This is a genomic window from Burkholderia sp. PAMC 26561 (assembly GCF_001557535.2).
GTDB lineage: Bacteria > Pseudomonadota > Gammaproteobacteria > Burkholderiales > Burkholderiaceae > Caballeronia.
Map to the genome: position 1 here is coordinate 456,032 of NZ_CP014306.1, position 57,671 is coordinate 513,702.

Consider the following 57,671-nt stretch of genomic DNA (forward strand, 5'->3'; position numbering starts at 1 on the left):
CATTTCGTAGGCGAGCAGCACATCGCCCGATAGCGCTTTGCTCGCCGGAATTGACACGCCATAGCGGAAGCGTTTGCCTTCTACTTCGCAGTCGTCGCACGCTGAAAATACCACGTGCATTTCTCCACCACACACGATGCCGGCCGATTCGAGCACGTCCTTGAGCCTCACGCCGGTCCAAACCGCATTGCCAATCGCCCCCGGCGCCCATGGGTCACCCGAGACGGGTTTCACCGTCAGCAGGTCAGCACGCCGATTTCCAGCGCATTGCATTACGGCACTGACGGACACGCGCTCAAAGCGGCTTCTAAGATCGTTCAGTGAAAGACTCATCGGACGGCTTATTCGGCCGGAGACCGAAATCCGGTGGAGCGCCTCGTCGATCACCGGCACATTGCCGTGATTGCGCACGTAGAAATCGTCTTGAGTCGTAAGCATGCCGGCGATAAGGCGCTTGAGTTCCGGCTCTGCGTTAAGCGGCGATGTGGAATGGATCCGCTTGTCGAGCCCTTTTGGTGTCATTCGCATCTCCGGCGCTAAATCGGCGTTTGGGAAGAGGTGTTACGGCACTCTACGCGATGCACGAAGCGCGCCCGGTGCCGAATTCGCGTTCAACAGCCGACGTCAAATACTTCGGCAATCGCGCTCACGGATGGCATTGCTGCCGCAGATCATCGCAAACCGGTGTCTAAAGTGACTTAACTGAGTCACCTTGTCGAACCAGCTAACGATGTCTACGCGTTCCTGGGTCCAGGAATCGGTAAGCTCGTGCGCTTGGCGCGCTTTCCTCGCGGCTTTCGCTGCCCAGGTTTGAGGTCTTCTTACTTGGCAATTCATGAAACGTTTAGTCTTCCCCGAGCAGTTCGCCATGCTGCCGCATGTGGCGCGCTGGCTTTTGCTGTCGGGTCTTGTCGGTGCCTTGGCGATAAGCGCCTTGGCCTTTTTCTCCGGGCGCTCAATATCGCGACGAACACCCGCGTGGCGAACCCCTGGCTCATCTGGCTGCTGCGGTCGCCGGCTTTTGCGTTGGCTCTGGGTTTATCTGCGGATCGGAACCAGTGTCGAAGGTGGAGTGCGGGCGGAGGGTATGCTGCGGGTGTAGAAAGCCTATTTTGGTGCCCAGAAAACGCCTAAAAATCGAACGGACGAAATGGAAAGCGCGTCATGGTTAGTCGAAAGGAGGAAAGCGAATTGACTGAGAAAACCGAAATAGTCAGCGGGGACCTGGGGCGATCTCCAGAATCGTTAGAGATACTTGCGAAATATCTCGAGCAATCGCTGGACAACGCTGAGACCATTTTGATGGTGCGCTACGAGGACAGTGTATGCACCGTCTACCTTGGCGACCCGTCGGGTCCGCGCGACGAACTGCGCAAAATCGCCACCATAGCGGTGTCTCTGGCCAACGAGATGCTTGAGCTAACGCGGTCTGGAGAAAACCAGTTATCGATTGGCGGGCAGAATTATCGTTTTGTCCGCAGTTTCGCGACAGTCGGTGTTTCAGCAGCCATTGTGTTCTTTGCAGGCTAAGCCACGCTCTTTTCATGCCGAAGCGGCGCTCAGCCGACGGGATCGTGGAACCCGAATAGCGGTCGCTCGAGGCAAAATCGCCGCAGCTGCCTCAAGCATATCGCCTTCGTCGCTTAAGCCAAACGCGGCGGAACTCTGCGACGCGCCGTGCGGCTGCACCGATGCTGCTAGGCACGACATTGAGGAACACCTGCTTGCCTCATTAACTTTTTGAATGCTCGTCTTGATGTGCTACCAGCCGACATCTCAATGACTAATAGGAAGGTTTCCAGTCAAACGAGTCCTTGGATCCGTGCACTGCATTGCACAGGCGCGAAATCAATTTCACTTGTGTCATTTCCTCGGCCATGGGTACGGCCGGAATTGCATATTCTTAAATTTCAACACGACGCGGCGCACTTATCGTGAGCCGTGCAAGACGGTTTAACCACATTTGCGGGATTTGGGGCGTGCCTCCTGGTTCCGTGAAATGAGGTTGGGGACACTTCAGCGTGGACCCGGCCGCCTGCCCCAGTCATCCATCGAATGCCACCCGCATCGGTGACGCTTTCGTTGGCCACCGGTATCTGAATGTGCAGGGCCGCCGCCGAGCAGTGGTAAGAGAAAGAGGAAAGTGCGACACGTGTCGCCGTAAGCCGGACGTAAATCGGCACAGGTGGTAGACGGCAAAGCTCTTTCTTGCCTTGTCACATTCAGCAATCGGAACATTGGAGGTTGAAGCCGTGACCTGCTGTACGACCAGCAGTTGCCTACCCGGGCATGCGCGATGGGTGACCGTCGGGTATGAAGCCTCGGGGACAACGTACTTCTCGATAGACGGCTCATCTTGGCGACAAGAGAGGAGTCGACACTGCCAGCAGCCGTGCGGTGTGAAGGCCAGGCAAATTCCGCATGCACAACGCAAGTGAACTGCCGATGGAAGCCTCGTTATTCTCGATGAGCCCAAGCTGCTGTTGGCTCTAACCAAAAGGTGGATGGCCGGTTGCCCTTCTTTTCCGTGTGGGCACGTCGTCGTAGCGCCATCGGGGTATAGGCAGATGCTAAACGGACAGGCATACCGTTGTTTAGGTGTGTCGGCAGGACTGGGAACGTGGTAAGCCTGATTCTCCGCCTTGTTTCAGCGTATCGAACCAAGGCAGGTGCCCCGCAAGGGAAACTGTTGGAGGAGCAGGTATGAGAATGCGCAGCAAGCGAATGACGAGCTGTAATGGTTCGTATAGGGGTTCGAGATTTGCCCCGACCTGAAAGGGTGCCCACTTGCGCATGGTGCAGCTGTCGCAGGCCAACATCTGAGATTCAAACGAAGGGAAGCTTGTGAGTGACCGGTTGGGCTACGGTTCAGCGCCCTTCGCCTCAGTAATGAGGCGAATCAACGATGTGACGTTTGCGAAGGGCTTGCGCTGCAATGGCAAGACCGGCGTCGATACGACGCTTAGCGCTGTGCTCGAGCTGTATGCAGGGAAACTTGCACGTACAGTTCTTCGGGGGCCCCGCTGCCGAGAGGCAGTGGGGCTACCCACTAGAGGAACGGGTTTAGATGCAGGTGTGCCGTTCTGGCAACTGGCGGCAAGTCGTGAGATCGGGGAATGACCCACGCGACCCAAAAGCGATAACTGGCTGCCGATACACCGCTAGTCCGACGATGCTTCGGTGCGCGGCGCACGCACAGGTAGGCGAATCAATACTGTTGTTCCACATCCCTCGCCATCGCTCTTGATTTCGACCGTCCCGTCATGCAGAGAGACCAAATGCTTTACGACAGCAAGACCGATCCCGAGTCCACCCTCTCGACTCGCGTCACAGATTCTTGACTGTACGAACATGTCGAAGACGCGAGGCAATGCGTTCTTCGAAATCCCCATTCCATTATCTGTAATCTCAATTGACGCTTCTGTGCGCCCAGCGCTTTCCAGCGGGGACGGTTCACGTGTCGTCACGCTCACGTGGATGAATCCACCATCGGGTGTGTACTTCGCTGCGTTGCTTATGACGTTTGTGAGAATCTGGATGAGCCGTCCTGAATCCGCCACAACCACGACCGAAGCCTCTGGCAAATTCAGTTCAAGCGAATGCTTCCGGTGGTTTATGTCTGGCAACAATAAGGCGGTTGCTTCTCTGACAATTTCTTGGAGCACCATCTCGTTTCGCTCCAATGCGACTTTGTCGTAACGAATGCGTGAGGCGTCAAGCAGGTCGTCAACGAGCCGTCCCAAATGCCGCGTTTGTCGCTGCGCTATATCGAGCGCCGACACAAAACCCTGCTTCGAATCAGATAGCCGGTAGATTGCCTCCAGGGCATTGGTCATAGGCGCCAATGGCCCTCTCAACTCATGAGCAATCATAGCAATGGCATTGCTCATGGCGTTTTCCGACGCCTGTAAAGCGACTCGGGCCGCTTCTGCCTCTTCCGCTCGTGTTTCGGCAGCCGTCTTCGCCCGCTCGACCACCAACGCAGCGCCGACGAAACTCGCAAGGCTCATCAATACTCGGGCGTCCTCCGCGTCAAACCGAGCATTCTCATCGTGTGACATCACCCAGATTGTTCCCCATGGCTCGCATTGGCCAAGGATCGGAACGACCAAACCCTCGACTACTTCAGGCATGGGCCCTTTTAAGCAATCAAAGTGGCGTTGCGGATACGCAAAGAGCTGAACGCCGCCAAGCGCCAGCGTCACTCCACAAGGGCTTTCGTCGATTGGCGTCGTATTGCCGGTGTAAGTTGAGAGGAAGCCTGCGGTCGCGACCCAACGGAAATAACTTAAGCCCGTGTCATCGCGCTCAATAAGGCTGATCCCTGCGCTTCCCGCATCGCATAGCAGCAGCGCGGTGTCGGCAAGCGTTTGCAGCATCTTTTCGCTTGAAGTCGCGAGCGAATGCGCAAGCGCATAAACGCACTGAAGCTCGGCTTCATGATTGGGACCACGACGCGCGCGCTCGCCTAATAGACCGGTAGTTAGGAACCGCTCGCGTTGTGTGCGCGCAACCTCTGGTAATAAGTTTTCAGACACGATGTCCCTCAACGGCGGTGGTCTATCGTTAATGATATTCGTATTAGGTAGAAAGTTCGGGTTTGCGATCTTTAACAGCAATTATTACCCATTTGCAGCCTTTTGAAGTGAAGATACAGGATTTAGGAAAAGATATCTCTAGTTTACTTGTTACCTAATCCAGGCGTCCTGGCCGAAATTTCGGCACGAACGCGGCCTCCAAATCTGGATCCCCTCTTTTTGATTGTCCAAAAGCCATACCTTTCGTACGTTGGAGGAGGACGAGTGCGCGACTTTGCTTCTCAAGCAGACCATGCTGCTGTGCCGCGGAGTTTTTCGTCAACGAAATACATTCTGCTGTTCGTGCTGGCTATATCGGTCCTGGTTCCATCTGCCTTTCTTTCCGCTTACGGGTTTTACGATTATCAGCGCAGAATCACCGAGGCTGACGACATCGTCGACCGTATTGCGCAAGTCGCTGAAGAACAGGCTCTGAAGGTGCTTGATTTGAATGGCGAAATTAGCGGGCGCATTGTCGACATGCTTGGGGACGGCGACGACCTCACGATACGCGACAGTGAAGACACGATTCATAAGAACCTGATTGTGATTGGCGGCGCGTTTCCGCAGGTGGCCGGGATATCGGTCTTTGGAGTGAAGGGGGACCTGCTCGCAACCAGTCGTTATTTCCCAGCCCCGCCGGTGTCGATACGTGACAGGGACGATTTCAAGCAGGCAGAGGCCATTCGTCCCGAGGCCTACTTCTCGCTCCCACTGCGCGCCAAGGTGGCGCAAACCGACGTATTCACCACGAGTATCGGTCGCTCAGGCTACGACGGCAAATTTCTAGGTATCGTTTCCATTGCTTTGCGAAGGGAATATTTCAATAGTTTTTATCGCGCCCTGACCAATGACGCAGCCGCCGTGAACGTTGCGCTCTATCGCAAGGACGGCGGCATCTTAGTTCGGTACCCCGACACTCAACCCGCCGCGGCGGCAGCCGCCTCCAACACCGCCTTTACCCGAGCAGTGAAGAACAACGAGCTTTACGGTCACTTACAGATGACGTCGTCGGTCGATAAGCTTGAGCGAATTGTGGCTTTTCGCCGTGTTGGCGACTATCCCATCTATGTTGTTAGCGGGATCTCTTCGGCGGCGATCGCAAGCCAATGGCGCAATCATCTCGTCTTCATCACGCTTATCACCGCTATTCCTTGTGCCGGAATATGGCTATTGGTTATGTTCTCGCTCAGGCAGTTAAAGGCAGAAAAGATCGCTTGGGACAAATGGCAAACGGAAACTTCCAGGCGTGAATCTGCAGAGGCTTCAACGAGACAACTTCAGCGCGTAAGCGCATTGAGTAACCTCGTGGCGAGCATAGCCCATGAATTCAATAATCTTCTGATGGTGGTCTCAACGAATTCCGCTTTGGCTCGAAAGAAGGAATTCATGAATGTTGAGAAAGAAGTTGTCGCAGTGGAGCGCGCCGGCGTTGGTGCAGAATCGCTCGCAAGGCGGCTCATGAGCGTTGCGCGAAAGCAGCCGCTCAAGCTTGAAAGTGTCGACCTTTTTTCATGGCTGTCATCCGCCAAATCGCTTGTTGCTACTGCACTCGGTGAACGGGTTCATGTGAGCATTGAGGTCTCGCCCAGCGTCTGGCCCATCTTCGTCGACAAAACCGAACTCGAATCAGCCATCATCAACATCGCAATGAACGCAAAGGACGCGCTGCCCGATGGCGGGCGATTTGTGATTCGGTGCCAGAATTCGCAACTCCCGGCAAGAAACGACCTTTTGCCCGCGGGCGACTACATCTCCATTGCTTGCACCGACAATGGTTCTGGCATGAGCGACGACGTACTAAGCCGTGCATTCGAGCCTCTTTTCACGACCAAAGCACAAGGCGCACGCCTCGGGCTGGGGCTCGCCCAAGTGCTGTCCGCAACAGAGCAAGCGGGCGGTACGGCTCGCGTCAATAGCATCCGTGGGAAAGGGACCACCGTCAGGCTTTATTTCCCTCGTTACTTGAAGCAACCCGTAGCGGTCGAGGAAACGGCGGCGGTCGTGCCGCTGCCGACCCTCCGCATGAGCACGTCCGTATTGCTGGTTGAGGATAACGAAGAAGTTGCAGCCGGGGTGTCGGCGGTCCTCGAAATGATGGGGTGCAAGGTCCAGCATGAAGTTACCGCAGACGGCGCGATGGATCTTCTGAATACAGGAGCGACCTTCGACCTGATTCTTTCCGACATTCAAATGCCTGGCGCGATGAACGGCATAGACCTCGCCGAGCATATTCTCAAGACGTGGCCCAATGAAAGCATAACGCTGATGACAGGTTACGCAGACGAGATTGAACGGGCCACCCACGCCGGTGTGAAGATTTTAGCGAAGCCGTTCGACTTGGCCGAACTTGAAAAACTGGTCGCCGAGAGCCGGTCCGACCAGGTTACTTGACTGCATCGTTGAGTTCAGACGGCCAACCCCGAGCGTGCCCATCAGGACCGGATGTCTTGCTGCGAGCCAACGTCCTCTTCTGGCTCGACAGTGAATAACATGAAGATCTCAAAACGCACTTCGATACGATGTCCGCGTTTTAATTCCCATGGCACGTGCCATGCTACACGCTAAAACGGACGAACTCGGTGTTCTCGTCGCGCAAACCGGAGAGGTCGTTGCACGATGAACCTAGCGGGCTCACCGTCCCGAATTTGAAAGCGCTGGTACTAGGTTTTAATCGACCGTTGAACTATCTACATGTCGAATCTTTCATGCTGAAGCCCATCCTCCTCGTCGAAGACAACTCCTATGATTTAGAGTTGACTCTGCTCGCACTCGAGAAGAGTGATCTTGCCAATGATGTCATTTCTGTACGCGATGGAGAGGAGGCTTTAGCCTACCTTCGCCGGGAAAGTCAATGGAGCACACGTAAAGTCGGAAACCCGGCGGTAGTGCTGCTTGATTTGAAATTACCGAAAATTGATGGCGTACAGGTCCTTGAAGCCATGCGCGCGGACGAGAAACTCAGAGAAGTCCGCGTCGTAGTGCTGACCTCATCTAAAGAAGAGCGCGACCTTGTGCGCAGTTACGACGCGGGAGCCAGCGCATTTGTCGTGAAGCCCATCGACTTCAGCGAATTCATAAAAGCGGTGGCTGATTTAGGTGTTTTCTGGGCGGTGTTGAACGAGCCGCCACCGGGCTCGGCAAAGGTAGCGCGTGAGCGAATCAATGCCGGTGGGCGCGTTTAGGCTCACGTGTGCTCACGCCCTCGCACATTGACGTCTTGATGTTCTTAACTGGATGCCGTCCGAATTGAAAAGAGCGCCACAATTGTGCATCCAACCAATCTATCTATACGAAACACGGTCGTTGGATGTCGACACGAATACGAGGTTATTCTCCGAAAGGTACAAATCCTACGCATTGCGAAACTCAACGATGATGCGGCTATGCGGAACTGAGCGATCGACCTGCACGCTATTATTGCCCATCCCCGCATAGGCCGTCACAAGCCGCATGCCAAGACCCGTTCCCTGCGCTTTCGGAAATGATTCCGGGAATCCCAAACCCTCGTCTTCGACTGTTAGGCGAGACATCGCGCCTGGGGTTTCAAGGACCACTCTGACTTGACCTCGGCCGTATTTTAGCGCGTTGGTCACGAGCTCGGCCGTGACAAAGCCAAGCGCAGAAAGTCGCGCAGCTGACAAGACTGTTGGCGCTGCTTCTAAGATGATGGACCGCTCAGTGGATAGATGGGCAAGGTCCTTTATCAGATCCGAGAGATAGACACTCGCGTCCGCTGTTTGCGCACCATCGTCCTGGTAGAGCCTTTCGTGCACCGAGGCAATGGTCATTACCCGGGCTGCCGCTGTCTCCAAGTGTGCGGCTACAGTCTTGTCCCCAGATAGACCTCCTTGTAACGCAAGCAAAGTTTGTACAAGCTGCAGACTATTGCGGACACGATGATGTATTTCCTTTACCTTGAGCGCGGATTCGTCGATTCGAAGTTCTTGTTTTTCAATTAGCTCAATAAGCCGCTCTTCTTCCAAATGCCGGCCCGTGATGTCTCGGGCCGCGAAAAGGATGCGCCTCACCTCGCCAGTATTGTCCGCAATGGGGGCGACCGAGACGTCCCACCACCGAGCGTTGCCGCGATAGGTCGCGTTGAACGCTTCGAAACGTGTCGATTCTCCGCGGGCGGCAGCATGCAACGCGCCAGAGATCGCTCGCGCTTCAGTGTCTGGCCACAATCTGCTGTGAGCGCTCCCGCCGACCTGAGAGAAATCATCGAGCTCAAATTGCGCCAAGCCACTGTCATTCATATATTCGATTAGGCCATCGACGGTCAGCACTAGAACGCAGTCAGTGCTCGCGTCCAGTACCGCGGTCGAAAAAAGCTCCTGGGGTCCTTCCTGCTCCTCCGCAGCAAGTCGCTCACGGGTTATCGAGACCACATTCGCAACCGCCTCGAGGAAGACGATATCCGTCTCAATAAAATCTTCGCCGTCGGCACTGTCCGCTTCCAACACCCCGTAAGAAACGGGGATGCCGCGAATCGGCACGTTTATGGCACGCTTGACGCCGTATTTTGCCAAGAGAGCTGGTGTACGGAATCGATGCTCCTCGCCCAAGTGGTTGGAGAGGACAGGGAGCCCGCTTCGGTATGCGTGGCCCGCAGGGCTCGCGTCGTCCGCTGCGAGCTCTACCGTTCCAATGTCTGATGTGTCCCAGCCCACTCCTGCTTCAAGCAGGAGTGAATCGCTTTCAGGCAAATATTTCAACAATTTAACGAATCGTGCGGATTTCGGCGATGGTGATCAGCCGTTTCGGCGAACGTGATCAGTATGGAAGTTGGTGTTGCGCGGTCAGAGAATTATAACGAAGGTGATCACGATGGGGATGAGTCGGATTGCTTTGCGTTGGTCTTTCGCATCGAGTCACCTTTTATTGGAAGCCTATGCGCTTGATGCACGAGCCGGTCGAGGATGGCGTCGGCGAGCGTGGGGTCTTGCAACCACGCATGCCAATGTTCAAGGGGCAACTGCGAGGTGATGATCGTCGAGCGTGAGCCCACGCGATCGTCGATCACTTCGAGCAGGTCGTTTCGCGCGCCCTGATCGAGTTCCTGCAGTCCCCAGTCGTCCAGCAATAGCACGTCAATCTTGGCTAGCTGAGCGAGGCGGCGTGTGAAGCTGCCGTCGCCATGGGCGATGCGTAATTCTTCGAACAGTCGCGCGGCGCGCACGTATAACGCGGAGAACCCTTGGCGGCACGCCTGCTGCGCAAAGGCGCACGCGATCCAGGTTTTACCGGCGCCGGTCGGTCCACTCAGGATGATGTTCTGGGCGTTGCGGATCCAGTCGCAACTAGCGAGCGTGGCAACGACTCGCTGGTCTAAGCCGCGGCTTTGCCGGATGTCGATGTCCTCGATACAGGCTTGTGGGTTCTTCAGCCTGGCGGCCTTCATCAGGCGTTCAAGACGGCGCGTGTCGCGCCAAGCCAGTTCGCGTTCGACGACCATGCCGAACCGGTCCTCGAACGACAAACTGGTGCTAGCGGTTAGTGCGGCTTGTTCCTCGAAGGCGCGGGCCATGCCGTCGAGTTTCAGGTTCCGAAGTTGCGAGATGGTTTGCTGCATCAACATGGTGACCTCCTTCGGTCAGTGGTAATAGTCAGGCCCGCGCACGTTCTCGTGTTCGGGAGATTGCCATTCAGTGAGTTCGATCGGCGTAGATGCCTGTCGGTCCAATCCGGACTTGAGGATCGATAGGACAGAACGACGCGTGGGCGAGCCGACCACGAGGGCGCGCTGACAGGCCGCTTCAAGGCGCTCGCGCCCGTATTTGCGGGCCAGCGCTAGCAGTCCCAGACAAGCCCGGTAGCCCATTTCGGGATGCGGGCGGTTGGTCAGCAGGTGCCGGACGATTGCCTCGGCGCCGGGGCCAATGGATGCGCCCCAGTTCAGCAGGCGCACGGGAGTCCACTCCAGGTGAGCGCGGTGAGCGACGGGCATGTGCTCGGGCAACGTCGTGTGTTTGTTGCGCAGATGGCTGCGGGCGTGAGCCGCTACCCGTCTGCCACCGTGAAGGATCTCGACGCCGAAACGGGTGAGGCGTGCGTAAACTGGCTGGCGCACGAGGCTGTGCGGGGCGCTGTAGTAGTGGTGATCGACCTCAACATGGTAGTCAATGTTGACGACGCATCGCACGAAGGTCGCGATCTCGTAGCGCTGGGCGGGTAACGGCCGCAACGCCGGCTGGTCGAGCCGCTCGAACCATTCGCGGCGATTACCCTGAAGCTTCTTGAACGGGCGTTGGTTGAGATCAGCGATGAGACCAGCGATCGCGCGGTTCAACTCGGTCAAGGTGAAGAAGCGGTGGTTGCGCAGACGAGCAAGGACCCATCTCTGGACCACTTGAACTGCTACCTCGGCCTTCGCTTTATCACGCGGCTTTCTTGGCCGTGCTGGGAGCATCGCTGTCGCGTAGTGGTTCACGAATTCCTGCGCCGTGCGGCCAAGGCCCGGTTCGTATCGGTCAGGTCGCGCAATCAGTGCGCGCGGATTATCTGGGACCAGCAGACTCGGAGCGCCGCCGTAGAATTCCATGGCGCCGATAAGCCCGCCGATCCAATCGTGCGTGCCCTCCGAACGCGTCGCACAGGCATACGTATAGTTCGATGCGTTATGCAGTGTTCTTCATAAGGCGTCTTGTACTAAACCGCTGACGCGGTAGTGGGAGGTAGGCGCAGGTCAGTGGCTGACGTTTCATGAAGAGGGTTGTCTGGCGCTGAACCCCGGCGAGGTGGTGAATGGTATCGCCGGGAGCAGTATGTGAACGCCCGGTTGGGCATTCCACCCACTGCTTCCAGGAGGCTCGCCATGACGCCACTGCGCCAACGCATGCTGCATGACATGCAGATCCGCAACCTTGCAGAGAATACCCAGAAGTCCTATCTGATTCAGGTAGCCAGTTTCGCCCGCCACTTTCGCCGTTCGCCCGAACTGCTGGGTCCCGAGGAGATTCGGGCCTGGCTCATCTACCTCCGCGAAGAACGCAAGCTGGCACCCGCCAGTCTCGGCGCAACGATCGGCGCACTCCGGTTTCTCTACCGTGTGACGCTCAAGCGACCCTGGAGCGACGAGGACTTTCCGTTACCGAAGAAGCCGTTCCGACTGCCAGTCGTCCTCAGCCTGGAGGAGATCACCACCTTCTTCGAGTCGGTCGCCAGTCTCAAGCACCGCACCATCCTGATGACCGCGTACGCCGCCGGACTGCGTGTCTCCGAAGTCGTGCATCTGAAGGTCACTGATATCGACAGCAAGCGCATGGTAATCCGTGTGAACCAGGGGAAGAACCGTAAGGATCGCTATGTAATGCTCTCGCCCAGGCTGCTCGAGATCCTGAGACTGTACTGGCAGGACGCCCATCCGAAGGAATGGCTCTTTCCAGGCAGCATTCCGGGGCGGCCCATCACCCGCCATGCCGTGGGCGACGCATGCGAGCTTGCACGCAAGCGCAGCGGCATCACCAAACCCGTGACACCCCATTCTTTGCGACACGCGTTCGCCACGCATCTGCTGGAAGCCGGTACTGACGTGCGCCGGATCCAGCTGCTGATGGGCCACAGGTCCCTATCGACAACGTCCCGGTACTTGAAGGTCGCCACCAGCACCGTGTGCGCCACCACCAGTCCCTTCGACCTGCTGCCGAACCCTGCACCCATTCCATCCCCGCCACCTGCGCCCCAGTACTTCTGAGCGCAGTCATGCGACCGGCGCTCGAAGTGGCGGACATTTTCCGCCAGTGTGGGCCCAGTTTCCGGCTATCCCATGCCGGGGGGCTCAGTCGTGTGCAGCGACGCGTTATGAGTGCCATCGAGCTGTGTCGTACCGCAGCGCTTGGTGCCCATCTCGAGCAGTGCGATGCATGCGGCTATCAGCGCATCAGTTACGACTCGTGTCGTAACCGGCACTGTCCGAAGTGCCAGTCACTCGCCCGCGCGCAATGGCTCGAACGCCGGCATGCGGAGCTCCTCCCCTCGACCGAGTATTTCCATGTCGTCTTCACGCTTCCCGAATCCATCGCCGCTCTCGCGTTCCAGAACAAGAGGACGCTCTACGATCTGCTGTTTCGCGCCAGCGCCGAAACGTTGCGCACGATCGCCGCCGATCCGAAGCACCTGGGCGCCGAGATCGGCTTCCTCACGATCCTGCATACGTGGGGACAGAATCTGCAGCATCACCCTCATGTGCATTGCGTTGTGCCGGGCGGCGGCATCTCCCCGGACGGCAAGCGCTGGATCGCCTGCCGTCCCGGCTTCTTCCTGTCCGTGCGGGTCCTGTCACGGCTCTTTCGACGCCTGTTTCTCGAACAGCTGCGCCGCGCTTACGACGCCGGCGGGCTGCGCCTGCACGGTCAGTTCGAGTCCCTGAGTGATCCCGTCGAATTCGCAGCCTGGCTTGCACCCGCGGCACGGGCGGAGTGGGTCGTCTACGCCAAGCCACCCTTTGGCGGTGCCGAACACGTGCTCGATTACCTGGGCCGCTACACCCACCGCGTCGCCATCTCCAACAACCGGCTGCTCGCCTTTGACGGGCACACCGTGCAGTTCCGCTGGAAGGACTATCGGCACGAGTCCAGACAAAGAACCATGACGCTCACCGCCGACGAGTTCATCCGTCGCTTCCTGCTGCATGTGCTACCTGACGGCTTCAAGCGCATTCGCAGCTACGGGTGGCTCGCCAACTGCCACCGTGCCCACAAGCTCGCCACCTGCAGGCGGCTGCTCGGTGTCGAGGCTCCCGCCGCTGCCGCAGTCGAGCCCGGGCAAGACTACCGTGACCGCTACCAGCGACTCACCGGCAAGTCACTGCGCGACTGCCCCGTATGTGGCAAGGGACACATGCTCCGCATCGAAGACATGCCCGGCAGCCTTCCACGAGCCCCACCAGGTCCCACCCATGCGCGCTAGTCGCCATCGCACCTGTTTCCGTACACGTTGGCCTTTCCTGACGAGGCCAACGCGGCTGCACTCGTGCCCTCGATCTGCTGGCGCACCAGCGTACTCCGAAATGGCGGGTGATTTGCCGGTTCACGCGCACATTCGCGCTTCCTTTACACGTGATGTTTCCCACTCTCGCCGGAAGTCCGTGTGTGATCACCCCTCCAAGACTTCACAAATTACCGCGGCGGTCATTCAATGCCCATAGCGGCCACCGCCTGTGGAGCGGTTTAGCACAAACATTTTTTTGATTACCGGTCGCGGATCAGGTCCGACGACATGGCGATGCGCTGCTTGCCGCGACCGCCAACCAAAAAAATCTCTGCCTAATGCGAATAGCGGTTTTATGTAGATTCAACCTCGACAAGTGCTTTGCCGCGCTCGCATGGGACCGCGGCCTGTCCTCCATATGGTTCACATAATCACAGCGTCTTCAAGAATCGCAGAAGCGTCTCGGGCGGCTGGTATCGCGCTCGCTTCACTGCTGGCGGATTCAACCGAGCGAGGGCGCGCTCCTTCATCTTGAGGTCCGCCTCGACGTACATGTGCGTCGTCGTCGGGCTCTCGTGACCAAGCCATAACGCAATCTCCGTAGGCCATACACCGGACTGAAGCATCGCCATTGCAGTCGAATGCCTGATGCGGTGCGGTGATACCTTGACATCGGCGAGTTCGGGATGTTGATCCGACGCGGCTTTGGTCGCCAGCTTCAATCGCTGAGAGACGGTGGCCCGGTTCATTTCGTTTCCCTGACGGGTTGGCAGCAGCGGCGATCGCTCGGTTAGTTGTGGGTTACGGCCAAGCCAATCGCGAATATCTCGGGCTGTGCTCCTCCAAAGTGGCAGTGACCGCTGCTTGCGTCCCTTACCATGCAAATGAATGAAGGAGGTCGGGCCGAGGATGACATCGCTGACCCGGACACCGACGATCTCCGATACGCGAGCGCCGGTGTTTGAGATAGGCTGAAGAAAGTGGAGATCAATGTTTCGTAGAATGAGCGAAATGGAGATCAAATGAATCGAGGACCGAAAGGCCGCTACACGAAGGAGTTTCGCGAGCAGGCGGTGAAGCTCGTTCTTGTCGATGGACTGTCGCAGCGAGAAGTTGCGGGCCGATTATCTTTGTCGGTTAAAACGCTTGGCGCGTGGGTCGTTGCCGAGCGAAAAGGGACGCTAACGAAGGTAGGCGAGACGCAAAAGCCGCAGAGCGAGTTGGAGGCGGAATTGGCGCGGGTCAAGCGCGAGCTGGCGACGGTCACGATGGAGCGCGATATTTTAAAAAAAGCGACGGTCTATTTCGCGAAGGAGTCGCGGTGAGATGTGACCGGATCGAAACGATGCGACAGGACTACCCGATTTCCGTGCTGTGCCGTGTGTTTGAGCTAGGGGCCAGCAGTTTCTACGCTTGGCGCCGACGGCTCGACTCGCCACGTGCACAAGAGAACGCGCGCCTTGAAATCGAGATTGTAGCGGCGCACGAACGAACTCGGCAAACGTATGGGCGCGAGCGATTGCAGGCGGATCTGCTTGATCATGGCGTGTGCGTTGGCCTTCACCGCATTAGGCGCATTCGCACCAAGCTGGGACTGCGTTGCAAGCAGAAGCGCAAGTTCAGAAACACGACGGATTCGAAGCACGATTTGCCAGTCGCACCGAATTTGCTGGAACGCAACTTCGACATGAGCATGCCGAACCAGGCCTGGGTGAGCGATATCACGTACGTGTGGACAGATGAGGGCTGGTTGTATCTAGCCGGCATCAAGGATCTGTTCAACGGCGAGCTGGTCGGCTACGCCATGAGCGAACGTATGACCCGCACCTTGGTAATGCAGGCGCTATTTGCCGCGGTCGCACTTAAACGGCCCGCAGCCGGTTTGATCCTACATTCGGATCGTGGCAGTCAATATTGTTCGCATGACTATCGGGATCTAGCAAAGCAGTTCGGCATGACGATGTCCATGAGTCGCAAAGGCGATTGCTACGATAATGCGCCGATGGAAAGCTTCTGGGGGTCGCTCAAAAACGAACTCGTGCATCACCGCCGGTTCACGACGCGCGCCGAGGCCCGGCAGGCCATCACCGAATACATCGAGATCTTCTACAACCGGCAACGCAAGCAAGCCCGTCTTGACTATCTGTCGCCTGCTGCCTTCGTGCAGCGATTTTATAAAACGCGACTCGCGGCTTAACCCATTGCTCTCCACTATTGACGACCGACCTCAGTTATAGAGCAAGGTCAACAGTAGCCGGTCTCGATGGCCAAGCCAGCTCGCAGTCGAGATGTCCATGATTGCCAGCATCTGCTCCCTTGACAGAAAGCCGATCATTGGCCTGTCGAAGCGTTTCGTTGGAACTGCCAGCGCCTGCTCGATGACACGCAGGTTAGCGAGATCGCGCCGAGCGGCGAACCGCAGGAACGACCGAATAGCTGCAAGCCGAATATTTCGGCTGCGTACCGTGTTGTGCCGATCTCGTTCTAGGTGCTCAAGGAAACTTGCCAGGAACTTTGCGTCAATGTCAGCCAACTGCAATGCCGACGGCGACTTGCCCAAGGATTGCTCGGCAAAGCGCAACATGAGCAAGAAGCCGTCGCGATAAGACGCGATGGTACGGGGGCTGAGTGCTCGCTGCTGCACCATGTAGTCGGTGAAGAATTCCTGCACCAAACCAGCGAAAGTGGGGAAGGTTGAGCTACGCATGACGCACCTCCTTCAGAGCGAAACTCTCGAACTTTGCGCCCACCATTGACATTAGTTCCGGCGTTCCGCTGAGGTACCAATAAGTGTCCGAGATGCTGGCATGGCCAAGGTAGGTGCATAACCAGAGCACGGCATGATCGACGGTCTGGCCGGTTTCATACCATCGCTGCAATCGAGCCACGGCGAAGCTGTGCCGAAGGTCCTGAATGCGCGGATGCGGGTAGTTCCCGCGTGCCTGCCAATTCAATTGCCGACGCAGTTGCACGAAGACGTCTTGAACCGTCCTCTTCGGCAGGCGGCATCCCGACTGCGACACGAAGAATGGCATGTCTTCGCGGGGTTCGATACATCGATCACGAACTTGTCGATAATCATTTAGCACTTGTACGACGGTGCTATGCAACGGTAGGCATCGCGACTTGCCGAACTTGGTGTGACGCACCGTCAAACAAGCACGTTGCAAATCTACGTCTACATCAAGAAGGTTCAAGGCTTCCGAGAGGCGAAGGCCAACCGCGGCGATAAGGCCGAACATTGTTCGGTAGGTCGCCGGACGCACTCCATCCAACGGAGGAAGGCGACCCGCCTGCTCGAGCAAATCGCGCACTTCCTGTGCGGTGTAAATGTGCGGTGCCAGCCGCCGGTGGCCTGGCCCAAACGTGTGTAAATCGGGGATCTCAGTGGCCGGCTGGAACTGGCGGTAATATGCCGCGAAAGGTCGAACGACTTCCAGCCTGCGAGCCCAGGTCACAGGCCCGGTGTGCCTAACATGCTCGCGCGCCCAGTCGAGTTGCAGCTCCAGCGTCAGAGGCCCTCGATGTCCGTGGGCATCCGCGTACCGTGCAAAGCGCATCAGTTGCTGGCCTGTGAAGCTCAGTTCGAAACCAAGCTGCCTGCGCTGTTTCAGATAGCGTTCAACAGCGAGCTGGACCGTGTCGGTGGATGTGCTCATATCACACCTCCAGGCCACGGCATTGCAACGGCCGCTAGGTGCACCATATCAACCTTGGTGTAAATCATTGACGTGTCGAGTTCGCGATGACGGAGCACATCGGCGATATCCTTTAGGGTGCTTCCGGTGGCGAGCAGCCGACTAGCCAATGCGTGACGCAATATGTGCACGCGCGTGTGGGGTAATCCGCTGCGCCGATAGGCTTCACGCACGATCTTACGTAGCACCTCCGGGCCGATCGGAACATCGACCGGAGCGACGTGACGCACAAAGACTCGCCTGCTGGCCGTCGGAGGTCGCTCCACGCGGAGATAGATTGCGATGGCTTGACCCGTGGTCTGCGGCAACGGTAGCACGTCCACGCGGCGCGACTTGTTCTTTGCAATGCGAAGCGTGCCCGTTTCCCAGTCGATGTCGTCCAGATCAATGCTGACAACTTCGCTGGCTCGCAGGCCCAGATCGACGAGACAGCGAACCATGGCGTAAGCACGATGCCCGGATGCCAACCCTTCTGGGAATGCGTGAAGCAATTGCACAACTTGCTGCTCCGACAGTGTCTGTGGCAATACCCCTAAACGATGGTTCGCAGGTGATGCGATGACTGGGATTAAGTGCGTTACGCTGTCCCCCAGCGTTGCCCGGTAGCGGAGGTACGCGCGCAGCGTGCTCGCTATTATCTGTGCACTGCCCGGGCGCAGTCCCTGAAGCCGAATATCGATAAACTGCCGCAACTCGTCTTGGGTTGGACAGATCACCAAGCGCGAGCTAACACCTTGGCGCTGTTGCAGGAAAGATTCCATGATCCTGAGACGTTGCGTTCGAGTGCTTCGTGCTAATCCACGTGCACGATTCATGTGTTCATCGAAGCGGCGGAGTTCGTCGTCGATCTTAGAAGCAACCTCGCCATTGTGTAGCACCTTGGCCTCGTTCAGCAAAACGAGCAGATGCCTCAGCGCCGCTCGAACCGTCCGGGCGTGTCTTTGCACTGGCGGTGGACAGGTACAGTGCGCGAGGTGTTCGGTGATAAACCGCCGAACAACATCGTCTGTAAGGTCGCATGCGGCAACTCGGGAGCGTCGCATCCAGCGGGCAAAGTGCGCGACGCTATACAGGTACATCGTTACGGTGTGGTCGGCGTAGCCTCGCCTAACGAGGTGCTGCCAATAGCCGGTGACGTACGGAGCGAGAACGCTGTCGCGCAACCACGAGGCCGGGACAGCGTGTAGCAAAGGAAACGTATCCATGATAGCTCCTGAAGGGATATTGCCACTACAGGAAACGCCCTTTTTTATGCGAAGTCCAGTTCGCCCGAACCAGCTGACGACCGCAATTCGACAGCACCGCTGCTAGACTAAATTCTGCTAAATCTACATAAAAACGCTGTTCGCATTAGATGCGCCGAGTACAGCGACAAACACGTGCGCACGAAACGCAACGCCACCGCGCCCGTCCAGGATCGGCATGGTGTGCCCGGCAAAGTCGGCAAACAGCTTCTCGCCGGCGCGGTGTTGCTGGCGCATCGAACGTTTGAGCGTCTGCGCCCAGTCGCGGTAGCGCTGGCAGAACTGGGTGTAGCGGTAGGTGCGCTCGCCGAGGTGCGCCTCAACGTACTCCTCCCACAATAGTTGCAGCGTCACGTTTGCCCGCCGCAACTCGCGATGAACCAGCGCGTAGTCCAGGTCGACACGTCGGGCCTGCGAATTCTGATCGGCCGGCAGGCTCAGCTTGGCCTCGAGTTCATCGTCAGCCAGCGGTTCGACGCTCGCCCAGTCCAGATCGGCAGCGCTTGCACGCGCTGCATACGCCGATATCGCTCCCACGCTGATACCCGCGGCCCGGCTGATCTGGCGGTGCGACAAGCCGCACACCCACTTCAGCCGCAGGACTTCTTTCAATTTGCGCATGCTCATCCGATGTGCCGGCATTTACCTGTCCCCTATAAAAGAGACAAGGCTAACGCCCGTCGTTGATGTCATGCGCAACACCACCGCCAGACCGAAATAGCGTTCCCGTTTCGGTCCGGTGATCACTCATTCCGGAAGCGTGATCACCTGTTTCGGCAAGATGATCAGTCGTTTCGGAAACGGGTGATCAGCGATCACCATCAACCGAAATGCCTGATCACGTTCCTCCGGATTCACTGATCACGTTCAACCGGAATCCGTGATCACGTTCGCCGAAATACGCAGAATCGCGATGAAAGGCCGTCGGATGCGACCTCGCATGCCTGCTGAAGCACTGCATCGATTCGATGCGCTTTCAGCGCCGCTAGGCCAAAGTTGGCTGCGAGCGCGTGTTGATGACGCAGACGCTTCGCGGAAAGCTGCAACGCGCTTCGAATGGTTTCTTGCGGCGACAAGGGTTCGGTCATGATGAGCTGCTAGATGAAGCAGAGCCGGAATTCGGCCGCTCTAACGAAACACCGAAGAACGAACAAAACTATGAAAGATAAAATAACTGATTATCGGTTAATTGCGGTACGAAAGCTGCTTTAAAACTACGAAACCAGGCATGCTTTCTTTCGCTATGACCGACCCTATCCTAAACAATCTTTGTCAAAACTGGTCCATGCGAAGACTTCATTCTTCGAACGCACCTAAGCGCGTGATGGTAGTTGATGACTTCCCGGCAGCTGCAGAGGCACTCGCTACATTTCTAAGCTTAGAAGGCTTGGACGCTCGCGTCGCATTCGGCGGAGAGGAGGCTCTGAGCCAAGCCGCATCATGGCTGCCAGACATTATCATTTTAGACATTCATATGCCCAGGTGCGATGGCTTCACCACGGCTGCGCTGCTTCGCAAGGAAGCTAAATCCTCAGCCATTGGCATTGTCGCGTTGACCGCCATCGATGCCGATGAAGTGAGACAACGCGCTGCAGTCGGAGAATTCGACGGCTACTGTCAAAAAAGGTGCGTCTCCGACGATCCTGCTCAGCCTTTTGAACCAGATGTGGTAGTCCAGCACTCGCTGCGTCTACACCTGCCTGGTCCAACGGCACGAGGCACCATGGGCGAAATCCGGCAGACACGGGCAGTGATTCGGGAAAGCATTACTCGACGGCGTTGGGGTGCGGGCGGCGAGCTGGCTGCTGCTTATCATAGCCCTACTGACCGGTAACAAACGCCCGACTATAAAACCAACATGCAGAGCCGACAGGCCAGTTACGAGAGAAACGCTACCAAGGCGGTAAGGTGGTTCCCGCGTTGGTTTAAGGCCCGGCATGTCTGGGCTTTTTCCCGTGCGCCATCGCTGAGTAGGAGCAGTTGAAGCCCCGAGGGTGACGATGGTCTATAGCGTTCCCAGCGGAAATGTTTAAAAAAGTGCCCCAAACGGGGCGTAAGGTGTCGACTCTGGGTTTAAGCAACCGCGCAGGAGATTTCCAAAAACTTGACCGGCCCAACATAGCCAGATACCTCGGAATCATCGTCCTGCGGGTTCTTCAAGTCGGAACGTGTGCGGATCCAGGGGCAAGATATTTTTTACCGTTCCGGCAAACGAATAGAGTTTTGCAGCAGCTCGCGTCGATCGGCTTGCTTAGCCATTTTTTTATTCGGAGTTTCTGCTTGCACCCATCATTTGCCATCAAGCTCAACTGGCCGCAAATTCAATCTTGGGCTGTGCTGAGGCCTTTCGCAAGTTTATTGCGCTGAAGATGATGGGCTTCGAACTGCGAATTTCGGGCAACAATCGCCCAAGCGATTCGGGCGAATTTGTTTGCGAGGGCGCACGCGACCACGCTCGACGGGCGGCGCGCGCTGAGCGCGCGGACCCATTCAGCAAGTGGCCCCGACTCCTTAGGCAGGCGAAACATATAAAGGCGTGCGCATAGGACGAGCAGCGTGCGAAGGTCTTTGTCACCGCGTTTGCTTATCCCGATAAGCGTCACTATCCCACCAGTACTACGCTGGCGCGGAGTGAGACCAAGCGAAGCGGCGAAATCACGCCCACATGAAAACTGTGATCCATTTCCGAGCTCACCTATCAACGCGCTTGCAGTGATAGGGCCAATCCCCGGAATCGAAAGGAGCCTCTGCCCAGCAGGGTCGCCATTCAGAAGCCGGATCATCTGCTTTTCTAAGTCTCTGATGGCAGCGCTTGCTTGCGCGACCGCTGTTCCAGCTGGCTTAGAAGACTCGCGATGCCCAAGGGCAACTGTCCTTCTCCCGTCACCACAGCTAGGCGTTGCGCCGTAAACATCCCCCGTGACGCGGCGATCCCAAATTCGAGCAAAAACGCCTGAATTTGGTTATTCAAGACGACTCGCTCGCGCACGAGCGATTGGCGGACCCGGTGCAGGGCAGATATGGTTTGTTGTTCTTCGGTTTTTGGCGACACAAAGCGCATTGTTGGCCTGGATGCCGCCTCGCAGATCGCCTCCGCATCGATGAAGTCGTTCTTATTGTTTTTGACAAACGCTCGTACGAAGCGGGGAGATATCAGCCGGGGAGCGTGGCCCATCCGAGCGACCTGCCTAGACAGAAAGTGAGAGCCTGGACAAGCTTCCATCGCAACCGTACAGGGCGGCAAATTGCCGAAAAATTCGAAAATTTGGGATCGCGCAATTTTCTTTCTCATGACGGCGTGGCCGCTACCGTCTTGACAATAAACATGAAACACATGTTTGCCCAAGTCAACGCCAACTAGTGTGATCTCGTTCACCGCTGCCCCCTCGGTACTTGACCGCCCCCCCCGCGCGAATCTTCCCCGTCGAAAAATTGTCCTGCCATATGCACGGCGAATCACCTGACAAATTGCGGTGCCCCCTAAAGTTTCGGACAGAGGGGCCGAAAACCCAAATAAGCGGCCGAAATGACGGGCGCTCGCGATGAAGCAAAAGCGTCACGCACCCATTCCTAACAACGTGCCATACGAGGAAACATCATGATCGGTATTAATAGCAACATCAACTCGCTGGTTGCTCAGCAAAACCTGAACGGCACGCAAAGCGCGCTGTCGTCGGCAATCACGCGTCTGTCGTCGGGCAAGCGCATCAACAGCGCAGCAGACGATGCGGCCGGTCAGGCCATCGCTTCGCGCATGACGACCCAGATCAATGGATTGAACCAGGGTGTGTCGAACGCGAATGACGGTGTGTCGATGACGCAAACGGCATCGAGCGGCTTGAACCAGATCACGGACAACCTGCAACGTATTCGCCAATTGGCAGTTCAGGCATCGAGCGGTTCGCTGTCGACATCGGACCAGGCAGCTTTGCAAAAAGAAGTGACGCAGCGGATTGCTGAAGTGAACCGTATCGCTTCGCAGACTCAATACAACGGCACAAACGTGCTGGATGGCTCGGCTGGCAACGTCAGCTTCCAGGTTGGCGCGAACGTCGGTCAGACGATCAGCATCGACTTGAGCAATGGCGTGTCCGCAGCAAAGCTCGGCGGCGGTGTTCCGCAGTCGGGTTCGACGATCGGCTCGATCACGGGCGTGAGCCTGAAAGCTGATGGTACGGCAGCAACGTCCAACGCCGCCATCACGACGGTTAATGTGCTGGCCGACGGCAAGGGCGGCTTCACATTCACCGACCAAAACAATCAGGCTTTGTCGTCGGCGGCGTCGACAGCGCTGTTTGGCACGAGCACGAAGGGTAGTGGCTTGCCGCTGACCTTGACCGCAGCAGCCAGCTCCGCATTCACGCCGCCGGTTCAGGCAACGGCTCAAAGCGCTGCTGCGACCTCCCTTGCAACGATCAGCACGACGAACGGCGCAACGGCTGGAACGGGCAGCAATCCATACGCGGCCAACAACGTCAATCTGGGACAAGTCACGGGCGTGGCGCTTAATGCAGACGGCACCGCAGCAACGGGTGCAACGGCGGCGATCACCTCAATCAACGTGCTGGCTGATGGCAACGGCGGATTCAAGTTCACTGACCAGGGCGGCAACGCACTGAGCGGTGCGGCAGCGGCGCTCTTCACTTCGACTGCAGGCACGGGTACGCCTCCGGCCGGTAGCACGCTCGCCTTTACGGCCGGCGGCGCGCTCGGCGCAACCGCACCCACAGGCTTCGGCAACGCCAATGAACTGGCAGCCAAGGCAGGCATGTCGACGGTCAACGCCGACAACAACCCGCCGCAAGTGTCGGGCATCGACCTGACGCAACCGAACGGTGCAAACTTGGCTATCGAATCGATCGACGCAGCTTTGAACACGGTCAACGGCATCCAGGCTAACCTCGGCGCAGCACAGAACCGCTTCACGTCGATCTCGGCCACGCAAACGGCTCAATCGACGAACTTGTCAACCGCTCAGTCGCAAATTACCGACGCCAACTTCGCGCAGGAAACGGCTAATCTGAGCAAGGCGCAAGTGTTGCAACAAGCGGGTATCTCGGTGCTGGCACAGGCCAACTCGCTGCCGCAACAGGTTCTGAAGCTCCTCGGCTAAGCATTCACCGAAAGCTAACCGGCGCGCATACCGTTACAATGCGCGCCGGTTGATACACTGGCATCACAGCGGTGGTTGCAGCAACAAAAGAAGCACAAAAACCGCTGGGAGGCTTGCCTCCCAATTGACGTTTTCGCGTTTTAACCACTGTTTTCGGTAATGCACGAACGGAGCAATGAATGAGCACGATAACCACATCGTCAACCGGTTCCACCGTTGACCCGAACAGCGCCCTACAGCAGGCTGCACAGTCAATCATCAGCGGCTCCACCGGCTCGACCGCAGATGTGAACGCGCTTGTCTCAGCGATCGTTGGCGCAAAAGTCGCACCGCAAACAGACGCGATCACTAATAAGACCAACACGGACAACACCCAGCTCACGGCGCTTGGCCAGTTGAAATCGGTCATGTCCTTGCTTCAAAGTTCGCTTACATCGCTTTCTGACGGCACGACCATGTCCGCCTTCACGGCAACCGGCGATGGCAAGGGAATCACCGCTAAGGGTACCGCAGGCGCGGTAGCGGGCTCTTATACGGTTCAGGTATCCAATATTGCGACGTCGCAGTCGATTACCTCGGGCGCATTTAAAACAACCGACACGCTCGGAACCGGCACGATGACGCTGTCAGTCGGCGGCAAAAGCATGTCGGTCAACGTCACATCGAGCAACAACACGCTCGCCGGCATTGCCGCTGCAATCAACTCAGGTATCGGTAATCCTGGTGTTACGGCTGCAATTGTGAACGGCACGGACGGGGCGCACTTGGTATTGCGTTCAGCGACGACGGGAGTTGCGAACGGCATCAACGTCTCCATAGCAGGCGCAGGGTCGACCGACACACTGAATAATCTCGCAGTGACTTCAGGCACCGTTCCGGCGCCCGCGAGTAGCAAGGAAACTGCCGGAAATTACACCGGCGCCGCGACAAGTGTCACGGCGGGCGCATGGACGCAAAGCGTGGCCGGACAAGACGCCAACTTTTCGATTGAGGGCACACCCGGAACGAGCGCAAGCAATACGATCACTACCGCGCTCAGCGGCCTGTCCATGACACTTGACTCAACCTCCGTCGGCACGACGCAGACACTCACCGTTGCGCCGGATACTACGGGCCAAGCAAGCGCCATCAATGCGTTTGTCACCGCTTACAATAATCTCGTCACAACAGCTACGTCGCTGACGACGTTTGATGCAACACAGGCAAAAGGCTCTCAAGGCGGCGCGCTGCTGGGCGACTCAATGCTCAACACCATTCGCAACACGCTAGCGAGCGCGATCAGCGGCGGCGTGGGCACGGGTTCCTCAGCGGTGAATCTCGGGTCGATTGGCATTACGCTGCAACCGGACGGAACGCTCAAAACTGACTCCGACGCATTGACCGCCGCACTGACGAACGATCCAACCACGGTCTCTAAGCTTTTTAATTCGACCAACGGCCTTGGAACCACCATGAATGGCAGCTTGACGTCGTTCCTGGCGACAGGTGGCATCATGGATACGCGCACGACTGCGCTCAACAGCGACCTAGCGAGTCTGAAGGACCAGCAAACACAACTTACCGCGTACACCGCCCAATTGACGACGTCGTACAACGATCAGTTCACAGCATTGAACACACTGATGTCGCAATCGACAAGCAATGCCAACTACCTGACGGCGCTCTTTGGCGGCACCAACAGTGCGGGTGCACTAGCAACCAATAAGTAAAGGGAGGAAAAGCGATGAACCAGCAAGAACTGATTGCCCAGGCGTGGGCACTGACCGAAGCGATAGAGCAAGCTGCAGCCGACAACGACTGGCTTGGCGCCGCGCAACTCACGAATACGCGCTCGCCTTTACTAATGGCGCTTCAGGCTGACCAGCCCAACGATTCCATGATTAAAATCCGACGGATCCAGACGAGCATTGCCATGATCATGGACATGGCGGCATCGGCAGAAACGACGTTGATGAATAGATACCGGAACTCGATTGAACGCGCATGCGCCGCTAGCCGATACCAACGAGCCGCCCAGTTCTGACAGAGTCGCTATCAAGTAACGAAGGTGCCGCGAAAACTTCCAGCTCCGTGCTAAAAGCCTGTTCAGCTTGCCACGAAATCTTTGTCCAGTTTGAAGAAACACGCAACCTGTCGCGGCAACTTTCATGCAGCGGTTCTACTGAAGTAAAGACGCTGCTTTACCCGTAAGCGTCCACGGATTCCCGCTGACCTCGACGTCGCCCGGCGCAGTAGATCGTGTTCGACAGTGGGCCACCGACTATTGCGATCGACGCTGGTTAATCGCGCTCGCTTGCGAGTACCCGCACGATGTCCTCGGCAAACTCAAGTGCGACCGCTTCCAACTCTGGTGATTCGCCTGAAAAATCCCGCGGCAAGCTCTTACCTCGCGCAGTACGAATCGAGATGACTGTCTGGGCAAGAACCGTTGCCTGTGCCATGAGCTCAGCATCGCCGAAGAACATCGGTCCATCGTTCATCGCATCTCCGCGTCGGCACTCACACTCATCCAGACCTTCCCTGAACTGAGAATACTGCCTCGCCGCTTACCCGGCAAACGCCAGCGTCGATTCGGCCGGCACAATTTTCCCTTGCTCATCGGCACGGGACAGAGACAACAACATCGACTGATCATTGAATCGGAATGCGCAGAGAAGATGGGGTGCTGCGGCGAGCTTCAGCACCTGAGCCATTGTGAGGGTAACAAGAATGTCCGCCACCTTCAAAGAGAGCCCGAGCCGCGCTTGACCAACGGCGCGATCGGCACGCAGCATCTTCTGCGCAAGCATGATGTACGAGAGGTTGATTTCTCGAATGGAGTCGGCGGAATCATTTTTAGTATTCATGGCCTTCGCTTACGACATCAGATGAGAGTGGTGAACGCCCGGAAAATGATACCGGAAATTCTTAATAGCTCGTTACATCTCGTAACAAGAGATCATTCTCTGTTCCATCAGATCAATAAGCAAGGACCTGCAGTCATTTATCTTTTTATGCGGATGCTTAAGCAGTATCTATTGCCAACCTATGGGGGCGTCAAGCTTCGATCGGCCTTCGGAACGCTATGACGCAATAGCACTGCGAAATATTGACGTCATGCTATTGTAAGTATTGGGTGACGTCTTTCATGTCTTCTCGACCGACCATACTGTGTCCGCCGTAACTACCGCGTACGCGTCAATCCTTCAGCAAACGTGCAGCGTCAATGAGGATGGCCCGCGATTTTTCTAAAGCTGCTTGCGGATGACCGAGCGATAAGCGAGCTCTCGCCGTTTTTATCTCATCGTTGATACTGGGATCGCCGTCACAAATTACGGCGATCGACGAAAACAGCGCTTCAATATCCTTGCTTAGTTGGTCGTCGTGGCGCTGTTTAGCGCGATCCTGAAGCGGTCTGATCGATATCCACAGCGTTTCGAGCTGCGCTAGCCTTTCAATGGTTGCCAAAAGTGCCTCCCGTCAGTCTCTTACGAGCAACGGCGATGTTACGGACGCGGGAGTTCACGTAAAACGCATTCGCACGAAAATGCAGGGCGAAAACAGCAAGGTGAGAGATCATTTATTCGGTCGGTTGTATGCAAAATGTAAAATGCACGTGCTATGAAATGACGCAAAACCGTCAGTATTAGGCAAAATCTTCTGAAAGTCCGGCACGATTATCATGTTGTTCGTTGGAAAGCCGCTCGGCGGATCCGACGACATAGCTGCGATTGGGGCCGAAAACGCAGGCCAGCGCTTTCGGGACCATTGTAGGACGCTTTGCTCCACGGAATTCAGCCTACCCTTTTGCTAGCGATTGAGCTTTCGTGACTTAAAGGAACAAGCCACCTCCGCGGATTCCGGTTACACCTAGATGAGGAGATGAGGCGATAAATCAGTCCGCCAGCCTCGGCGTTCACACTGCCCTCAGTCGCTAGGCCCGACAACTGTGGGCTCAGCCTTCAGGCCGCTCGCAAATCGATTCGCCTGCAACCGCATCGGGCGCTTTGTCCACAAGGCGTCGCACGCACTGCATTGCTTGAAGAATTGCCCCCAATCGGACTTCGCGAAGTTGCCGGTCATGCTCGTTCACAATGACAGCAAGCCCATCCATCACATCGCCAGGAAAACTCCAATCCCCCGTTTGCGCACCCTTGACTAGCACGCGGTTCAGGCTGACCTCGGCTTTAGCAAGCTCCGATATTGCCAGTGCGCCGTGCCCCGCCTCGGTTACGTAGGTTGTCAGCAAGAGCGCCTGCGCCATAGCGACAGCTTCCGATCGCCCACTGCTCTGCCGGCGGATGCTTTCCAGCGCGATCCTGACGCCAAGAATGATGGCGTCGGCGTCCGACGCAACCATGGGCAGGAATAGACCTTTCGCGTGACGCTGCGGGGACGAGCCTCTATGCGTCTGCTTGCGTTTCTTGGATGCGGTCATGTTTTCGTCGTCGCTGGAGTTAGGCGAAGCGAAAGGTTCTCGCTATCGCAATGTATTTGCATACAATAACTTTGGTGACTATATGCCACTTCTCTTCAACCATTTAAGCCGGTCGGCTTGGCAAGTTGCGGACTCACGGGCGGGGTCATCGTGGCGACAAAGATGTCGACTACATCAGCCAGTTGCGTGTCCTTAAATAATCCGTATAAAAGATCGCCATCGTGTAGTGATAGGACGACCCTGCTCCAGAACTCGCGCACCACGCAATGGATAAGCTTTGAATGAACTACAGCGTTGAGGATTACTTGCCAGTCGTTGTCTCGCGATGGCGGAAATCGATTTGGAACGTGACGGTACCGGATGGTGCGCTCGCGAGAGGGTATTTCATCATTCCATGCTTGAGCCAACACGCTGCGATGGACATTGCTCTGCAACTTGCGCACGCATACGACCGGCCAGTCCACGTTTGCGACTGAAAAAGCGGCGACCCCAAATTACAAGAAGCTGTAGCCGACCTGTTGTGCAAATCCATAAAGACGAAACTATCGTGCTCGCCCTGCTCCAAGCTCGGCGCCACCTAAAATGATCGGGCGTAGGCCACCCGACCCGGGCAGCTAATTCTTTCGAAAACGGACGCCCCATTGCCAATGGCTTCTAGCGGCTTACTCGCAAAGCTTCAGCTTGATTTGAACGTAAATTGACGTCAAGCTTCACGCCTCGCGATTCATTGAGCCGCGACCCTAGATACCCAAAAGTCTGTAAAGAGAGTGCGCTACCGCACATCGCCAAGCTAAGCGGCTCCACGATCTCGTTGTACGTCATGGGCACATCCCGAAGGTGGAATTGGGAATAGGAAAGCGCGTTGTGACGATCAGCACCGCTTTTCTCAGGCTAGGCACAGTCGCTGCTTAGTGAGGCCAACAAGCGACGAAACTTGATCCATGAACACACCTGCAGTGAGGTTAATAGTAATCGGCGGCTCGCTAGGCGGCCTAGACGCATTTTGTCAAATCGTCCGGGTCCTCCCTTATGACTTCGCCGGCACGATCGCATTCGTTTTGCACACGCCCTCAGACGGTCCTAGACTTCTTCCTGAGATCATCGGACGCTTTACTTCACTACCGACCTCGTATGCTGTCGACGGGCAGGAGATTAGAGCTGGACATATATATTGCGCCCCTCCCGCATTTCATCTGACAGTCAAGTCGCCTGGAAACTTCGCGCTCGACGATGGCCCCAAAGTCAATCACGTACGTCCGTCCGCAAACAGGCTTTTCGAAACGGCTGCGCATGTGTATGGCAGTGATTTAATCGGGGTTATTGTGACGGGCGGAGACGGCGACGGCGCCGATGGATTCAGGGCAATTGATGCAAGCAATGGGCTACGGATCGTGCAGGCTCCTGCCGACGCACGGGACCCGGGTATGCCCCTGTCTGCGCTAGAGCGGGATCATCCTAACTACTGTGTACCGCTCGCGGAAATCGGTCCCTTGCTCATTTCCCTGATCGATGCGCCATCTCAGGCGCCGCATATCAAATAAGGGTTGGACTAAACGGCATTCCATGCGTTGTCGCACCTTCAAAAAGGTGCTCTTCCTCCCCCGCACGCTCGACGAGAGGAACCATCACAAGCGAGGCGGATCTTTAATTATCGAAGTCCTGCTATCTCGATTGTGAGGATCGTGTATTGAGGCTACCCATCTTTTCGCTTGCCAAGCGCGGCAATGATGAGTAGCCGCCAGCGTTGGCGTAAATTAAGCCTCCGCTGACAGCCAAAGTGGACGCACTACAGAGATTGCGGTGACATTCTCTCGCTCGACCGACTATTCATCAAAAACCGATGCGCACCCCTCCTGTCAAGCTGTATGACGTACGCCGGGCGGCGACCTCGGTTTGGGCACCTGCGAACAGATATCCCTGCTTCGCAACCCGCAATGTTCCGCCCAGACCAAACTGACCGAACACTCGTCCTGAGTGCGGCGCCTGCACGCTTAACGGTTGGCCGACCAGCGACCCGTCAATGCTGGTGCGAATGAGACTACCGGTGTCCGTTCCAATTGCCACGTTGAATTTATAGGTGGCAAATTGCATCAGTGGATCTTGGGAGATCGACCCGCCAGACAATCCGGCCAGCAAGCGCGTCCCGCTTGCGGAATAGTCGCTCAGCGTAAGAGCCGACACGGATGCGTCGCCTTCATTGCTGCCATCACGTTGGATATGCTGGAAGAGCGCGCGTGCAAAGGGTTCTATGCGGTAATTGCTCAAAAGGACAGGCAAGCGCACGCCCAGACTTGCGAGGATATCGTGCCCGTGATTGCCCGTCGACAGACCGTTTGTTGTTCCGATCACATCGGAGCGGTCGCTGCTCCAGCTTTGCGTGCCGTAGCCGAACACGCCGTCCATCAAGACATTCCCGACAGACTGCTGACCGTAAATAAAGCCCAAATTGTCTTGAATTGAGCCTGACCCACCGTCAGTCGAGACGACCACATCAGCGTGCGAGAATCCAACGCCGACACGCGTCGCAGCACTGCGCATGATGTCGGCGCCAACTGTGACCTGGTTGTTACGCGCTGTAAAACCCGAAGCATGCTCGTCGGACGACGTATGGTCGTTTGTGTGCGATACGTTCGCCCAAAGCATTTCTCCGTGCGTTGCATCAGTTGCAGGCCCATTCATCAGGTGATCCGTTACCTGCTGTTGGGTTGCCCGACCGGCCTCTGGTGCTGCAGCGGCCATATCTGCATGGATTTCGCCTACGAGTCCTTTAGCCACTTGGGGCAATTGGGCCGCATCAGCTCCAGCGACCGCGTAAAGCAGCTGACTTTGACGGTCAGTCGCCGTGGCGGCGTCTTGCGATGTCATTGTTGCGTCAAGTAGTCCGGCGACCGACCTGACATTTCCGTTGCTGCCGGAGAGATATCCCGCATACGTCAGTGGCGTAACTCGCAAGTCGATGCTGTTGCTGCCCAGCACGTTGTAGAACGCCTGGAAGCGCGTCCCGGCAGCCAATCCTTCTGCCGGTTGGTCAAGCCCGCTGAAACGACCGGCGATACCGCCTTCGGCCGTGACGATGCGGTAAGTGTCGCCTAAGTTCGGCACGAAGGTATTCGATGCATTTCCAGTAATGTTCCGAAGCAGCGGCTGCAAGGTGCCGTTCGCGATAAATTGATGCCCTGCACCCGTGACCAGCAAGCGCGAGTAATTACCTGCGCCAGTACCCGTGCCGGTCCCATCGACGTCAGCTTCGAAGACACTACCGCTATTCATCGTGACGGTTCCATTCACGATAAGGGTGCCCGGCGAATTACCAGGAGCCAGCCTGCCATCGACATTCATTGAACCATTGACGAGGCCTACTCCGCGCAGTGTTCCTGCCGCGTAGACGCTTACATCGCTAATTAGGTCGCCATTAGCGCGCAACATTCCGTCTGCCACGCAAGTACCATGCGAAAGCGTTGCCGAACCGGTCATGCTGAGCGTTCCCTTACCCATCTTAGTAAAGCAAGAGGCGTCGCCCGAAGATGCAATTTGCCCGGAGAGAACCGTCGTCGTGCCCTCATCGACATTAACCCCTGACGCACCGGAGACGATGATCTGCTGCCCCGTCCCGAGCGTGGCTGTGGTGTTTAGCATTCCTCCATTGAGAACAATCGCACCGGTTCCAAGTGAAGATCCTGAATTGATCTGGATTACACCTCCGTTGATGAGCGTGCCGCCTGTAAAGGTGTTGTTTCCGCCGACGATAAGAGTGCCGCCGCCGTTCTTTTGGAGACCGCCCACTCCGCTCATATCGCCATTCTCGACGAGCGTAACGCCCGTCAGTGTGGTGAGCGAAGCGCCTTCCGCACCCAGAATCATGCCCCTGGCAGTTGTCATGGATTGGGTTACCGTCAGATCACCACCGTGAAAAGTGATTGCGTTCGACGGATCGCCCAGGTTTGCGTCGGACGAAACATGCAAGGATCCGCCATTCAGCGTGGTACCGCCTGTATAGGTGTTATTGCCACCCAAAACCAGTGTGCCGCCATTGACAGTCGTGCCGCCTTGATGCGAGGCAACACCGTCGAGCTCGAGCGTGCCTGCGCCGTTCTTGATGAGCCCTCCCGCACCGCTGACCGCCCCACTGTCAGTCGTCGTCGTGCCGCTGTCCGTATTGAATGTGCCGTTGCCCGCGAGCGTGATGTTGCGTGCGCTATTCACATCGCCGGTCGTGTGCAGCGTGCCGCCGTTAAGCGTCAGGTTGCTCGACGCATCGCCCAGGTTCGCATCTGATGAGACTTGCAAGGTACCGGGACCATTGACGCTCGTGCCGCCCGTATAGGTATTGTTGCCACCCAAAACCAGTGTGCCGCCGTTGACAGTCGTACCGCCTTGGTGCGAGGCAACACCGTCGAGCTCGAGCGTGCCTGCGCCGTTCTTGATGAGGCCTCCCGCACCGCTGACCGCCCCACTGTCGGTCGTCGTCGTGCCGCTGTCCGTATTGAATGTGCCGTTACCCGCGAGCGTGATGTTGCGTGCGCTATTCACATCGCCGGTCGTGTGCAGCGTGCCGCCGTTAAGCGTCAGGTTGCTCGACGCATCGCCCAGGTTCGCATCTGATGAGACTTGCAAGGTACCGGGACCATTGACGCTCGTGCCGCCCGTATAGGTATTGTTGCCACCCAAAACCAGTGTGCCGCCGTTGACAGTCGTACCGCCTTGGTGCGAGGCAACACCGTCGAGCTCGAGCGTGCCTGCGCCGTTCTTGATGAGGCCTCCCGCACCGCTGACCGCCCCACTGTCGGTCGTCGTCGTGCCGCTGTCCGTATTGAATGTGCCGTTACCCGCGAGCGTGATGTTGCGTGCGCTATTCACATCGCCGGTCGTGTGCAGCGTGCCGCCGTTAAGCGTCAGGTTGCTCGACGCATCGCCCAGGTTCGCATCTGATGAGACTTGCAAGGTACCGGGACCATTGACGCTCGTGCCGCCCGTATAGGTGTTGTTGCCACCCAAAACCAGTGTGCCGCCGTTGACAGTCGTGCCGCCTTGATGCGAGGCAACACCGTCGAGCTCGAGCGTGCCTGCGCCGTCCTTGATGAGGCCTCCCGCACCGCTGACCGCCCCACTGTCGGTCGTCGTCGTGCCGCTGTCCGTGTTGAATGTGCCGTTACCCGCGAGCGTGATGTTGCGTGCGCTATTCACATCGCCGGTCGTGTGCAGCGTGCCGCCGTTAAGCGTCAGGTTGCTCGACGCATCGCCCAGGTTCGCATCTGATGAGACTTGCAAGGTACCGGGACCATTGACGCTCGTGCCGCCCGTATAGGTATTGTTGCCACCCAAAACCAGTGTGCCGCCGTTGACAGTCGTGCCGCCTTGGTGCGAGGCAACACCGTCGAGCTCGAGCGTGCCTGCGCCGTTCTTGATGAGGCCTCCCGCACCGCTGACTGCCCCACTGTCAGTCGTCGTCGTGCCGCTGTCCGTGTTGAATGTGCCGTTACCCGCGAGCGTGATGTTGCGTGCGCTATTCACATCGCCGGTCGTGTGCAGCGTGCCGCCGTTAAGCGTCAGGTTGCTCGACGCATCGCCCAGGTTCGCATCTGATGAGACTTGCAAGGTACCGGGACCATTGACGCTCGTGCCGCCCGTATAGGTATTGTTGCCGCCCAAAACCAGTGTGCCGCCGTTGACAGTCGTACCGCCTTGGTGCGAGGCAACACCGTCGAGCTCAAGCGTGCCTGCGCCGTTCTTGATGAGGCCTCCCGCACCGCTGACCGCCCCACTGTCAGTCGTCGTCGTGCCACTATCCGTATTGAATGTGCCGTTGCCCGCGAGCGTGATGTTGCGTGCGCTGTTCACATCGCCAGTCGTGTGCAGCGTGCCGTCATTGAGAGTAATTGCGCCGGACGCTGCGCCGAGATTTGCATCCGAGCTTACGTTAAGAGTGCCGCCGCCGCGAACTGTAGTTCCGCCGCTGTACGAATTTGTGCCGGATAGTGTTTCCGAACCGCCGGCCACTGTAATGCCTCCGCCCCCCGCGATTTGGCCTCCAAAAGAACCGGACGCACCCGCTAAGGTAAGTGAGTTCGATCCCAACGACACTTGACCATTGCCGTTCAAGTTTTGGATAGAAACGTCGCCTGTATGTCCCGCGATGTCAAGTGTCCCGTTGTCCGTGACGCCGGAAGATGCGGCGATGCTTCCGTTCCCGTTTAATGACAACGTTGCATTTGTGCCTATGTTCGTTGAGCCAGTGTAAGTATTTGATCCGCTTAAGGAAAGAGTGCCGTGACCTGCGGTGTCGATAATCGAGAGGCTACCTGGTACGCCGCTCGTATCGTCGGAAATGCCAGTGCCGATCGTGGTGTTAACTCCGTGAGTGTCGATGACACCGCCATTGCCAGTAATGCTGAATTGATTGGAAGAGATGTCCGTCCCGTCTGCAACCAAGGTGCCGCCATCGAAGATGTTAGTTGCGGTAGTACCCGAGCCATTCGTGGAAGCGTTAATCGTCGTGGTCGACGCGCCGCCAGCGTTGTTCGTCGCAGCAGGCGTGTACAACGTGGTAAATCCAGATGTTGTCGGGAGAGCACAAGAGCTTGCTGGTCCACTTAGCGAAACGCAAGGCCCAGTGAATGCTCCGACGCGAATGTCGTTCGAGTTGGCGCTATTGTCGCCGCTCAACGAAAAAGTCAGCGTGTAGGTCACGCCGCTGGTTAGTGACACGCCTTGATAAATACCGTCGAAGCTTCCCACAGCGCCGTCATACCACGTGCCGTTGGTGCCTGAACTTGCCGGTGCTTGCCAAGTTCCCGCTGCGTATGGGGCCGAGCCGGTCTGATAGGCAACACCCCAGTTAGCGGGAGCTTGGACACCCGAATTTGGTATTGCTCCGCCATTAGTGAAAGTACTGTTGGTCAGCAAGTTAGCCGACGTCCCAGCTACAAGCAATTCTGGATCTTGGAACGTCCAGTAGGCCGGGTCTTGTCTAAACGCGAACAACACATAGTTGATCCCGGTCGCCGTCGCCGTAAAGGAAACAGAGTAGTTGGACTGTGCCGGCGTGGTGTATGACGCACTATTGGCGGCGTTACCATTGTTGATGTCAAGGATTGCGCCATTTGGCAAGGCTTGAGCCGATGCGTACGCGGGGCCAAGTCCGAAAATGACGGCGGCCATCGTCAGTTTTAACCTCATTCCGACAGGGCTGAGCGCTGCTACTGCCGGAAACTTGCGGCCTGTTTTCGCGAACAGCGCCGGTAGCCTCGCTAACAAATTACCCAAGCCGCAAATGCATGCCGACACCAACTCTCCAGCCACTTTCACCAAACGAAAACCTACAGCCACCTGTCTCATTCCATCTTCCTCAAAATGTGTCATTTTTTCCGATGACACTCCGGGTCAGTTCTTAAGAAGAATTACAAACTGTTTCAGGAGTTTTTGATTCGAGGAATAAGCTGTCGTATAGAGGGTTATTCGACGTTTTAAAATTTTGAAGAAAAAAAATACTAGCAACAGGGTATTGTTTAGACAAATAAATAAACAACAAAATCGGTAAATATGCCCACTTAACCGCGACGTTGCTCAGTCGTGCGTCAGTGATATATGAACGAGGTCAATCGACGCGACTTGTCCGTAAGCGGCTGGTGAAGGCATCTTGAATTGACGCAGTAGCCTTAGGAGCATCGTGTCCACTTGAACAAAAGGTGGACAATTGAACACTATTGACCAAGATGCTCCCTTAGGCCGTCGCAAACGGCGCCGATACCCAGACGACTTTAAAGCGGAAGTGGTGGCTGCCTGCCAAGGACCAGGTGTGTCGGTTGCCGCGATCGCGTTGATGCATAAGCTGAATGCCAACTTGCTGCGGCGCTGGCTGGAGAAAACCGAGAGCGGCGCAACGACGAGCGACAGTGACGTCGTGGCAATGAAGCCGTCAGCAGCGGTGGCAATACCATCTGCTTCTGTCCCACGTCAAATTAACGACGCGAATGATCACAGAGAAATCCGCTTCGAGGTACGGCGCGGCCAACAATCGATCACGGTTAGTTGGCCGACATCAGACGCGGCCCAATGCGCGGCGTGGTTACGCGAGTGGTTGAAATGATCCGCATTGACGAGGCCTGGCTCGCGGTTGACCCACTCGACATGCGCGCCAGTTTCGATACAGTTCTTGCGCGCGTGATCGCCGTGTTCGATGCGGCTCATCCCCACCACGCCTAATCACTTGCTCGTACATGCGCCCCAAATAGGCAACCGAAAGCCGTGCGCTGTCACCCCAAGGCCTTTCCCGAAACGCCCTCGTCGGCTAATACTTTGAAAAATGGCGATACCATTTTTAAAGCGAATAGCATTTGGGAATCAGCGAGCCAGTGCGGGCGGTTGCAATCTGCGCGGCCCGAATGAGCAAGTCGTACTGGCACTGCGCATCAATGGATCTGGCATATATCGATTGTCATGGTGTTCGCCCGGTTTTTATATTGTCCCTGCCATACCGTGGCGCAGCAGTGCCATCATATCCTCGCGGCTAGGATACCGGGGATTGACCGCCACGTTTCCCGACTGCATGGCCTCGTCGATGATTTCGTCAAAGCGATCTTCGGTCACGCCGAAGTCCGCCAGCGTTTGAGTAATGCCAATATCCCGCCGTAGCTCGAGCACCGCGTGCGCTGCTCGAGCGGCCGTGGATTCGCCGAGCAGCGCGGCAACCTTTGCATAGCCTTCCACATTCGACGATGCGTTATACGCAATGATCGCGGGCAGCATGATCGCGTTCACCAGACCGTGCGCAATACCAAACTTGTTGCCAAGCGGCAGCGCGAACGCATGTACGAGTCCCAAACGTGTCGCATTGAACGCGATGCCCGCCATCGCGCTGGCGAGCAACATATCGCCGCGCGCATCGATATCGTCGCCATGCAGGGTCGCCCGCCGCAAGCTTCGGCCGATCAGCGAAATCGCCTGATGCGCGAGCGCCTCGGTCATCGGCTGGTTGGCCGTGTTGACGCATGATTCGATGGCATGCGTGAGCGCATCCATGCCGGTAGCAGCCGTGATGCTGGCCGGCAAACTTCGGGTCAGTTCAGGATCGAGCAAGCCAATGCGCGGACAGTTGTACACACTGCCAATCGATATCTTGATGTCGGCCTCGGTGTCGGAGAGCACCGACCAGATCGTCAGCTCGCTGCCGGTACCCGACGTGGTCGGGATGGCGATGACGGGCGCGCCGGCATGGGGCACCTTACCTATGCCGACATAGTCCCGAATTGTGCCCGCGTTGCCAAGCATCAAGCCAATCGCCTTGGCTGTGTCGAGCGCGCTCCCTCCGCCCACGCCGACGATCAGATCGCATGACTTATTGCGGGCGAGCGCAATGCCTTGCGTAACCGAGTGCACAGCGGGATCGCTTTGGACCTCGGTGAATGCGACCGCCTCAATATCCGCGACCCTCAGCGTGTCCAAAACACGGTCTACAATACCGGCGGCTTTTACGCCTGGATCTCCAACTATCAGCACACGCTTGCCGCCCAGTTGCCGGACAAAGCCCGGCAGCTTAGCAAGGTTGCCCCGTCCATATTCGATGGCAGTTGGAACGTAGAAACTGAATGATGCGGGATACGGCATGAAAGAAACTCCCCGGAGTGATGGATCAGCGTAATGTTTCAGACCGGCTGCGCAGCGACGCCATCCACAGGAACCCGTTCAATGCGGCAGAGCCGAGCAGCGCGTAGCCCGCCACATAAAAACCGCTACCCGCATTTCCTCCGCGCGCGGCCCAGCCCACGAGGATCGGACCCACAGCCCCTCCCCAGTTGCCGATAAAATTGACCAAGCCTGCGGACGAACCAATCTGGTTGCGCGGCACGAGGCTCAGCGTCCACGACCACCAGATTCCGATGCCCGAATAAAGACATATGCCGGTGACGACGAGCATTGTCATCGATACGAACAGGTTGTCGCGGATCAGCGGTTGGACCAGGATCGCAATGCCGCCTACAACGAGCGGCACGATAAAATGCCAGTTGTCCGCGTGACGCGCGCGGCTCGACCAGCGCGTGTTCACATAAAGTCCGAGCGCGGCAAACGCGAAGGGTATAGCGGTGAGCACTGCGACGTTGGCAATGCCGGTGGCCGATAACTGCTTGATGAGCGCTGGCAACCACAAGCCGAATCCATAAAGACCCGTGAGCCACAAAAAGTACGCGACGCCCAGACCCAGAATGAGCGGGCGGCGAAGCACCGCGGAAAACGGCGCAGGTGCGCTAGTTTCGACTTCGCGGCTTGCGAGGATCATGCGGCGTTCTTCGCCTGAAATGCGGTTGTCGTGCTCGGGTGCGCTGCTGCCAAGCCACGCCCAGGCAAGCGCAAGCGCGAGCACCGGAATGCCCTGAACGATGAACATCATGCGCCAGTCGGTCAGGTGGATCAGCGCTCCCGCGATCGGAGCCATCAGTGCAGACGACAGCGGCAATACATACTGCGCGAGGTTGACCGCGCGGCTGCGCTCCGCGCTCGGGAACCACCGCATGATGATGGTTGCGAAACTTGGCCAGATGACGCCCTCGGCCACGCCCATCACGAAACGAATGCCGACGATCTGGTCGTACGTGGTCGCCAGTCCCGATGCAATGCCAGTCACGCCGACCACCGCAAGGCTAGTCACGATCACCCATTTCGGCCCGAAGCGGTTAGCCAGCCAGCCGCCGGGGATCTGCATCACGACGTATCCCCAGAAAAACGCAGCAAGGAGGAAACCCGTGACAACGCCCGTCATGCCGAACTGGCGCACCATTTCCGGCGCGGCGACGCTGATATTGCTCCGGTCGACGTAACAACCGAGATAGGCGAGGAAGATCAAGGTGCCCATGCGGATCCAGCGAGCGCGCGGAATCGGCTTGCCGGATTCGGCGACTTGCATGCCCGGGGAAGCAAGATCCGCGCTTGCCGTTTTTGCGAATGTGTTAGCCACGGTGTCTCCCAAATGGCGTTTTTTATATCGATATGCAAGTCCGGCTGACAACCAAGAATCAGTCGAATAAATCGGGCTCGTGGCGCGCGATCGCGTCGTAGATTGGCTGGAAGTGCAGCCACGCCATGAACGGCGTCGCAAGATGATTGCGCGAGTGAATCGCGGCTTCGCGTCCAATCAGTTTCAAGGGCGAGCCGGTCGACTCGGCTTTGATCTGGATCTCGCATGCCCGCTCAAGCGCGATGAACCACCACGCGGCTTCATCGACGCTTTCGCGTCCCGCCGAGAACAGACCGTGGTTTTGATGAATCGCCGCCTTGTTGTCTCCGAATGCGGCGGCGACAGTGGAGCCTGCGTCTTTGTCGACGACCACCGCGCCGGCTTCTTCCGTGATCAGAGCGTGGTCTTCATAAAAGCCGCAGGCCGTCTGAGTGATCGGATCGAGCGGGCGGCCCAGCGCTGCCCACGCCATACCGTTGGTCGTATGGGCATGGCAGGACGCGACGATGTGCGGATTGGCCTGATGGATTGCCGAATGCAGCACGAAGCCGGCGCGGTTCACGGCCCACTTGCCTTCCACGACGTTACCCTCGTGGTCGACCAGCAGCAAGTCGGACACGCGCACGCGGCCAAAATCCATTGCAAATGGGTTGGTCCAGAACAGGTTTGTATGTTCCGGGTCGCGCACCGTGACGTGACCAGCAAAACCATACTCGTACCCATATTTCGCAAAGACCCGGCACACGGCAGCTAAGCGCTGCTTTCGATGCAGGCGCTCCTCAGCTACTGTCGCGAAGCTTGGATACTGTGGGAAATAGAGGCCCTTTTGATCGGGACGGTAAATAGTCTTGGGTTCGGCGCGCTGAAGCATGGACGGCTCTCAAAAGGAAAAACGTCCACGAAGTCTAGGAAAAGGCGGGCTCCCAATCCAATCATTAAATCGCTCTACTCCATAAGCTACAGTGATGAACTAGGGTTGACCCTCTAGGGTTGACCCTCTAGGACTGACCCTCTAGGACTGACCCTCTAGGACTGACCCTCTAGGACTGATCCGCTAGGATTGGTCCTATTAGGCAGCCGCCGCTTGCGCGCGCAGACAGTCGATGAATTCAAGCACAATGCGCGAACGCGGAGCGGATCGGTTCAGAATTAGAAGGCTCTTGAATTCGACCTGCGGGACCAGCGGACGACTGACCATTCCAGGCAAGCGCATCGCCCGAAGCAGGTCCGGTTCGACCAGCGCGACGCCTGCGCCATTGAACGCGAGCATGATTCCGGTAATCGATAGGCCTACTTCGACGCTGATGTTCAACGCGACGCCGGCATCGCTCATTGCCTTGTCCACATAGGGACGAAGCAGTGCTTGCGGCAAATAAGTGACGATGGCATAGGGCACCAAGTCGGCCGGCGATATCGACGATCGATTCGCAAGCGGGTGCGACTCGGGCAAGACGCACGTAATGCTTCCCCGCGAGAGGACTTCAGTTTCGACTTGCGCGCTGATGATCGGCTCATAGGCCAGTCCGATGTCGGCTTCCCGGTTCAATACACGCTCAAGGACCACGGGCGAACCGAGCGATTGAAGCGCAATCTTCGCGTGGGGACGCGCCTTGGTGAAGCTGGCAACCGTCTGCGCTAGGAGCCCATTGGCAAGCGGCGAGGTTGCCGCAATCGATAGCGAGCCACGCAAACCGCCCGCAAGGTCGCGCGACAAACGCTCTACCGCGTCAAGCCGGTTGAAGATATCCGCTACGTCCGGCAGCAACGCTTCGGCCTCGGGCGTTGGACGCAAACGGCCGTTCACTCGATCAAAAAGCGGCATTTGAAGCCGGCTTTCAAAATGCTTGAGCACAGCGCTCACTGCCGGCTGAGTAATGTTTAGGGATTCGGCCGCTGCGGTTATCGACCCGGTGCGCATGATCGCGTGGAAGATTTCGATATGACGCAGGTTTAACATTTCTAGTCACACAGTCGTGGTGAAAATTCATGCGATGTCGTGAGCGCAGATCAACGGAAGATAACGTCGCAAACGCAAACTGCGCAAGCGGCGCATTGTTGATCACGCTGGTGCTTTGATTGCTGTGAATCGCGTCTAGGCGAGGCGCATGTCATGGAGATAGAGTCGAAGCCGTGAACGAGTCGGGCTCGACACGGATTACAGTGTGTTTCGCTCACCTAGCCCCTTCCTGCTTGCCCGGTGCCCGGCCTGTTACTTCCGGGCATAGAGCGTTCCAGGCATAGAGCACAAGCGCATCATACTGCTACACCAACGACGAAGAGTCGCTCCCCTCACCCGAGCCCTATAGTTGCGGTTGGACGATGCTCGCCGTGCTCATTACAGGGACACCGGCAGGCATCGCTCAACGAACCTGTTCTGCGCTCGGTGACCGGCATGCGACGCAAGTCACGCCGCCGATCAGCTCTTGCGATCAGCTCTTGTCCAGCGATCGCGCTTGGTGTGAACCGTTTGAGTCGATGATCGTAAGTTCGCGAAATGAAATTCGCTACTGTCGAAGGATGTGACACCTTGCCCCCACAGCTTACGTAAAGCGGTCCACGCCAGCCGCGCGCGGGAACTATGCGAATTGGAGGCAGCGCGATTCAAACGCGGCAGAGGGAGATTTGGCAACTGTTCCGTCAGATTGCCAATGGTCTCGGGCGCCGCTCTGATTAGCCTGTGGGGCACGCAAAACCGGGGAAACCGGTGAAACCGGCGCAACGCGCGCTGCGATCACGCTCAGGCACATCCAACAAATGTTCGTCACAGATACAGCCACACGACCTAAGCAGTTGCGCGTCGTCTTGCGCGCGTCCCACACCGTTGACAAGTTCTTGTTTCCAAAGACGTCCCCGTTTAGTTAATCCCGCTTTCTCGGCGCACCCTCACGTCGATGATGGGGCTGCGCTAGTCGCCACCATTGCAGCGTTACGTCTGATGAATGTGGGGTGACGCACGGAACCGTCCCGTGTCACCCGCTTAAAGTAGCTCCATGCTGAATTTGCTAGCACCCGCGCTTTCTTTGTGCGTCTCGCGTCCTCTCAAACGAAAACATGGCACTCGTTAAAATTTCGGCTCACGAACTGGAACTCGACACGCCTTTGCGCTTTCGCATTTACTCCGCCGTTGGGAAGCTTCTCTTAGGCGAAGGCAATGCTTTGCGCTCTGAGGCGCAGCGAGAAAGGCTTCTGACGATCGGCGCTTATCGCGAAGCCGACGCGCCCGGGCCCACACCTACTGACGCGGGCGTGGGCGATGCTGTGTTGATTTCAACGGCCGCGCATACCACGGCCGAGCCGCTTGCTCTGGAGCCCCTGCAAGGGCACTTCCCGACACTGCCCACCGGCATTGAACAATTTCAGTTGACTTCGTGCACCGGGCATACCGCGTCGTTTTATGTTCGATATGTCGGTGCAATTCCTGAGCTCGCGCTGCTTGTCATGGTTCAAGGCGAAAGCGAACATCTTCAAGTAGGCGCGGAGCTCGAGGCCAAGGTGATATTTGGGCGGGCATTCTATGCCTTTCGCACCCGGGTCGCCGCGCGGGACAGTCGCATCCCGGCGCTTCTCCAACTCGAATACCCTGCGACTATCAAAAGACATACGATTCGCAAGCACATGCGAATCAACACCCGACTATCCGCGCGTCTCATTCGCAATGACGTGGTGGCCACCGGGTTCGATGCGCAGATCACGAACCTGTGCGCGAGCGGCATCGGCGTCTTCTTGCCTGACGCGACGCTTGAAGTTGGCGAACACTTCAAGATCGCCGTGCGGCTGAAGGTCGATGGGCGTGAGCATGCCCTCGTGTTTCATTGCGTCGCACGCAATCGGTCGTTCGAGGGAAAAGGCCTCAAGGTGGGTGCTGAATTCAGTGCACTGCCTGACGAGACTCGGCGTATGACCCAGGCGTATATTTTTCAGCAAGCAACGGGCACTTCTCAGGACTGAGTTACGGCGCTCAGACAAGTAGCACCGCAGGTCCAAAATTTGCGTCGCCTCGCGAAGACTTAACCACAAAACGAGAACGCGATATGAAAATTTGGTCCTATATCACCGTTGCTACCGTGATCGGGTCGGCAAGCCTCAGCGCTCAAGCGCAAGTTGCCGGAACTCAGCCCTTAAGCGTGACGGTGCAGCAGTCAGCAGCATTGCTTCAAGGATGGAGTGCTAAAAAAGGCATTCTCGGCAAAGCGGTCTACAACGACGCCAACGAGAAAATTGGTTCGATCATGGATTTGGTGATTTCGCCGGACACTACGGTTTCAGCAGCCATTATTGCCACGGGCGGATTCCTCGGTGTCGCGACCCATGATGTCGCGGTACCGATCGGGTCTCTCGATATTCGTAACGGCAATTTCTATTTGGCCGGCGCAACGAAACAAGCACTCAAGGACACGCCCGAGTTCCAGTACAACAAAGTGCAGACGCCAGCCAAGCCAAGAAAGCTTCAGGCTAAATAACACCTGAGCGCGTACGCGGGGCCTTTCCGCAAAGCGGCGGGAGCTGACCAAGCGTGAAAGGAAGTCGCGACCTGCAAAGGGTCGCGGCTTTTTTTGCACTGGGGCGAGCGTTCGATGTCCTGAGCGAGCCGGAGAACAAGGCGCCCTCGTCGCCGTAAGAGCGCAATTGTCACCACTTCAGGCTCGCCCCTTATTTGCTTATCGCAAGCGCAAACGTCTTGAACACCTCGAGTTGGGTAGGCGCATAAACCTGTGCGCGCTCCCGCTTACCACGTGATGAATGGGTTGTGCCGATGACACCGAACGTTTTTGCGACGGCACACGCGCCACGTGCGGCATCGGCTTGTGCCATCACCCATTCGTGGCTTGCGTTATCCAAGCTCGCACTTCGGCTTTTTGGACCTCCTGTCGATTGCATCGATGGCCTGCGACACAACCACATGGGGCTTTCGGATCTCGAAAAAACGAAGCAAGCGAAGCCGGAGGTAGTGGTAGAGCTCGTCTGGCGCAAGGATTGACTCGGGCAGCAACGGATGGATTTGGCAAGGCGTCGCCGCAGCGATTGCCAGCCCCTCAACCGGACACCCATACACGCTCAGGAGCGAACGTAACGCGCGCAAGACCGCTGCAAGCCGTCGCACCGGCGCGGTGTGAAGCACAGCCCCATCCTGAGCGTGCGCTGCGATCAATGTCTCGGCGTCGAGCCCTGGTTCGACGCTTCCCTGAAACGGCATTACGCACACAACAAACGCGCCGAACGGCGTTACGACCACCACATCCAGATCCGTAATCGCGCACTGTGTGTGAGGCGCATGGACAAAGCGCAGCCCGCAACGTATCGCATAGTCGCCTACCCCTAAGCGACGCAGCACCTGCTCGAACAAGGCCGAGACACCCTTGACCATTTCATCCATGCCAAGAACAGGCGAACGCAGATTTTTACTACTTGTCTCAGATGCGCTTTCGGCCAAACGCCGGGCACCGCAATCGCTCAATACCGATGTGGTCAAAACAATCCCCTCTTCAAAGTAGACCTTACCAGCCTAAGCAAAGAAGAAGAAAGTCAAGCAGCCTGCGAGGCGCACCGATCGCAAATGATGCGCAGCCGGCCGATCATCAAGCCGCGCGTCCGGCCGCGCCTCTTGCACAATGAATGACGAGTCGTGGGAGCGCTGAAATTTTAGACAGTCACGCTCTCGTCGCTCTCGTCGCTCTCGTCGCTCTCGTCGCTCTCGTCGCTCTCGTCGCTATGGTCGCTATGGTCGTTCCCCTCATCGCCGTCCCGCGCTGCAGCGCCGCCGCTCACGCGAGCGCTTGGATCGCTTACCTTGGAAAGCACGCGATACAGCGCCTGGCGCGAGATGCCCAGTGACTTCGCCGCGTGCGACTTATTGCCGTTTGCTGCCGCGAGTGCCACGAGCGCTTGCTCGCAGCTCACCACCGGCGCATCAATCTTGCGAATCGCTGCAAACGAAGAAATGTAGGCGCCCGCCTTGGTCGCTAATCCATGCCCGGCCGCAGCGACAATCTTTTCCATCGCAAGCTGGTGCAATTGCGGATCGGGCTTTTGATCAGAACGCTTGATCGGTGCAGGCACGCCGGTCACTTGCTTGTACATGCGCTGCAAGTAGGCGTGGCGCAAGCCATGCACTGTCACCCCCAAACCCTTTTGCGAGACGCCCTCATTAGCTAACACTTTATAAAAATGGCGATACCATTTTTTGAGCGAATAAGACTCGGGAATCATTGAGCCCGTACGGGGGTTTGCCATCTGCGCGGCCCGAATAAGCAGGTCATACTGCCAGTCGGCATCGATGGGCACCACACGCGGGCGCCCGCCTTTGGTCCCATCGGTCACGTGAAGATGGCCGGACACGCGCAGACACTGAAGTGGGCGCAGCAGCATGCTCTCTTGCGCGCGTAAGCCAAACGCGGACTGTAACTCGACCTGAATCGCAACCCACCGGTCGCTGTGCGATAAGCGCGCGATGACCTCATCAACATTCACGTCGGCGGCCTCCCACGATTTGTCCCGTTGCGCTACGTAATACCGGCGGTACCCGTCGGGGCGCGTGATGTAGTCATCGACCGTACCCACTAGCTGGTGTTTGCCCATCCATGCTGCGAGCGTGCGCCAATACGTGAGTTTGTTTTCGACCGTCCCTGGGCTCTGTTTATTTTTAATCACCCACACATTAACCAGATGCCGAATATGCTTGCTCGAGATATTCCACGGTGTCTCAATGGCAAAGCCATCGCGCCTTAGCTCTTTGAAACCGGCAATCAAAGACAAGAGGCGCCGCTCCTGTGTTTTAATTGAAATGGCATTGGCTGTCACCCGCGTCTTACTATGCGCATGAGACAGGAATTGTTGGAAGAGTTTGTCCAGCTCTCCGGTTAAACGCTTAGGAAGACCCGATCGTTCAAGTATTGCGCGATAACTGACTACGACTTTCATTTGCTTTCCTCATATTTAAACGGCACGCGGTTAAAAATTAATGCCGTCTTCAGTTAATTAGTCTAGACATACAATTCGCCATCCCAACGCCTCAACCAACTACTAAGGACTCTGCGCGAACACCAATCACACTTCGACCGCTGCGTTAGCAGCACGCGAAAACGAAGTTCAGGCGATGTCTCCATAGAAAAACGTTCTCAGTACCGCGTCGTTATGCATCGTTGGGTGCCGAGCACTACCCATCCCGGCGCACAAGGCACTCAGTTTCCAGCACCCATTACGAGCGCGATAATTCGCGTGAATCTATAGGCGTCGCGTGTTGTTCCGCCAGCGACGATTCGCGTCTTCGCCAAGTCACCGGTTTTGCGGCGCGCACAATGCTATTACTTAACCTCCGCTATGATTCTTGCGTTGATTTCGTTTTAGGTCTTTCGTTTTTTTTCGCATACGTGACGATCAACCCACATGACCTCCAATTTTTCTCGCTCCCTGAAAATTCTCGGTGATTTTTAAACAATCTCCGATTTGTTTTTAGGTTACGTAACCGGAAGTTGCAAATCTCACTCAATGTTTATTGATCCTCCTCAACGCATTCTGGAACACTACGCGTCCCCTTCTAATAAACTAACGCATCGCACGCCAGATAATTAAACAGGGCAAAGCCGCCGCACCTAATGGAACACACAGCGCGAATCTCAATAAGAAAACCAGTTAAGCACGAATGTCGTATCGCCGGTAATGGTGGACACAGGAAATTTCGAAGGTGAACTTTATTGCGATCGCGTATTGCCTCGATGCTGCAGGTGAACTAGGTTGATCAAATGGCAATTTAAGGTCGGTTGATACGACGGACTGTGCTCCTTATTTCGACACGGCTTGGCTCCCGTTCTCGAGACGCCGATAGAGCGTTTGACGTGAGATACCTAAACTCTTTGCCGCATGGGATTTGATTCCCAGAGCGTTGGCAAGGGCTGCCTGTGCTTGTTCAGCCGTCACTTCTGGCATGGCGACGCGAACGCGATCTATCACTAGATACCTGCTCGCCTTAATTTCCCGACTGAGGCCCGCCGCTTGCACAACGCGCCGCATGGCGGCACGATGACTGTCGCGCTCCGCGCGTTCAGATGTACCTTTCACCGGGGCGGCCATGCTTGTCGATCGCTCGTACACATCCTGCAGATATTGGTGGCGCAAACCCAAACTGGTTATGCCAAGCATCCTGTTCACGATCCCGTGTTTGTTCAACACAGCGTAGTAGACATTGCGCCATTGACTCGTCGTCAATCCTTGTCTCATTGTCGTGCCGGTAGATTTGTTGGATAAACGCGCCGCCTCTGTTAACACCGCATATTGCAGTTCGATTGGAACGGATCGCGCATGACCGCCAATCGTTCCCCGCATCACATTCACGAACGCTTTGTCTCGCAGCGCCTGCGCGGGCTTTAGCATGAAGCTTTCTCCCACCTTCAACCCAAATGCCATCTGCAACTTCAGCTGAACGGCAACATTAGGGTCGGTGCGTGCAACTTGTTCGATCAGGAGCATCGCATTCACCCCGCTGCCGTCCCAGGATTTATCTCGAGATGCCAAATGCGACCTGACTAATCCGTGCGATTCTCGATCAATGTAATCACTGAGCGTTCCAACTAATTCGGGCGTACCAATCCATTCGCCAAAGGCACGTAAATGCGTCAGCTTGTTTTCAATCGTGCCGCCGGAATGACCGAGACGGACCCACAAGTTAACCAAAATCTGCACGTCGCTTTTGTTGATGTTCTGGGGGTATCGCAATGGTTGACCGTTCATGTGCAATTCAAGGAACGATCGGCAGATCGCTCGTGCACGGACCTCTTTGGTCTTTGCCGACAATGATTTCGATGTGATTCTCGCGCGGCGGTGATACCGTTCGATGTTATCTGCTAAGAGACATTCAAGGGCAATCCTGAAGGGTAATGGCAACTTGTAGTCGTGAATTACGGCGGATACATCGAAGATCGGTGCCATAGTCTTTCCTTCGCAAAAAAATTGGTATAGATACGGGCTCAGAACGTGCGAGTACCTCACCCGTGCGAAAAGCGTATGTGCTCAAGGGCGAACTCGCGCGCTGCGCCAACATTAGTCAACGTTAATACATTGGGCTCTCTTCCCAGCGGGCTGCACTTCGTCCGCGTCGCTAAGCACGCGTGTCCCAGCACGGCCGCAGCATTTCTATCAAATGATGTTGGTCACTAGATTTTCCGCTGGCTGGCCGACGCTTCTTGCTTGCAGGTCTGTGCGTGCACGGTGCCATGTCGGGCGGTCGTCCGATCGTTTGTTTCGAATGTTCTCGATTTCGCCGTTCAATGTTCTTTGTTAGTAACCGTCGTGCCGATCGATACGACGGGTGGGTTTTAGGAAACTACGCGCTTGCATTCCGGGACTTTAGCGATGATTGTTTGATCCACCCGACGCAGGGAAGCGGCTGCGTTCCGATGGTCCCAAGTCAGCAATGCAGACTCAGGCTACTCAGCCGACGCACGCTAGGGCGGCAGCTAAGCAATTCTATTTGCGCATTTTGGTTCGGCTGCGCGTGCCGATCGATTAGTTCTCGGAAACTCGTACATGCTTCGTACATGAAGTTTCCCGCCCCTGGCAAGCCGGTGCATCGTTGCCGCGGTGTATCGGGCAACCCACACCATGCCCAGCGACAATGCTGAAGGGGCGAGTTGAATGGCCTCGAGCGCAGTGAGTCCGGTCACACGCTCGTTCTTAGTCACATGCTCCGCGCTTAGCGCACGCGGGTCATGGACGGTCAATATGCCTTGGACGCCCGAATGTCGGGACGGCGGCATGTGATGCAATTGGCGGACGTCCAGGACGTCTTTCATGAAGATGGCGTTCATTGGAAAGCGTTGTAACGGAGTCGGGGCCCTCAGGCTCAAGTCGATGCGTCGATGGCGCGGTGTATGAATGAATCGTACCGCTGCGTGCGGCGCGCATTGGCTTGCAAAGCTCACGAATTTGCTATGTCTTTCGCCGCAAGCGGCTGAAATTAGCGTTATCTGTGAGCCACGAAGCCGCTACGCGCGCGTTTTTGGGTTTCCTGACACGGCCCATACAGTGATGCAGGGGCCATACGCAGCGCTCAATGGCGGTGACACGCCCACTGCGTTGTCGCAGCGTCCGCCCAAAAATAATACTGAGCGAGTTGCGCACTCAGTTGTCGCGTCGCACCACCGGTTGAATCGGCGCCAAGCCCTGTCAACAAGCTCCTGCGCATGGGCTGGAGATACCCTTATGTGGATAACTACAAGGCTTCCCTTTTAAAGGCTCCAATGGGTCATCCTCTGAAATGTAGAGAAGGGAAGCGCGTCGGTTTGGGTTCTGCCACCGCGCCGACGCTGTGGTTGTGCCGCCGCCTGACGCCACCACTGGAGACGCCGAAAGCACCGGAAGCACCGGAAGCACCAATGCGGGAGAGCGGACCCATCGCAATCACCGAACCGAACGACATGCAATGGGCCCGGATGTTGAGACGTCCCGCACGGTCCGTTTTGGCGACGCCACAAGGACGCTTTTCTCGCCCGACTTAGCGCACGCGATGCCCCATAAGTTGAGGCGATGATCTGGACCGCGTTTATGCGTCATCCGTTTTGATAAGCCCGCCAGGTCATTTGCATCGGTCATAGTTAGACGGGGCAAGTGCATCTTGAGCCAAATCCAAGAGTGTGAGAATTCCCTTAAGGCGCATGCGTTGAGCCGGAACAAGCTCGTATGTATCGGCCAAGTTTCGAATTCGTTCGCGCCAGTAGTCGGGGTTGAGATTGATATAACGGCCGCCTTCGGCCTGCACGACGGCATATCGAACCACAGCGTCCAGGTGCCTGAGTTCTGCATCAGCGAACATTGACGGATGGCGTTTCGGTTGATTCAGGACCAACTGACGTTTAATAAGGCCCCTCATAGCACTACCTCTGGCCACCGGATCGTCGCGGGCAATGCATGCGTGACCCAACTGACGCGATGCGATTGTTCGTGCTCGTCAGTACGTCTAACTCGGTCTGCAGTCCTATTGAAATATCTTAAAAAATTTTTGTATGAATACGATTGCGTCCTACTCATGGTGACTGCTTGATGAAACCGACACGAGGCGACGACGATACGTTCAAATAGGGCAATGCATGAAGCGGAGGCAGAAACATGATTTGTGCGCATTGGAAGAAAGATTCATTGGTGACAATCCATCTTCTCGGCTTGGCGGCAATGTCAAGGCGACGACGGCGCGCTTAACCTGCAATGGCCTGCGGCACTCGCGTCTTTGGATTGAATCACTCATCGCCGACCGCGGCCGTCGTCGTTTTTTTCTCGTCGCTCATTGCCCACCCTTTCAAGAGGGCAATCGGATTGCATGCCGCGACCGTGCATAGTCCGCGATTTTTTTAGATGTACGCCAGTGCGCCATGTATTCTGGAAGCGGAGTATCGCGTGCAGACGTCCAATTGCGCATCCGCCTGTGCCAACGTCGAGGGCGGCTTTCTTAACACCCACCCGGATACTTCGAGAGCAAATGTCGATAGCGCGTCAAAGCTGGCCTTAGCGGTTCAGAGATTTGGATGCGGCTGCTGGGGCAATCGAGCGCCCCTTTGCACCTTGCGTGGTTTGAAAGAGGCGACACCCTGATCGCCGTACAGGGTCTTTCTCACAAAGACGCTATAAAACGTATCTCTTTGCAGCACCCGACCGGTCAAAACAGATGGCGGACGCCCCGGAATGCCCGAAAAACGTTTTCCAGATTTTTTATTTTGTTATCCGAGGTGTTTTTCGAATCTTCTTATTTATAATCAAAAACTTAGAAAAAATAACATGTCGCGAGACCCTGAGTGCCGATCAGGGTCTCCTGAAACCCAGATCACCATACGCGTCGCCCGTCCGGTCAAGCCGCTACCTCAACCTCATTTGCCAATACTGTGGTGCGCCCGCAGTATTGGCTAGCTTCGGAAGCCAGAGCTATCAGTATCGCGAAGACTGCGACACGCTGTAGCTCTGTGAGCCCTGTCAAGCGTGGATTGGAGCTTCTGCACTATTCACCAACTTGTTGCCGGCTGAAATCGTCAGGCGAGCAGTCGTCGTGATTTTTTAGTTTGTGCTCACCGCGAAAACGCGCCTGCTCCAGTTGGACAGCGCACATTCGGAAGAGAACAGCCGGAACCGACTTTCACAGAGGCACCGTCGCCTAAAGGACATTATCTCCCGGGCGGGACAGAGATTATTTGAGATCTGACAGTATTTCGTAATGTTTCTCTCGGAAAGGGATATGTTTTTCCATAGCTTTCTCAATTACCCCTTATATGCCGTATGAGGGGTCTCGGGAAACGCAGACCATCGATTGGCGAAGGAACGCGAGGCGTGAGATTCGTCCAGCTTTGGCTAGCGTGCACACAAGGTTGTGAATTGCACACCGGGCGTGATTGTGCCCGAGACAGCGGATACGAATGCCGGGCGCCGATTGTCTCGTGCGGAGAGCTTCACGCGCGATCGGCTCAGATCTATTTCTTCGGGGCTTGCTTTAGTGTTCGGTGCTCGCGAACGCGCTAGGAAGATATCGAGAGAACCGCACATTCTGTAACTGGCGGGCAAACCAACGAAGCGCAGGAGGCCGCCCGTGCCGAACAAGGTATGGGAGGTGTAAGCGCGCGGGATTGTCCAGATGAACGAATGAGCGAATCCGAGGTTGCTTTATCGTCAATCTCACGACCGCCTCGCCTCCAATTAAGTATGCGGGCTTTGGAAATGATGACCGGAACCGGTACGTGGGGTTCAAGTGGTGCGACGTTTTAAGCGTGTCGTGTCCAGACCGCACCAGGCAAGAAAACCGGTAAATTTCTATAATAATCAAATATTTATTAGTTTTTCATGCGCAATCTGACCACATCATGATGTGTTCCAAAGTTTGCAAACGGTTCACCTACGCATCTAGGCCATCATAGCGCGTGAAATTGCGTAGATAGCTGAGGATTCAACTAAAGGCGCTTTTGTGAATGTTTCAAAGGGGAACTCTTTGCGAAGCCGGTGCTAGGCGTGAGGATATATTCCGAGATTTACGGCGCCGGCATTGCGCAAACGGCGGCGCGCATTTCCCTGTCGTCAGACGTTCGAGATAGCCGATCAAGAATGAACGGCGCGTCAACAGCGGCAATTACATGCGGGTCAAGTCAAGGAGCTACCAATCCCAGTGGGCACCAAATTTCATCGCACCTTGTGTAGGCTCCTGGCCCGACCTTTTGCGAATCCCTTGTTGAGCGCAAGCTCAGCGGCACGCCATATTTTGCGCAAAACTCGTCCGCGTCGCTTCTCGGCTAGAAACGAAGCGAAGATGAGAACCTCGGTTAGTGACTGGACAACCGGCGAGCCAGCCCCAGGTTACAAGCGCTTGCAGTGCACAGTGCGCATGCCGCGATGGAGATTGGCTTCCCGAGTTGAGATTGGATATGCTTCGGGTTCGACTGGCACGCCCGCACTGCTTGACAAATATGAGTGAGAGGGCACGGTACGGGCCATCTCTGGAAGTTTTTATATGCTGGCTAACGAACGCGGCGCGTTTCATTTGAAAGGCCGGTGTCAACCATCGTCAGCGGACAGTTATCGAGCAGTGGGCACCTCTGCAGGACAAAGATCTACAGATTTCTCAAACTAGCCCCCTTTTTAACGAGCGATTTCTTAATTAAAACAATAAATTGCGGCGACGCCTATTTTCGACGGTTATACGCCGTGCGGGGGGCAGCTTCAATCTACCCAAATTACGCGCGTCTGCCGCACTGGAAACGTAATCAAGTTAAATAAGCACGTCACGTGAAGCCAACTACGCGGCCACAGCCCTATCGGCAGTATCGACAAACAGGATGCACACAAGCCAATCAGCCAATCTTGCTTCCTCTTGTTTACAAGCATCGACTCAAGCCTTCGCACGCCAAGATGGGGGTAATCATGAGGTATAAGGGGGCTGAAAATTGGGCTCGTAGGACTGCGCAGATCGTCCGCCTTCGGTATGCGGAAATGCCAAAATTGTCGGTTCGAGTGGAAAGGCATATGGTTTTTGCGAGCTTTGCAAACTAAGACACGTCGTCGGAACTCTATACTCTGTGAATCCCCGCGCTGACGCGCATCGAACTCCGGCGAAGCTTTTACGTCTCGTCGCTCGTATTTTAAGCAATCTTTTAGATGGTATCGACTGAAGCTGCCAGCGACTAGCCGACAGCGGAAGTGTGCTCGTCGCGACGATCCTGCAATCGTCGCTCCGAAGATTGATCTCTTGTAATTGGCCAGCCCCCTCAGCATTTTTTCCGCGCTGTTTAATTTGTAGCGCTAACCCCGCGGGAGAACTCCCGTTGGGGAGAATGCTCGCATTTCCGAAGAGGTTTAACGTAATGAAGCTTGTTCCAGTGACGATCCGATATTCATGCGGCACTATCATCAATGACCGCGTTTCGCTGGATCCAGCGACCCACGAGGTGCATTTCAGCTCCCGCCTGACAGTAATCTTTTTAGAAATGGCGAAAACCGAGGATGCACCCATGATCTCGATCAATTTGAACGGGCGCAATCTCCCAGTGGTCCATGGCAGCGATGGGGAACTCACCCTCGGTTCCGAGAGCGATCCAATGCGCGTCGGTGCACTTCGATCAATCTTCCAGCCTAATAGAAGACAGCGGCACGCGAACGGCCACTTGGCTCATCTCCTTAGCATCGCATCGTTCGCGGGGGCATGCTGGAGCGCGTCTTCCGTCACGACTTGGAATCTTACCGCCGCTGCAGACGTGGCAAGTTTTTTGGTCTGCGCCAGTCTCCTTGGCATCGTAGGTTTGTACTGCAAAATGGATTAACGAGCATTCCACTTGCGATGAACGCTATCGCACCCTCCTAACGGCTAATGCTGGTAAAGATCTGACAATGACCAGTAGGATCGATTAGAGCCATCGAAGTCAACCGCGTCCTGATAAGTCGCACCCGACTTTGCTTTCGCAATGTTGACGCTACAACGCACCGCGCCCATCAGGGCGCGGTTTTTTTAACGAAGGACGACCCGGATGCAAACCAGCAAAGCCGCTTCAAGCGTTGCAACCCGCCATGGCAGCATGTCGCCCAGTTTCGCCTTAGCAGACTAGACTAGAGAACGATTACTAGTGGACGGGGATCGTGTACCAAGGTGTACAAACGCGCGCTTTCGGCGCGAGTACAACGGTTCACCAGGTGAAGTTTCAGCCTCCGCCCTGAGAGCGGGAGGAGTTCAACTCATCGATCTGGGCCTTCGAGAAATTCGACATGTATTGCGCGAGCTCCGCTTTCGAAAACAATTCAGTGACATCTCTTTTGTCGCGCCTCCTCTTTATGATTTGCCTGATGGCTGCTTCAATCTCTTTCCGGTAGAGCAACGCCACGATCATATGACTGCATTCAATCTTCAAAAACCTATTTTGATACCCTGGTCGTACGTGTATTTTGACCTTCTCGCGCCATGTACTGCGAGAAAGATCTAGCTCATGTAATACGGTCTTTGCAGGTCTTATTGCACTGCAACGCTCTGTGTTTCGCGCATTCGATTTGAGTTGCAACATCCCGATTTCGTTCTGAATCGCAATGAGTCTTGCCCCGACCGCAGGGGTCAACGTATCGCCCATAAACAATCGTCTAACCTCGTCAGGCAGCTTATCTATCGACATCGCTCGGCTGACGGTAGTCCTCGGCACCTTAAGCCCTTTAGCACCATCGGTTATGGTGCGCCACTCTCCGCGTGCCTGTCCGGCTTTTAAAGCCTTTGCGATATCGAGCGAGTCGTTTCCGGATTTCGATATTGGGCTGCAAGGAAATTTGTCTATTAATGGTGTTGCTCATGTTGGTTGGAATCATTCCGGTGCCAATCCGGGTCTTTGGTTGACACGCTTGCAGCGCGGCTATCGCGACAGCAGGACGTCGATCGTTTGAGATAGTGGCTTAAGAACGTGCCCTAGCAATGATCGTGGGTAACCCTTCTCGTTTGTGTGCGACATAAGCCGTCCGGAGTTTCCTGGACATCCCCAGCCACGCGTCATGATAAGTCAACGCCTTGCACTTTGGCTGGGCGACTTACCGGAGAATGCCAATGATCCCGATCGAGTACATTCGCGCAGCATAGCAATACCGCGCTGAGTTGAAAGTCGAACTGACAGCCGCAGCTTTACTTGGTCTGATCATCAGCTACCACGCCATGACCAGTCCTTTGCTTAATTGGTTGGCTCCGTAGCGCCACAACATTTCGCGCGCCCCTATCAAGTGCTATTGCCTATTTCCTGCAGATTTCGCCCCCCCTTATACGGCGTATAACCCCCCGGAACTACCTCAATTAATGTAACCCTCTGAAAACAAAAGAATTCGAGAGAGAAAGCCGGGGGGGGTTACAAACGGTCCAAAAACAGTCCAGCACTGCCGCAGAACAGAATTTTTGGTCTCCGCGATCGTGGTCGCTGCTGCATAGAGGAAGAGGTTTCAACGAGGGCGAAGGAGATACAGTTCTCGTTTTACCAACGCGAGAAACTTACGAGTTAGTAATCAGTTAATTCACTCGGAGAAAACAGATCCAAAACGCTAACTAACACAAGCCATCGGGGCGTTCTAACCGAAGAAGGCCCCTATAGGCCGTATAACCTGTTTTTTTCGCGATCACAATTTTTATCATCATGATTTTTAATCAGAATTTACATTTTTTGGCTAATTCTGTTCCTCTGAACGGCATGCACATTCAACGGGATTCGCGATGGCCGCCGCCCAACCAGAGGCGGGTTTCTTTACTTCGAGCAACTCGGAGACAGCAGGCAGCGAACTGCGGTGCGATCTCCAAGACGTCGAGACTCAGGCGGCACATCCGATTATCGGCAAGATGGCTAAAAACTTGAGTTCCTTTTTGACCTCATGAACTGAACGCCAAAGGACATGCGACAAGGCACAGGAAACGACCTGACGTAGTCTTGCATCAACTTTGTGCACTTTTTTCGACTTTGCATTCGTGCGGCCCATATCTTGGATCAGGGTTCCAGATAAATTGGTGGGTATCACTGTCGCCTTGCTGCACACTCGCTTGTCGCTTAGCGGGATAACTGCCTCGACTGCAAAGTCACGTTGTACCATCGATTTATTGCAAAAGCTGGCCGCGTGTCCACCGACAAGTGGGCGTTATAGTGATTAACTCAATTCTTTCAAACACTTTTCGCCAGGATCTATTTGATTTTTAATCGGACTTTTTGGTTTTGGAGAATAAATATTAGTGGAACACCGCGCACACCGCGGAGGCCAAATTTTAAAAGCCTCACCTTATCCGGGGTGGCAAGCATACGGGGGCACAACTTTGTGGACAGTGACATCAGAGAAAGGTAAAGCAACAGCGTCTTGCCCATGTCCGGCGCGACCTGCTGCGGTCGACCTGAAGCAGGTGAAAGCGTCATAAGTCCCCGTCGCGACAAGTTTATCATCGTCGATACCCGTCACGCGCGTCCCCCATGCCCGGGACCGTGAGAATAAAAGCGGCCACTTGTGCAATTTCGTCCGTTAATCACCGCAAGTGGCTGCGTCATTCATATTCGTACAACCAGGGCCTCATGCCAAGATTCCGCCAACGCTGCGGCATCGAGAAAAGTAAGGCGCGTAAGGTGAACCTAGCCGTTTTCTGCTAGGTAGACGGCTCACCAATAACGTAAAAAGATCATGAGTTTTAGCAACAAGCGAAGGAAGAGGAGCGTTGGTCGCCCTAGGCCAATTGCAAGATACACGCCGCTCAACGAAATCAACATGAGCCAAACAGTAAAATCGCTCTTGGGGAAGAAACCCACGTCAACGGCGAAAATCAAATAGCACACCACCGCGAAAATCGCTCGACGAAACATCCAATTCAGCCCTTTAAATTTACTGTACATTGTCGTCCCCGCCCTTACGGCCCACGACCGCCGCACGCCAGAACAAAACGATAGATTCGGATGCTGAGAAACTCGCTGCAATAAGAATCCAGAATTGAATGCCGCGAGTCCAGTCAAGCTCGCGAAGGCTTGTTAGTAACGTCATAGTATTGCTCCAATCGATAGTTGACATCGGGTGCTCCTATAGCAGACCCGATATCTTCATCGTCGCAGACCACGGCGAAAGTCAAGGCTGGCACAAGTGCGGTATAAAGCCACCGCTTTACATCCCGATTAGTCGACGCGTGATCGCAGATCGCGAAAATTCATGCGTATTGGTAAATCAGCGTATCAAACAAATAGGATAACTAAGGTATTTAGATAATTACGAATTTACCTCGCAGCTCAGACAGCTCTGAGAGATAAGAATCATCTTAACCGTGGGCAATTTTGGTGGAACGGGAGACGGCAATTCAGCACGAAGAAGGGCACCGCCTTTTAGATTCAACGACACCGCCCTCCTTTGTTTTGCATAACGAAATTTCTGATAAAACCAGAGTTCGTGTGAATTTCGTTCAGGTTAGCGAAGATGCAATACACCACTTGACGTCTATTATCTCAGCAACATCCCGCGCGACGCAAAAAGATGAAGTGGGCACGGAGTTCTATCACTAGCGGGCCCTCGCAGCAAGCGCTGCGTTAGTAGCATTAGAAAGGAGACGTATTAATACATATAGCCGTGATGCTCTGACGGGGACATTCTAAGTGGACGACAGGCTACCTCGAAACTATTCCTCCACATCTTCGAAAATTTGAAAGCATATATGTATCTCGTCGACCACTGCAGGGCAGTGTTGATGATCGAGGGTCACCCATCTCCACCGGCTGGGGTGGCCTCTGGACTCAACGCAAGATGCAGTCCAACAC

Annotated in this window: 39 protein-coding genes and 4 pseudogenes (1 of these 43 cut by a window edge); 17 read left to right on the forward strand and 26 right to left on the reverse strand. The window is 56.1% G+C overall.

The features are described from left to right. A protein-coding gene (locus tag AXG89_RS02130; protein ID WP_062167481.1) for a molybdopterin-dependent oxidoreductase crosses the window boundary here: on the reverse strand, positions 1-522 show its 5' portion. It extends 561 nt beyond the left edge of the window; the window shows 522 of its 1,083 coding nt (coding positions 1-522); its start codon is at positions 520-522; the stop codon falls past the left edge of the window. A 669-nt stretch (positions 523-1,191) separates the two neighbouring features. Here AXG89_RS02130 and AXG89_RS02135 point away from each other — a divergent pair. Beyond that, positions 1,192-1,530, forward strand: coding sequence for a hypothetical protein (locus tag AXG89_RS02135; RefSeq protein ID WP_119024649.1), 339 nt, complete (start codon positions 1,192-1,194; stop codon positions 1,528-1,530). 1,631 nt (positions 1,531-3,161) lie between these two features. Here AXG89_RS02135 and AXG89_RS02140 read toward each other — a convergent pair. Next, the gene (locus AXG89_RS02140) at positions 3,162-4,619 is read right to left on the reverse strand and encodes a GAF domain-containing sensor histidine kinase (RefSeq protein WP_162915994.1); all 1,458 of its coding nucleotides are present in this window, start codon (positions 4,617-4,619) and stop codon (positions 3,162-3,164) included. Positions 4,620-4,802: 183 nt separating this feature from the next. On the opposite strand from AXG89_RS02140, the gene AXG89_RS02145 reads away from it, so the two are divergent. Further along, on the forward strand, positions 4,803-6,971 hold the full coding sequence (locus tag AXG89_RS02145; RefSeq protein ID WP_062167487.1) for a hybrid sensor histidine kinase/response regulator: 2,169 nt from the start codon (positions 4,803-4,805) through the stop codon (positions 6,969-6,971). A 314-nt stretch (positions 6,972-7,285) separates the two neighbouring features. After that, positions 7,286-7,762, forward strand: coding sequence for a response regulator (locus AXG89_RS02150; protein WP_062167489.1), 477 nt, complete (start codon positions 7,286-7,288; stop codon positions 7,760-7,762). A gap of 168 nt (positions 7,763-7,930) precedes the next feature. Here AXG89_RS02150 and AXG89_RS02155 read toward each other — a convergent pair whose 3' ends face one another. The 3 genes and pseudogenes from AXG89_RS02155 to AXG89_RS02165 form a co-directional block, all read right to left on the reverse strand. Then, complete coding sequence (locus tag AXG89_RS02155) at positions 7,931-9,298, reverse strand: sensor histidine kinase (protein WP_069638333.1); 1,368 nt, start codon at positions 9,296-9,298, stop codon at positions 7,931-7,933. A gap of 104 nt (positions 9,299-9,402) precedes the next feature. Next, the gene (gene istB / locus AXG89_RS02160; protein WP_062167493.1) at positions 9,403-10,158 is read right to left on the reverse strand and encodes an IS21-like element helper ATPase IstB; all 756 of its coding nucleotides are present in this window, start codon (positions 10,156-10,158) and stop codon (positions 9,403-9,405) included. Positions 10,159-10,173: 15 nt separating this feature from the next. Continuing rightward, positions 10,174-11,196, reverse strand: a pseudogene (locus AXG89_RS02165) (Mu transposase domain-containing protein); the annotation flags it as partial. Between the two features lie 198 nt (positions 11,197-11,394). On the opposite strand from AXG89_RS02165, the gene AXG89_RS02170 reads away from it, so the two are divergent. Then, entirely contained in the window at positions 11,395-12,273 is an 879-nt protein-coding gene (locus tag AXG89_RS02170; protein WP_062167494.1) for a tyrosine-type recombinase/integrase, read from the forward strand. Between the two features lie 8 nt (positions 12,274-12,281). Next, positions 12,282-13,487 (forward strand): IS91 family transposase, encoded by a 1,206-nt coding sequence (locus AXG89_RS02175; RefSeq protein ID WP_062167496.1) that lies wholly within the window; start codon positions 12,282-12,284, stop codon positions 13,485-13,487. Positions 13,488-13,939: 452 nt separating this feature from the next. Here AXG89_RS02175 and AXG89_RS02180 read toward each other — a convergent pair whose 3' ends face one another. Next, positions 13,940-14,530 carry a tyrosine-type recombinase/integrase gene (locus AXG89_RS02180; RefSeq protein ID WP_236873364.1) on the reverse strand — a complete coding sequence of 197 codons (591 nt, stop codon included), beginning with the start codon at positions 14,528-14,530 and terminating at the stop codon, positions 13,940-13,942. Here AXG89_RS02180 and AXG89_RS02185 point away from each other — a divergent pair. After that, positions 14,531-15,705 (forward strand): IS3 family transposase gene (locus AXG89_RS02185; RefSeq protein ID WP_119024612.1). Its coding sequence is split into 2 segments (ribosomal slippage): positions 14,531-14,804 and positions 14,804-15,705, totalling 1,176 coding nucleotides; the frame shifts between segments, so codons are not numbered across the junction. Between the two features lie 30 nt (positions 15,706-15,735). Here the strand turns inward: AXG89_RS02185 and AXG89_RS02190 are convergent. The 5 genes and pseudogenes from AXG89_RS02190 to AXG89_RS02210 form a co-directional block, all read right to left on the reverse strand. Then, a complete protein-coding gene (locus AXG89_RS02190; protein WP_062167502.1) occupies positions 15,736-16,215 on the reverse strand; it encodes a tyrosine-type recombinase/integrase in 480 nt (159 codons plus the stop codon). Further along, on the reverse strand, positions 16,208-17,167 hold the full coding sequence (locus AXG89_RS02195; RefSeq protein WP_062167504.1) for a tyrosine-type recombinase/integrase: 960 nt from the start codon (positions 17,165-17,167) through the stop codon (positions 16,208-16,210). Before AXG89_RS02195 ends, AXG89_RS02190 begins: the two co-directional genes overlap by 8 nt. Further along, the gene (locus tag AXG89_RS02200) at positions 17,164-18,411 is read right to left on the reverse strand and encodes a tyrosine-type recombinase/integrase (protein ID WP_062167506.1); all 1,248 of its coding nucleotides are present in this window, start codon (positions 18,409-18,411) and stop codon (positions 17,164-17,166) included. The genes AXG89_RS02195 and AXG89_RS02200 overlap by 4 nt, the downstream gene beginning before the upstream one ends. A 144-nt stretch (positions 18,412-18,555) precedes the next feature. Then, positions 18,556-19,092, reverse strand: a pseudogene (locus AXG89_RS02205) (IS21 family transposase); the annotation flags it as partial. A gap of 242 nt (positions 19,093-19,334) precedes the next feature. Further along, positions 19,335-19,538: a hypothetical protein gene (locus tag AXG89_RS02210; RefSeq protein ID WP_062167508.1), complete on the reverse strand. Its 204-nt coding sequence runs from the start codon at positions 19,536-19,538 to the stop codon at positions 19,335-19,337. 140 nt (positions 19,539-19,678) lie between these two features. Between AXG89_RS02210 and AXG89_RS42940 the strand changes: the two genes are divergently transcribed. Then, positions 19,679-20,284 (forward strand): response regulator, encoded by a 606-nt coding sequence (locus AXG89_RS42940; RefSeq protein ID WP_236873365.1) that lies wholly within the window; start codon positions 19,679-19,681, stop codon positions 20,282-20,284. Between the two features lie 487 nt (positions 20,285-20,771). On the opposite strand, the pseudogene AXG89_RS02220 reads toward AXG89_RS42940, so the two are convergent. Continuing rightward, positions 20,772-21,826: pseudogene (locus AXG89_RS02220) on the reverse strand (IS110 family transposase). Between the two features lie 222 nt (positions 21,827-22,048). On the opposite strand from AXG89_RS02220, the gene AXG89_RS02225 reads away from it, so the two are divergent. From AXG89_RS02225 to AXG89_RS02235, 3 genes are all read left to right on the forward strand, one after another. Continuing rightward, a complete protein-coding gene (locus AXG89_RS02225) occupies positions 22,049-23,563 on the forward strand; it encodes a flagellin N-terminal helical domain-containing protein (protein ID WP_062167510.1) in 1,515 nt (504 codons plus the stop codon). 179 nt (positions 23,564-23,742) lie between these two features. After that, positions 23,743-25,272 (forward strand): flagellar filament capping protein FliD, encoded by a 1,530-nt coding sequence (gene fliD / locus AXG89_RS02230; protein WP_062167512.1) that lies wholly within the window; start codon positions 23,743-23,745, stop codon positions 25,270-25,272. A gap of 14 nt (positions 25,273-25,286) precedes the next feature. Beyond that, a complete protein-coding gene (locus AXG89_RS02235; RefSeq protein ID WP_062167514.1) occupies positions 25,287-25,586 on the forward strand; it encodes a hypothetical protein in 300 nt (99 codons plus the stop codon). Positions 25,587-25,842: 256 nt separating this feature from the next. On the opposite strand, the gene AXG89_RS02240 is transcribed toward AXG89_RS02235, so the two are convergent. From AXG89_RS02240 to AXG89_RS02255, 4 genes are all read right to left on the reverse strand, one after another. After that, complete coding sequence (locus tag AXG89_RS02240) at positions 25,843-26,043, reverse strand: hypothetical protein (protein ID WP_062167516.1); 201 nt, start codon at positions 26,041-26,043, stop codon at positions 25,843-25,845. 66 nt (positions 26,044-26,109) lie between these two features. Then, a complete protein-coding gene (flhD, locus tag AXG89_RS02245) occupies positions 26,110-26,409 on the reverse strand; it encodes a flagellar transcriptional regulator FlhD (RefSeq protein WP_062167518.1) in 300 nt (99 codons plus the stop codon). Positions 26,410-26,740: 331 nt separating this feature from the next. After that, positions 26,741-27,010 (reverse strand): hypothetical protein, encoded by a 270-nt coding sequence (locus AXG89_RS02250; RefSeq protein WP_062167519.1) that lies wholly within the window; start codon positions 27,008-27,010, stop codon positions 26,741-26,743. Positions 27,011-27,497: 487 nt separating this feature from the next. Next, entirely contained in the window at positions 27,498-27,980 is a 483-nt protein-coding gene (locus AXG89_RS02255; RefSeq protein ID WP_069638334.1) for a hypothetical protein, read from the reverse strand. A 941-nt stretch (positions 27,981-28,921) separates the two neighbouring features. Between AXG89_RS02255 and AXG89_RS44575 the strand changes: the two genes are divergently transcribed. Beyond that, positions 28,922-29,521: a chemotaxis protein CheB gene (locus AXG89_RS44575; protein ID WP_062167525.1), complete on the forward strand. Its 600-nt coding sequence runs from the start codon at positions 28,922-28,924 to the stop codon at positions 29,519-29,521. Positions 29,522-29,810: 289 nt separating this feature from the next. Here the strand turns inward: AXG89_RS44575 and AXG89_RS02270 are convergent, their stop codons facing one another. After that, the gene (locus AXG89_RS02270) at positions 29,811-33,977 is read right to left on the reverse strand and encodes a beta strand repeat-containing protein (protein ID WP_062167526.1); all 4,167 of its coding nucleotides are present in this window, start codon (positions 33,975-33,977) and stop codon (positions 29,811-29,813) included. 231 nt (positions 33,978-34,208) lie between these two features. Further along, positions 34,209-34,520, reverse strand: a pseudogene (locus AXG89_RS44580) (hypothetical protein); the annotation flags it as partial. Between AXG89_RS44580 and AXG89_RS41960 the strand changes: the two are divergent. Beyond that, complete coding sequence (locus AXG89_RS41960; RefSeq protein WP_162915981.1) at positions 34,456-34,662, forward strand: hypothetical protein; 207 nt, start codon at positions 34,456-34,458, stop codon at positions 34,660-34,662. The pseudogene AXG89_RS44580 and the gene AXG89_RS41960 sit on opposite strands and share 65 nt — an antisense overlap. Positions 34,663-35,673: 1,011 nt before the next feature. After that, a complete protein-coding gene (gene tnpA / locus AXG89_RS02275) occupies positions 35,674-36,066 on the forward strand; it encodes an IS66-like element accessory protein TnpA (protein ID WP_062167530.1) in 393 nt (130 codons plus the stop codon). A 368-nt stretch (positions 36,067-36,434) separates the two neighbouring features. Here tnpA and AXG89_RS02280 read toward each other — a convergent pair whose 3' ends face one another. From AXG89_RS02280 to AXG89_RS02295, 4 genes are all read right to left on the reverse strand, one after another. Further along, complete coding sequence (locus AXG89_RS02280) at positions 36,435-37,583, reverse strand: iron-containing alcohol dehydrogenase (protein WP_062167533.1); 1,149 nt, start codon at positions 37,581-37,583, stop codon at positions 36,435-36,437. Positions 37,584-37,608: 25 nt separating this feature from the next. Then, complete coding sequence (locus AXG89_RS02285; RefSeq protein WP_062167535.1) at positions 37,609-38,928, reverse strand: MFS transporter; 1,320 nt, start codon at positions 38,926-38,928, stop codon at positions 37,609-37,611. A gap of 58 nt (positions 38,929-38,986) precedes the next feature. Next, positions 38,987-39,799, reverse strand: a complete 813-nt coding sequence (locus tag AXG89_RS02290; protein ID WP_062167537.1) for a class II aldolase/adducin family protein — start codon at positions 39,797-39,799, stop codon at positions 38,987-38,989. 198 nt (positions 39,800-39,997) lie between these two features. Then, a complete protein-coding gene (locus AXG89_RS02295; RefSeq protein WP_062167539.1) occupies positions 39,998-40,885 on the reverse strand; it encodes a LysR family transcriptional regulator in 888 nt (295 codons plus the stop codon). Positions 40,886-42,027: 1,142 nt separating this feature from the next. Here AXG89_RS02295 and AXG89_RS02300 point away from each other — a divergent pair. Next, positions 42,028-42,876 (forward strand): flagellar brake protein, encoded by an 849-nt coding sequence (locus AXG89_RS02300; protein ID WP_205583056.1) that lies wholly within the window; start codon positions 42,028-42,030, stop codon positions 42,874-42,876. A gap of 83 nt (positions 42,877-42,959) precedes the next feature. Further along, the gene (locus AXG89_RS02305) at positions 42,960-43,388 is read left to right on the forward strand and encodes a PRC-barrel domain-containing protein (protein WP_062167543.1); all 429 of its coding nucleotides are present in this window, start codon (positions 42,960-42,962) and stop codon (positions 43,386-43,388) included. Between the two features lie 371 nt (positions 43,389-43,759). Here AXG89_RS02305 and AXG89_RS02310 read toward each other — a convergent pair whose 3' ends face one another. The 3 genes from AXG89_RS02310 to AXG89_RS02320 all read right to left on the reverse strand — a co-directional run bounded on the left by AXG89_RS02310 (position 43,760) and on the right by AXG89_RS02320 (position 47,850). Next, positions 43,760-44,302, reverse strand: coding sequence for an NERD domain-containing protein (locus AXG89_RS02310; RefSeq protein WP_119024613.1), 543 nt, complete (start codon positions 44,300-44,302; stop codon positions 43,760-43,762). Between the two features lie 266 nt (positions 44,303-44,568). Then, positions 44,569-45,846 carry an integrase domain-containing protein gene (locus AXG89_RS02315; protein WP_082771319.1) on the reverse strand — a complete coding sequence of 426 codons (1,278 nt, stop codon included), beginning with the start codon at positions 45,844-45,846 and terminating at the stop codon, positions 44,569-44,571. Between the two features lie 861 nt (positions 45,847-46,707). After that, positions 46,708-47,850 carry a helix-turn-helix domain-containing protein gene (locus AXG89_RS02320; protein WP_062167547.1) on the reverse strand — a complete coding sequence of 381 codons (1,143 nt, stop codon included), beginning with the start codon at positions 47,848-47,850 and terminating at the stop codon, positions 46,708-46,710. Positions 47,851-53,249: 5,399 nt separating this feature from the next. Here AXG89_RS02320 and AXG89_RS02335 point away from each other — a divergent pair. Together AXG89_RS02335 and AXG89_RS41970 are read left to right on the forward strand one after the other, a co-directional pair. Then, positions 53,250-53,705, forward strand: coding sequence for a hypothetical protein (locus AXG89_RS02335; protein WP_162915999.1), 456 nt, complete (start codon positions 53,250-53,252; stop codon positions 53,703-53,705). A gap of 754 nt (positions 53,706-54,459) precedes the next feature. Continuing rightward, on the forward strand, positions 54,460-54,804 hold the full coding sequence (locus AXG89_RS41970) for a hypothetical protein (protein ID WP_162916000.1): 345 nt from the start codon (positions 54,460-54,462) through the stop codon (positions 54,802-54,804). 1,950 nt (positions 54,805-56,754) lie between these two features. Here AXG89_RS41970 and AXG89_RS42730 read toward each other — a convergent pair. Then, on the reverse strand, positions 56,755-56,937 hold the full coding sequence (locus tag AXG89_RS42730) for a hypothetical protein (RefSeq protein WP_062167559.1): 183 nt from the start codon (positions 56,935-56,937) through the stop codon (positions 56,755-56,757). Between the last annotated feature and the right edge of the window lie 734 nt (positions 56,938-57,671).

What these genes read in the sequence shown, in the direction of transcription:
- AXG89_RS02150 (WP_062167489.1), top strand. Translation starts at nt 7,286, where the DNA reads ATGCTGAAGCCCATCCTCCTCGTCGAAGACAACTCCTATGATTTAGAG.
- istB (WP_062167493.1), bottom strand. Translation starts at nt 10,158, where the DNA reads ATGTTGATGCAGCAAACCATCTCGCAACTTCGGAACCTGAAACTCGAC.
- AXG89_RS02170 (WP_062167494.1), top strand. Translation starts at nt 11,395, where the DNA reads ATGACGCCACTGCGCCAACGCATGCTGCATGACATGCAGATCCGCAAC.
- AXG89_RS02175 (WP_062167496.1), top strand. Translation starts at nt 12,282, where the DNA reads ATGCGACCGGCGCTCGAAGTGGCGGACATTTTCCGCCAGTGTGGGCCC.
- AXG89_RS02190 (WP_062167502.1), bottom strand. Translation starts at nt 16,215, where the DNA reads ATGCGTAGCTCAACCTTCCCCACTTTCGCTGGTTTGGTGCAGGAATTC.
- AXG89_RS02195 (WP_062167504.1), bottom strand. Translation starts at nt 17,167, where the DNA reads ATGAGCACATCCACCGACACGGTCCAGCTCGCTGTTGAACGCTATCTG.
- AXG89_RS02200 (WP_062167506.1), bottom strand. Translation starts at nt 18,411, where the DNA reads ATGGATACGTTTCCTTTGCTACACGCTGTCCCGGCCTCGTGGTTGCGC.
- AXG89_RS02210 (WP_062167508.1), bottom strand. Translation starts at nt 19,538, where the DNA reads ATGACCGAACCCTTGTCGCCGCAAGAAACCATTCGAAGCGCGTTGCAG.
- AXG89_RS42940 (WP_236873365.1), top strand. Translation starts at nt 19,679, where the DNA reads ATGCTTTCTTTCGCTATGACCGACCCTATCCTAAACAATCTTTGTCAA.
- AXG89_RS02225 (WP_062167510.1), top strand. Translation starts at nt 22,049, where the DNA reads ATGATCGGTATTAATAGCAACATCAACTCGCTGGTTGCTCAGCAAAAC.
- fliD (WP_062167512.1), top strand. Translation starts at nt 23,743, where the DNA reads ATGAGCACGATAACCACATCGTCAACCGGTTCCACCGTTGACCCGAAC.
- AXG89_RS02235 (WP_062167514.1), top strand. Translation starts at nt 25,287, where the DNA reads ATGAACCAGCAAGAACTGATTGCCCAGGCGTGGGCACTGACCGAAGCG.
- AXG89_RS02240 (WP_062167516.1), bottom strand. Translation starts at nt 26,043, where the DNA reads ATGAACGATGGACCGATGTTCTTCGGCGATGCTGAGCTCATGGCACAG.
- flhD (WP_062167518.1), bottom strand. Translation starts at nt 26,409, where the DNA reads ATGAATACTAAAAATGATTCCGCCGACTCCATTCGAGAAATCAACCTC.
- AXG89_RS02255 (WP_069638334.1), bottom strand. Translation starts at nt 27,980, where the DNA reads ATGACCGCATCCAAGAAACGCAAGCAGACGCATAGAGGCTCGTCCCCG.
- AXG89_RS44575 (WP_062167525.1), top strand. Translation starts at nt 28,922, where the DNA reads ATGAACACACCTGCAGTGAGGTTAATAGTAATCGGCGGCTCGCTAGGC.
- AXG89_RS02280 (WP_062167533.1), bottom strand. Translation starts at nt 37,583, where the DNA reads ATGCCGTATCCCGCATCATTCAGTTTCTACGTTCCAACTGCCATCGAA.
- AXG89_RS02290 (WP_062167537.1), bottom strand. Translation starts at nt 39,799, where the DNA reads ATGCTTCAGCGCGCCGAACCCAAGACTATTTACCGTCCCGATCAAAAG.
- AXG89_RS02295 (WP_062167539.1), bottom strand. Translation starts at nt 40,885, where the DNA reads ATGTTAAACCTGCGTCATATCGAAATCTTCCACGCGATCATGCGCACC.
- AXG89_RS02305 (WP_062167543.1), top strand. Translation starts at nt 42,960, where the DNA reads ATGAAAATTTGGTCCTATATCACCGTTGCTACCGTGATCGGGTCGGCA.
- AXG89_RS02310 (WP_119024613.1), bottom strand. Translation starts at nt 44,302, where the DNA reads ATGGATGAAATGGTCAAGGGTGTCTCGGCCTTGTTCGAGCAGGTGCTG.
- AXG89_RS02315 (WP_082771319.1), bottom strand. Translation starts at nt 45,846, where the DNA reads ATGAAAGTCGTAGTCAGTTATCGCGCAATACTTGAACGATCGGGTCTT.
- AXG89_RS02320 (WP_062167547.1), bottom strand. Translation starts at nt 47,850, where the DNA reads ATGGCACCGATCTTCGATGTATCCGCCGTAATTCACGACTACAAGTTG.
- AXG89_RS02335 (WP_162915999.1), top strand. Translation starts at nt 53,250, where the DNA reads ATGAAGCTTGTTCCAGTGACGATCCGATATTCATGCGGCACTATCATC.
- AXG89_RS41970 (WP_162916000.1), top strand. Translation starts at nt 54,460, where the DNA reads ATGAGTCTTGCCCCGACCGCAGGGGTCAACGTATCGCCCATAAACAAT.
- AXG89_RS42730 (WP_062167559.1), bottom strand. Translation starts at nt 56,937, where the DNA reads ATGTCAACTATCGATTGGAGCAATACTATGACGTTACTAACAAGCCTT.